The sequence below is a fragment of the Citrobacter sp. wls717 genome (assembly GCF_005280955.1).
GTDB classification, from domain to species: Bacteria; Pseudomonadota; Gammaproteobacteria; order Enterobacterales; family Enterobacteriaceae; genus Citrobacter; species Citrobacter werkmanii.
In genome coordinates, this window is the sequence record NZ_SZWW01000055.1 from 173,015 (window position 1) to 220,793 (window position 47,779).

Consider the following 47,779-nt stretch of genomic DNA (forward strand, 5'->3'; position numbering starts at 1 on the left):
TTAAACGATATATGGCATTGCCTTCCGCCTGCTCGCTGGTAAAGCGGTTCAGCAGACGTTGACGCACCATATCGTTAATCGCGTTGTTAGCACGTACGCCAATGGTTTCGCTGGTTTGCTCAAACGCATCACTCACATGGCGGAACGCATCCACCAGCTCACCTTCACTCATCTCGCCGTCAAGTCGCTCGCCGTTCAGAGTGGCGACCGCCAGCAGGAACGAAAGTCTGTCTACCGGCAGAGAGATGGAGAAGTCATTTTTTCTGGCCCAGGCAACCAGTTCGGGGACTGTCTGGGAAAATTCACTCATAGGTTATCCTTGCATCTGCGGCTCGGGCCGGACTTTTAATCGCGGTGACATGAATATAGCGCCCAAGGCTGATATACGGTTCCTGGCGGCAATAGCGCGTTTCTAACTCAAGTAACATTTCATAGTCGTCATGTTGTTTATGCTTATCCCGCAGATAGTCATGAAACACTCGGACGCCCGTTTTACTTGTTATCTGCCAACCGATCTGTTCCAGCCACTGGTAAACCTGCCCCGGATCGCGTGGGTAGTCCGGTGAAAGCGTACGCTTTTTACGTTTCGGCATCCCCACCTGCACATAGTCAAAGTTCCCTGCGACCATGTTATGCATCAACAGACCGTTAGCATTGTAGAACATTAACGACAGCGCGCCGCCGGGACGCAATACTGACCACAACGTCTGCAACACGCTGACGGGATCCGTCACCCATTCCAGCACAGCATGAAACAATATCAGATCAACCGGGGTTTCCAAATGCGCAGTAACGTCCTGAGCGGCGCATTGTATGAAATGCATGTTTCCGCTCACACCTTTTGCCTCTGCCGCCTGTCGCGCACGGGCGATCATTTCGCCTGACAGATCGCATAATGTCACGAAGTGCCCACGTTCCGCCATCTTGATGGCCGTTTGCCCTTCACCGCCGCCGGCATCCAGAATATGCAATTGCTGCTCGCCGAATGTCGCCAATAATCGATCCAAATCCTGCCAAAGAATAGCCTGTCTTAATTGGCCTTTGGTGGTGCCGTAAATGTTACGGGAAAACTTCTCTGCAATGTCATCAAAATTGCGATCCCGCATTGGGCTCTCCACATACTGGCTTTAGGGTGACTAAGTAAAACCGCTATTTTGTCACACCCGCGCCGAGAATGAACCTTCCTGGTGTAATATCCCTGCAGATCCCCTGCTGTATGGTTAAAAAAGGAACCAAAAAGGATGCTTTTTACGCTGAAGAAAGTGATTGGCGGTATGATGCTGCCGCTTCCGCTGATGCTAACAATGATGGGTATTGGCCTGGCGCTGGTCTGGTTTAGCCGCTTTCAAAAAACAGGGAAAGTGTGTATCAGCCTGAGTTGGCTGGCGCTATTACTCCTGAGTTTACAACCCGTCGCCGACAGTCTGCTCAAGCCCATTGAGGACAGCTATCCCACCTGGGAGGATACGCAAAAAGTGGAATACATTGTGGTGCTGGGCGGGGGATATACCTGGAACCCTCAGTGGGCGCCGAGTTCAAACCTGATTAACAATAGCCTTCCACGCCTGAATGAAGGTATTCGCCTATGGCGCGCGAATCCAGGATCGAAGCTTATCTTTACCGGTGCCGCCGCAAAAACGAATAACGTTAGTACCGCGGAAGCTGGCGCCCGCGTAGCAAAGTCGCTGGGGGTGCCGGCTGGTGACATCATCACGCTGGATCAACCCAAAGATACTGAAGAAGAAGCAGCGGCAGTAAAGCAGGCCATCGGTAACGCGCCGTTTCTGCTGGTGACCTCCGCGTCGCACTTACCGCGTGCCATGATTTTCTTCCAGCAGGCCGGGCTACATCCGCTGCCAGCACCTGCCAATCAGTTAGCGATTGATTCCCCGCTTAATCCATGGGAGCGGGCAATTCCCTCGCCGGTCTGGCTGATGCACAGCGATCGTGCCGGATACGAAACGCTGGGGCGCATCTGGCAGTGGCTGAAGGGAGCGGGACATTGACCGAAATATTGCCTGATGGCGACGCTATCGCGTCTTATCAGGCCTACGGGTCAGCGCAGAATTCCAGGCCGGATACGGTGTGCACGTGTTGATCAGGCGAGCCACGGCAGCAGGGATTTTGTCGCCAGATCAAAGTTGGAACGATTAAAGCGTCCGGTATTGACCAGTTGCGCCACCTCATCCCATAACACATACAACCAGCGCCGCCAGATGAATGACTCCGCCACTGGCGCGCGTTGCAGATATTGCCAAAGCAGGCTTTCCGCCAGCGCATTATCCATTAAGCGGAACAATTCATATTCTCTTGGCGCCCATAGCATCAAGCCCGGTCCCACCATCGCCAGGAGCTGATCGCTACGAGCATCTTTGAGCATGCTGCGTAAACTGAAATTGCCGTGGATCAGCACGCAGTTATCATTAAATCCGGCAAATAAGTCGGGTAAACATTCACGGGTACGGAACAGAATCCGCTTGTCCTGCATCGTCAGCCCAGTATTGTTGAACTGATTCAACGTGCTCCACAATACCTCGACACGCTGGCGATACCAGGACGGCCAGATGTTCTCTTGCGTGTTATCCACCGCTCCCACGCAGCCGCGGCTGTCCTGCCGATGCCATGACAGCAAACCTTCTACGATTTGATCTTTTAAATGTTCCCAGCGCTCGGGCGTTCGGGCAGGCGCTTCCACCGGCACGCCACGTAAACGCTCAAGCAGGAGCACATCAGGACCGGGATGCTCCTCATGCGTTAAGACGCCATAAATGACCGGCATACGTACCGTGCCACTACGCGCCAGCATGGAGGTTTTCCATGCCAGCTGCTGCGCCATCCCCGGCGTGGTGAAACTTCTCGCCATCAGCGGCATCGGATTACCCTGACTGTCGTACAGTGACCACAGGGCGGTATCCACTTTTTCATTCACGCATTCAATACGACTGAGTTTTTCACCCAGCAGATGGCTGAGTTCGGCACGCAACTGTTCCATTTCAGATTGCCCTCATAAAAGCTACTGCTTTCATAATGAGCGTCGCGCAGACAGATGTCACCCGGATGAGATCAATTGATGAAAAGAAAAGCACAGGGAAAACGTAACGATACGACACTCCTCCCAAAAATAGGCGGTATTATGGGTGGAGTGCCATGAGAAAAACTAACGCATTTCAGCGCGAACGCGCTCAAGATCCTCAGCAGTGTCTACGCCTGTACCCGGTACTTCTTTAGCGACGGCCACGTGAATTTTTTCGCCGTACCACAGCACACGCAGTTGCTCCAGCATTTCAATATGCTCAAGCGGGCTGGGCTGCCAGTTAACATAGCGGCGAATAAAACCGGCGCGATAACCGTAAATACCGAGGTGACGCAGGAAGGTATCGCCTACCGTTTCCAGGCTTTTGGCAAAACGGTCGCGATCCCAGGGAATCGTTGCGCGCGAAAAATAGAGCGCATAGCCTTCGCTGTCCAGAACGACTTTAACCGCATTCGGATTAAATGCTTCTTCCGCACTATGAATGGGAGCCGCAAGGGTCGCCATGCCAACCTGGCGTTGCGCCAGATTTTCGGCCACCTGACGAATAATGACCGCTGGGATCATCGGCTCATCACCCTGAACGTTCACAATAACGGTATCATCGCTAAAGCCACATTTCTCGACGACTTCCGCCAGACGCTCGGTACCAGACTGGTGATCGGCCCGGGTCATGCAAACTTCCCCTCCCACCGCTTCTACCGCACGAGCGACATCTTCATGATCGGTGGCAACGATAATGCGCTCAGCGCCAGATTCACGCGCACGCTCCAGCACATGCACGATCATCGGCTTGCCGTTGATATCCAGCAGCGGCTTGCCCGGCAAACGGGTGGACGCATAACGCGCAGGAATAATGACCACAAAACTCATGATTTACTCTCATCCGCAGTCAGAACGCGAGCTTCGGTTTCCAGTAAAACGGGAATGCCATCACGCAGTGGGAAAGCAAGGTTATCCGGTTTACAAATTAGTTCCTGTTTTTCCTGGTTAAACCAGAGTTTGCCATTGCATACCGGGCAGGCAATGATTTCAAGCAGACGATGATCCATAGTTCCTCCAGATGGACCGGATTGTGAATCCGTAAATATTAACATAATCGCTTAACGGGCTGGGGCTATTTCCCAACCATGACGTACGCCAGCAAATATACCTTCAGGGCAGCGCCCCAGCGTCACGCGCGTTGCCTGCTGCCAGCGGGCAAAATCATCAATCGCCTGGAATAACCCTTTTTGCAGAATAACGCCAGGTTTGACCCCATCCTGTAACCATAGCGAAATCACCTCCAGTACACCTGTTTTACGGTGCATTTTGGCATCCATCCGCCCCACTAACTGGCCATGATGCAGTAAAGGCAGGACAAAATAACCGTATTGTCGTTTCTCTGCTGGCGTATAACATTCCAGCCGATAGCTAAAATCGAATAGCTGCTCTGCCCGTTTACGATCCCAGACCACCGGATCAAACGGCGATAAAACCGTGCTATGCGTTGCTGTTAATTTACCCGCCAATGCCTGCTCAAGCAGCGGTTGAAGATCGCTATGCAACCACAGGGTTCCCAGCCCTTCAACGTCGACCGGAATAATTTGTTGCTGTTCCTTGCGCACATCACACCAGTTTTTTAATCCCGGACGCTTCAAACGATAGTAGTCTGCCAACCACTGTTCGCGAAAAATCCCCAGACTACGGGCGCTGTTGTCCAGCATGACAATTTCGGCTTCCTCTTGTGAAAGCCTGTCACGTTCATCATCCCAATGCGGCATGACGCGATGGGTTAAATCATAGACTCGCTGGAAATTACGCCGCTCCACCACCATGACTTTCCCGGCAGTAAACAGTCCTTCAAGGTGTCGCTTATGCGGCTTCCATTCCCACCAACCGTTAGCCCCCTTACGGGGATGTTCAAAATCGGCTGAGCGTACCGGCCCATTATGATGGATATGCTGGAGTAACTTCTCAATCTCATGGGCATGTTCTGCCATCCACGCCGCTTTATATTTCCAGCCCATTTTCTCCGGCGCCAGCATGCGGTGGCGTATCAGCATAAAGTCACTGCGCGGCATAAAGCAGGCCTCGTGCGCCCAGTACTCCATCAGTTCACCCTGCCGTAGCGAGTCATCCAGCCATTGCGGGGAATAATCACCTAAACGACTGAACAGCACCAGGTAAGGACTGCGCGCCACAATATTGATGGTATCGATTTGCAATAAAGACATGCGCGAAATGGTGGCAAGAATATCGGCAGGAGATGCCCGGCGGCGTGTTTTTTTCAGCAGACCTTGAGCGGCAAGGTGAAGATGACGAGCATCCGTCAGAGAAAGGTGCGGCAACGACATTTATGACCTCATAAATGATTCGCTGCCGCAGCTTGAATCCGTTAGCGAGTCAGCGAGATTAAGCTATCCAGCAACACATCAGGCCGTTCGCCTGACAAATGTGCGTCCACAGGTAAATACCACCAGTTATCATCAGCAAATGCGCGGCATTTAACCGCATCTTTTTCCGTCATCACCAGCGTTTGCCCTGCGTCTGAAAACGCACTGACGTCACTGTAGGTCAGAGATTGATGATCTGCCAGCGCAATACATTTTTGTGGTTTGGCTCCGCACGCTTCAAGCGTGGCAAAAAAACGTGGCGGATGACCAATACCCGCCATGGCGACAATATTGGTTAGCTGTGCCACATCACGGCGTTCACCCGTGCGTAAATTAACGGCCAGCCCTGGTTCAAGTCGCATGGGGATCTCCCCCGGCTGTGGACTGCCGCCGTTAACGATTGTCGCATCCACCGATTTAAGCCGACCTGCGCGTTCCCGCATTGGGCCAGCAGGAAGCCACCAGCCATTGCCAAATCGACGCTCGCCGTCAATCACCACGATTTCAACATTTCGCGCCAGACGATAGTGCTGTAGACCATCGTCCGTCACAATAATCTGCACATCATGATGCGCCAAAATAGCTTTTACCGCATCCGCTCTGTTCGGAGAGACCGCTACAGGCACGCCGGTGCGCTGGTAGATGAGCACCGGTTCATCGCCCGCTTCTGCAGTCGTGGTATCCGTTGTCAGCAACAGCGGGTAAGCCGCGGCTTTTCCGCCATAACCACGAGAAACTACGCCTACGCGGATACCACGTTGCTGTAGTCGTTCAACCAGCCAAATCACCACCGGCGTTTTACCGTTCCCGCCTGCGGTAAGGTTTCCCACTACGACAACTGGTACCGGCGCGCGCCATGCGCGCTTGAGCCCAAGTTTGTAGCATAAGCGGATCCCCCCACTCACCAGGCCATACAGCCAGGAGAGTGGAAGTAATAAGCGCCACAGCGGCGATTCACCAGACCAGATACGTGCGATCATTGACCAAATTGCATTTTGTGTAATTGCGCATACACGCCGCGTTGCTCAATCAGCTCGTTATGGGTTCCGCGCTCAACAATCACCCCGTCTTCCACCACGATGATTTCATCCGCCTGCTCAATGGTAGAAAGACGGTGTGCAATGACCAGAGAAGTACGGTTTTTCTGTAGCTCATCCAGTGCCGCCTGAATCGCGCGTTCGGATTCAGTATCGAGAGCCGACGTAGCTTCATCAAGGATCAGGATCGGACTGTCACGCAGTAAGGCACGGGCGATAGCGATACGTTGGCGCTGTCCACCGGAAAGCAGTACGCCGTTTTCGCCAATCACCGTATCCAGACCATTATCCATCTTATTGATGAAATCCATGGCATAGGCCATCTGCGCCGCTTTTTCAATCTGTTCGCGACTGTATAAATCGGTACGCGCGTAGGCGATGTTATTGGCTACCGTATCGTTAAACAGGTGCACATTCTGCGAAACCAAAGCAACCTGATCGCGCAGGGATGCGAGGGTATATTCGCGCAGATCGTGCCCGTCCATCAGAATCTGCCCTTCATCAATATCGTAGAAGCGCGTGATCAGGCTGGCGATGGTGGATTTACCTGAACCCGAACGCCCAACCAGAGCGACGGTTTTACCCGCCGGAATATTCAGGTTGATGTTACGCAGCGCAGGGGCTTCACGTCCTGGATAAGTAAAGGTCACATTGCGGAATTCCAGATCGCCGGTAGCGCGTTCGATAACGCGTTTACCTTCGTCTTTCTCCTGTTCGCTATCCAGAATCGTAAATAAGGTCTGGCATGCCGCCATACCACGCTGGAACTGCGCGTTGACGTTAGTCAGCGATTTCAACGGACGCATCAGCGCGATCATTGACGAGAAAACAACGGTAATGGTCCCTGCCGTCAGGTTTTCCATGACGCTTGGGAAACTGGCTGCATATAACACAAAGGCCAGAGCCAGAGACGCAATCAACTGGATGATAGGATCGGAGATAGAAGAGGCGGAAACCATCTTCATCCCCTGTAAACGCATCTTGTTGCTAACTTTATCAAAGCGTTTGGTTTCGACTTCCTGACCACCAAAAATCAGAACTTCTTTGTGGCCTTTCAGCATCTGCTCCGCACTGGTCGTAACCTGCCCCATGGTGTTTTGCATATTTTTACTGATGCTACGAAAGCGCTTAGAAACCACACGAATCGCCACTGACACAATTGGCGCCAGTACTATCAGGATCAATGACAGCTGCCAACTGTAATAGAACATCATGATGAACAGGCCAATAATTGACGCCCCTTCACGTACCACGGTGATCAGCGCACCGGAAGACGATGACGCAACCTGTTCTGAATCATAGGTAATACGTGACAGCAACGTACCTGTAGACTGTTTATCAAAAAAGGAGACTGGCATGCCCATCATGTGACCAAACAGGCGGCGGCGCATGGTCATAACCACTTTGCCTGACACCCATGAGATACAGTAGCTGGAGACATAGCTGGTTAAGCCACGAACTATCATCAGCCCAATGACCACCAGCGGCATCCACAACAGCACCGAGCGGTCAGTTTTACCAAAACCATCATCCAGTAATGGCTTAAGGAGCGATAACATGAAGGTATCGCTGGCCGCGTTAAGGATTAACGCTATACCCGCCACGATCAGACCCGATTTAAAAGGCGCTATGGTTGGCCATAGTCGGCGAAACGTCTGCCACGTAGAGAGATCTTTATCGTTATGCATTCAAAAAACCAGCATTTGTTAGAATAGCCGCATATTCTACCCGTTATCCTCCGACACGCCAAACCACTGATGATACCAACGGGGTAAAATCTGATCCCGCATGCTGCGTATTTGCCAGGTTTTCGGGTAAAAATCCAGCGTAATCTGCCCCTGATGTGGCGTATCCAGCCATTGATAATCTTGTTGCCGATAGCGCCGCTTCACCTTCCAGGAAGGCAGTCGCCATGCATTATAACGGGATGCCGAGGCTAATGCCGCCTGTCCGCCAACTCGCTGAATCAGCGCCAGTGATGATGATGTATTGCTGCCATGGTGTGGAACCTGCATAACAGTAGCCTGCAGATGCGACCAGTAGTGACTTAGCATTTTTTGTTCAGCGGGAGACTCAATATCCCCGGTCAGAAGAATACTCTGATGTCCGTCATCGACTTTAACCACGCAGGATTGGTTATTCCCTTGCGCTGTATTTCCGCGCACCGGCCAGTGCGCACTGAACGTTAATCCTTGCCATTGCCAGCGTTCCCCGCGAAAACACGGGAGATGACCTTTCCAGCCTAGTGGGCTTCTTATCCATAAGAATGGCCATGCTTGTTGCAGCGAGCGCAACCCTCCCCGATGATCCATATGCTCGTGACTTAAAATAACCCCTTCAGGCTCGAGGTTGTGCCAGCGTAACCAGGGAATGATCAGTTGCTGCGCGCTATCGCCCTCAGGCCATGCCAGACCCGTATCATAAAGAATCGCTTTTCCATTGCGGGCGATCACCATCGCCAGTCCCTGCCCGACGTCCAGCATATGCACTTGCCATGCGTCCGTGCGTGGCGCTCGCCAGAGCGGTTCACTCAGCAAAAATAGCGCCGTGAAACAAAGCATCGGTAGAGTACGCCAGGCATTCAGTCGCCATGCGATGAGCATCAGCCCAGGTGCCAATGCAAGCCATTGCCAGCGGGCATCCATGTTAATCCAGCCTTGAGGCAGAGTATTAAGTCCCCCAAATAACAGCGCCAGAGACCGATCGGCTAAATACCACAGTCCCGACTCCAGCCCTCCCAGACCGGTTAAATGTACGAGCATGCCGGCTAGTATCAGCGGTACGGAAATAAACGTGACCAGCGGTACGGCAAATATATTAGCCACCAATGAAGTCAGGCTTATGCCGTGAAACATCGAAATTTGCACAGGCAAAAGCAGAATCGTGATACCCAGTTGCAGATGAGCGAGCGCCAGCAGTATGCGTCCAATGCGAGAGAGCGACCAGGCAGGTAAAGGTACCCACTGATACCAGAATATCAGCGCCGCGACGGCAAAAGCAGACAACCACAGACTTTGTGACAGAATAGCGAGAGGATCAGCCACCACGATGGCTGCGAGACAACAGACCCAGACCGACCATCCGCTCCACTGCCTGCCGCTTAGCTTCAGCGCCCCCCAGACCATCAGCGCGACAATCGTGCGCAATGCAGGCGGCTGAAGCCCCGTTAACCATGCATAAAATGTCGCGCAGATAATCCCGCCAATCAATGGAACCTGCCAGCAAATCCATCTGGTTGGCATAAAAAATTGTCCACCGCGAATCAGTCCTCCCGCCAAAAGTGCGGCAAACGCAATATGCAGCCCGGAGATAGCCATCAAATGCGCCGTGCCGGTATCACGCATAATGGCTTTTACCTCTTGTGACACGGACAAGCGCTCTCCCATTCCCAGCCCCACTATGACCTGCTGCCAGGGATAGTTGGCGAGTGCCATTTTCAGCGAGGCAAGATATCGCGAACGTAAACTACAGTGTGGCGCAATGACTGAAGCCTGTAAGAACCGTCCCGTCAGCGGCCGATGCTGTGCTAACGCGTGACGTTGACTGTCAAATCCTCCCTCATTTAATTGACCGTGTACGGCGCGAACTTTCAGCGTCATCGCCCATGTCTGGCCCGCGCAAACGTCGCCGGGCAGGTACTGTCCATACAGCACAATTCCTTGCGCAGGAAAGATTCGCCGCCCCTGCAGGTGCGTGATCTGACCATAGCGCGTGGTCATATTGTCGGTTCCGGTTATGCGCACAATTGCCTGCTGGTTTTTAGCAGGAAGCGTATTACCCGCCCAAAGTGCATCTTTCGCCGCCATTATTCCCCAAAGAAAAAACAGCAGGGTCAACCCGGCGAAACGCATATGTTTGTGGGGAAAAAGGCAGAGCAGACATGCCAGACAAAATACAACGCTGATGCTCAGCATCTCAGGTAGCGCGGGTAATAGCATCAGAGGAAGAATGCCGCACAATGCACACGTACTCACCGTTGTTATTTTCATCAATACCTCCCTGTTGCGGGGAGTGTGTAGTAATACTCAACGGTTGTCTGGCGACAATTTACTGTTATACGGCACGCGTTCCGCTGATCTTTGGCGGCGGATGTAACATGCGAATTAATTGGGATGGGGATTCCAGTATGGGCCTGCAGAAATGAAAAAAGCACCCATGCAGGTGCTTTCCTCGGCGTTAAGTCTCGCTAAAAACTTAACCGTAAATATTGGCGCGATCGCGCAGTTCTTTACCTGGTTTAAAGTGCGGAACGTATTTCCCTTCCAGATCCACTTTATCGCCGGTCTTCGGATTACGTCCGGTGCGAGGTGCGCGGTAATGCAAAGAGAAGCTGCCGAAACCGCGGATTTCAATACGCTCGCCCTGCGCAAGAGTCGAGGCCATATGTTCCAGCATCTCTTTTACTGCATCTTCAACCGCTTTCGCGGGAATATGAGGTTGCTGGGTTGCAAGTCTTTCAATCAATTCTGACTTGGTCATGATTCCTCCGGTTCCTTAAAGGCATAATTAGCTGCTGCATTGATTAAGGGCGGCCGTAGCCGCCCTTTGTCATTGATTACAGGACGAATCCTGTAATCTGTCAAGCTACTCGTCACCCTTTGTGCTGTTAACGGCACAAAGGATTTAGAGAACTTGATATTACTCGCCTTTAGCTGCTTTGAAAGCTTCAGCCATTGCGTTGTTAGAGAAGTTTGCATCTTCCTGTTTGTTAACAGTTGCGATTGCATCTTTCTCATCAGCTTCGTCTTTAGCACGAACAGACAGGCTGATTGCACGGTTCTTACGATCAACGCCGGTGAATTTAGCTTCAACGTCGTCGCCTACGCTCAGAACCAGAGTTGCATCTTCAACGCGGTCACGGGAAGCTTCAGAAGCGCGCAGGTAACCTTCAACGCCGTCAGCCAGTTCTACGGTTGCGCCTTTAGCGTCAACTGCAGTGACTTTACCGTTTACGATTGCGCCTTTCTTGTTCAGTGCAACCCAGTTGTTGAACGGATCTTCTGCGAGCTGTTTAACGCCCAGAGAGATACGCTCACGCTCTGCGTCAACCTGCAGAACAACTGCTGCGATTTCGTCGCCTTTTTTGTATTCACGAACTGCTTCTTCGCCTGCAACGTTCCAGGAGATGTCAGACAGGTGAACCAGGCCGTCGATGCCGCCGTCCAGGCCGATGAAGATACCGAAGTCAGTGATAGACTTGATTTTACCTTCAACACGGTCGCCCTTGTTGTGGGTTTCCGCGAACTGCTGCCATGGGTTGTTTTTGCACTGCTTCAGACCCAGGGAGATACGACGACGTTCTTCGTCGATATCCAGAACCATAACTTCCACTACATCGCCAACGTTAACAACTTTGGACGGGTGGATGTTTTTGTTGGTCCAATCCATTTCGGAAACGTGAACCAGGCCTTCAACGCCTTCTTCGATTTCAACGAAGCAGCCGTAGTCGGTCAGGTTGGTCACGCGACCAGTCAGTTTGGTACCTTCCGGATAACGCTTAGCGATAGCTACCCATGGATCTTCGCCCAGCTGTTTCAGGCCCAGAGATACACGAGTACGCTCGCGGTCGAACTTCAGCACTTTAACAGTGATTTCGTCGCCAACGTTTACGATTTCGCTCGGATGCTTAACGCGTTTCCATGCCATGTCGGTGATGTGCAGCAGGCCGTCAACGCCACCCAGATCAACGAATGCACCGTAGTCAGTGAGGTTCTTAACGATACCTTTAACTTCCATGCCTTCCTGCAGGTTTTCCAGCAGCTGATCGCGTTCTGCGCTGTTTTCGGATTCGATAACGGCACGACGGGAAACAACAACGTTGTTACGCTTCTGATCCAGCTTGATGACTTTGAACTCAAGCTCTTTGCCTTCCAGGTGCAGCGTGTCGCGGACCGGACGAACGTCTACCAGGGAACCCGGCAGGAACGCGCGAATACCATTCAGCTCAACAGTGAAGCCACCCTTGACTTTGCCATTGATAACACCAGTAACGGTTGCAGCTTCTTCGTAAGCTTTTTCCAGCGTGATCCAAGCTTCGTGACGTTTAGCTTTCTCACGGGACAGCAGGGTTTCACCGAAGCCGTCTTCTACTGCATCCAGAGCAACGTCAACTTCGTCACCAACCTGGATTTCCAGCTCGCCCTGGGCGTTTTTGAACTGCTCTGCCGGAATGGCGGACTCAGATTTCAGACCAGCGTCAACCAGTACTACGTCTTTGTCGATAGCAACAACAACACCACGAACGATGGAACCCGGACGGGTTTCGATTTCTTTTAAGGATTCTTCAAACAGTTGAGCAAAAGATTCAGTCATGTTTAATCTTCAGGTTTCATATTTAACGTCCACCTGGCTCCATGCCGGATGGGGTTGTTTAACATACCCGCTGTCAGTCCATTGCAACGGGGGTACTGCAAATTCGGTCGCACTTAAGCGAGTGCCAGTTTTTGGCGCGCATATTGTAACGCTTTTTCAATCACTTGCTCAATGCTTAATCGGGTTGAATCCAAAACTAAAGCATCAGCAGCGGGAACCAGCGGCGCTACAGCACGGTTACGATCGCGGTAATCGCGTTCCTCGATCTCGGCCAAAAGGCGTTCAAAGTTAACACTAAAGCCCTTCTCCTGCAACTGTAGCATACGTCTATGCGCACGTTCGTGCGAGGAGGCGTCCAGAAAAATTTTCACCGGCGCATCCGGGAACACGACGGTTCCCATATCGCGTCCGTCGGCAATCAGGCCAGGCGCTTCGCGAAACGCGCGTTGACGACGTAAAAGCGCTTCGCGCACGCGGGGAAAAGCAGCCACCTGGGATGCGGCATTTGCCACTTCCTGAGTGCGGATTTCGCCACTAACATCTTCACCTTCCAGAATGACTTCCAGGTTGCCGTCCGTTGAGATAAAACGCACATCCAGGTGTGAGGCAAGCGGTACCAGAGCATCTTCAGAGGTGACATCGACATGGTGATGTAACGCTGCGAGCGCCAGTACGCGATAGATCGCGCCTGAATCTAACAGATGCCACTGCAATGCTTCCGCCATTGCCTTGCACAAGGTGCCTTTACCTGCACCGCTTGGGCCATCAATGGTAATAACCGGGGCAATTGCCGTCATCTTTTTCTCCTTAAACGGGCATACGTTAACGTGAACGCCGCGCATTATACGCGCCAACGACAACGATCGTTATCTTTGTGTGAAAAATGCAGAATCATTGAAGCTGAGTGTAGAAGAAATAGACAATCGGAGATGGCAGAATGTGCCGCACCGGGTAGTGCGGCAATAAAATCAGGCAGGTGTACTAATACGCACCAACTGTTCGAAATAATCCGGGAAAGTTTTGGCGGTACATTTGGGGTCAAGAATGGTTACAGGGGTATCAGACAGCGCCACCAGCGAGAAACACATCGCCATACGGTGATCGTTATAGGTTGCGATATCCGCAAACTTCAGCGTCGCTGGTGGTGTGATGCGGATGAAGTCATGCCCCTCTTCAACTTCCGCGCCCACTTTGCGTAATTCCGTCGCCATCGCAAACAGACGGTCGGTCTCTTTGACGCGCCAGTTGTAGATGTTGCGTAGGGTGGTGGTGCCTTTAGCAAACAGCGCGGCCGTGGCAATAGTCATCGCCGCGTCGGGAATATGGTTCATATCCATATCCACTGCGTTCAGTTCGCCGTGAGTACAGGCAATAAAATCATCACCCCAGGTAATGGTCGCGCCCATTTTCTCCAGTACATCAGCAAAGCGAATATCGCCCTGCATACTGTTGCGGCCAATCCCGGTGACTTTAACCGTGCCGCCTTTAATGGCGCCCGCCGCGAGGAAGTATGAAGCAGAAGAAGCATCGCCCTCAACCAGATAGGCGCCCGGAGACTGATACTGCTGCTGCCCCTGCACGACAAAGCGCTGGTAGTTCTGATTCTCAATTTCAACACCAAACGTCTTCATCAGATTCAAGGTGATATCAATATAAGGTTTAGATACCAGCTCGCCTTTAATGGCGATCGTTGTATCCTGCGGCGCCAGCGGTGCAGTCATCAGTAGCGCAGTGAGGAACTGGCTGGATACGCTGCCGTCTACCTCAACTTGCCCGCCGGAGAAGCCCCCGTGCAAACGAAGCGGCGGATAGTTTTCCTGTTCCAGGTACTCAATGTTGGCTCCCCCCTGGCGCAGCGCATCAACCAGATGGCCAATCGGGCGCTCCTTCATGCGCGGTTCGCCTGTCAACACGATGTCATTGCTGCCAAGGCACAGCGCAGCGGCCAGCGGACGCATTGCGGTTCCGGCATTGCCAAGAAACAGTTCCACTGCCCTTTCGGCATGTAATGCGCCGCCGTTGCCGATAATCTCGCAGCGGGTGCGATCGGCGGAAAGGGTATAGCTAATCCCTAACGCATTGAGTGCATTGAGCATATGACGGACATCGTCGCTGTTCAGCAGGTTGGTCAGGACAGTGGTGCCATTTGCTAATGCGGCCAGCAGCAAAGCGCGGTTAGAAACACTTTTGGATCCAGGCAGATTGATGGTGCCATCCACCCGCGCAATGGGTTGTAACGTCAGGGATTCCATGAAACTCAACTCTCAAAACAGATATAAAAACCCCACAGGCGGACTGTGGGGATGAAAGTACAGCAGATTAACCGCGGCGGCGTTCGAAATCGACCATGAAATCGGTCAGTGCTTTTACGCCTTCGAGCGGCATCGCATTATAGATAGACGCACGCATACCGCCGACCACACGGTGCCCTTTCAGCGCATGCAGACCCGCAGCGAAAGACTCCTCCAGGAAGAGTTTATCCAGGGCGCTGTCAGCCAGTTGGAACGGGACGTTCATACGTGAACGGTTCGACTTCGCGACATCGTTACGATAGAAGTCGCTGTTGTCGATCACGCCATACAACAGCTCTGCTTTTTGCTGGTTAATTTTATTCATCGCATTAACACCGCCCTGCTCTTTGAGCCACTTAAAGACCAGGCCAGACAGATACCAGGCAAAGGTTGGCGGCGTGTTGAACATGGAGTCGTTGTCATTTAGCACGGTATAGTCAAGGATTGACGGGCATGAAACATGCGCTTTACCCAGCAGATCTTCGCGTACAATGACAATCGTCAGTCCCGCAGGACCAATGTTTTTCTGCGCCCCGGCATAGATTACGCCATAGCGGCTAACATCAAGCGGCGCGGAGAGGATGGTAGAAGAGAGATCCGCCGTAACCACCACATTGCTGGCAAAGTTCGGCGTTTCATCAATCGCAATGCCATCGATGGTTTCATTCGGGCAATAGTGCAGGTACGCGGCGTTGTCAGAAAGCTGCCATTCGCTCATTGGCTTAACAGCGCGCAGACCGTCAACGGTGACTTTGGCATCGATAACGTTTGGCGTGCAGTACTTTTTCGCTTCTTTAATCGCACTGGCAGCCCAGTAACCGGCATCGACGTAATCCGCTGTCGTTTTATCACCGAGAATATTTAACGGGATACCGGCGAATTGCCCACGGCCACCGCCATGACAGAACAACACTTTATAGTTAGAGGGGATGCTGAGGAGATCGCGAAAATCCTGCTCTGCTTCCTCTGCCACCTGGATAAACTCTTTGCCCCGGTGGCTAATTTCCATGACCGACGTGCCAAGACCGTTCCAGTCGCGAAGATCCTGTTGAGCCAGTTTAAGTACTTCCGCCGGTAGCATTGCCGGACCTGAACTAAAATTGAAGACCTGAGCCATTTCCCCTCACCACGTTGTGTTGTTATCCAATCAACATCCTGTCATTGACGATAATCCTGTGACAGACATTGGGTATAAGTTATTCCTGTGGATATCGGTTTTATCATTCAGTGACACGCGCCGCAATGGGTAAAACTGAGCGGGGTAAAAATGAGTCATAGGTCACACAACAGAATCTATCGGATTGACGGGTAAAAACCGAGATTTTCGCTGTCAGGTGACCCGTTTTGCCCGACTGGCCTTCGACCATTCTGGATTTGCGCAGCGCGGACATAATTGATGATCCCCCGCGCTCATTTGCACCACTTCACTACACCGTACACATGCATAGTCGCCTGTTTCAGGCACCACCTTAAATCGCTGTGTACAGTGTTTAGGCAGAATGCTGAGTCCCGGTTTTACGTCTTCATCGGCAAAGAAGTAAACGCTGATCTGCCCATTCGTCTCCAGAATAGCGAGTTTCACCTGCCCCAGTTGCTCTACGCCGTTCAAACGCAGCTCCATAAAGAATTCGAATTCCGTCATATTGGCGCGATTAAGCTTTGACCATGACAATTCACCGTCTTCAATGATGACCACTGGCTTACCTTCCAGTAGATCTTCCAGCTTTTCGCTGTGTGACATCAGCCACATGACAAGACGATAAAGCAGCGCCAGGGTAATAAAAACCACCAGCACCGGAATCATCGGCACATCGTCATAAAACGCCACATCGCCCGCCGCTGAGCCCAGCGTAAGAATAATCAGCACTTCAAAAAGCGACATCTGCCGTACGCCACGCCGCCCTGTAAGCTTTAAAAACAGAAAAACCAATATAAAGGTATAGAGACTGCGCAGCGCAACCTCGCCAAGAAACTCCATTGGCACCTTATCCAGTGCCATACGCTGTAAATCGAATGCTTTCATTTTGTGCTCTTAACATTGTTGACTGTGTGAAAGCATAGCCAATAGTTTTATTTACGCCTGGGCTCCGGCGGCGATAGCGCCGTTCATTGAAAACCCGTATCATTGCGCGCTTTCCGTACGACAAAAGTGATTTTCATGACGCAAACATTTATTCCCGGCAAAGATGCCGCTCTGGAAGACTCCATCGCTCGCTTCCAGCAAAAATTACTCGACCTTGGTTTTCAGATTGAAGAAGCCTCCTGGTTGAACCCTGTGCCTAACGTTTGGTCTGTGCATATTCGCGACAAAGAATGCGCGCTGTGCTTTACCAACGGTAAAGGTGCGACGAAAAAAGCGGCGCTGGCCTCCGCGCTGGGCGAATATTTTGAGCGTCTGTCTACGAACTACTTCTTTGCGGATTTCTGGCTGGGCGAAACCATCGCCAACGGCCCGTTCGTGCATTATCCAAACGAAAAATGGTTCCCGCTGACGGAAGATGATGACGTGCCGGAAGGTCTGCTGGATGCGCGTCTGCGCGCGTTTTACGATCCAGAAAACGAATTGACCGGAAGCATGCTTATCGACCTGCAATCCGGAAATGAAGATCGTGGCGTCTGCGGCCTGCCGTTTACCCGTCAGTCTGATAACCAGACTGTCTATATTCCGATGAATATTATCGGCAATCTGTACGTTTCTAACGGTATGTCTGCGGGTAACACGCCTAACGAAGCGCGCGTTCAGGGCCTGTCTGAAGTCTTTGAACGTTATGTGAAGAACCGCATTATCGCGGAAAGCATCAGCCTGCCGGAAATCCCGGCCGAGGTGATGGCGCGTTACCCGGCGGTAGTGGAGTCCATCGCCACACTGGAAGCGGAAGGTTTCCCGATTTTCGCCTACGATGGCTCGCTGGGCGGCAAATACCCGGTGATTTGCGTTGTCCTCTTCAACCCGGCCAACGGTACCTGCTTTGCGTCCTTCGGCGCGCACCCGGATTTCGGCGTTGCGCTGGAGCGTACCGTTACCGAACTGCTGCAGGGTCGTGGTCTGAAAGATCTTGATGTCTTCACCCCGCCAACCTTCGACGATGAAGAAGTGGCTGAACACACTAACCTTGAAACCCACTTCATTGATTCCAGCGGTCTGATCTCCTGGGATCTGTTCAAGCAGGATGCTGATTATCCGTTCGTTGACTGGAATTTCTCCGGCACTACGGAAGAAGAGTTCTCTACCCTGATGGCCATCTTCAACGCAGAAGATAAAGAAGTGTATATCGCCGACTACGAACATCTGGGGGTATACGCCTGCCGCATTATCGTTCCGGGGATGTCTGACATCTACCCGGCTGAAGATCTGTGGTTAGCCAACAACGCAATGGGTACGCATCTGCGCGAAACGATCCTCTCTCTGCCAGGCAGTGAGTGGGATAAAGAAGACTATCTCAATCTGATCGAACAATTGGATGAAGAAGGTTTTGACGACTTCACCCGCGTACGTGAACTGCTTGGTCTGGCGACCGGCGCAGATAACGGTTGGTATACCCTGCGCATTGGCGAGCTCAAGGTAATGCTGGCGCTGGCCGGTGGTGACCTGGAGCAAGCGCTGGTATGGACAGAATGGACGATGGAATTCAACGCCTCCGTGTTTAGCGCTGAACGTGCAAACTACTACCGTTGCCTGCAAACGCTGCTGCTATTGTCGCAGGAAGAGGAGCGTCAGCCGCTGCAATATCTGAATGCGTTTGTCCGCATGTACGGCGCCGATGCGGTTGAAGCGGCAAGTGCGGCATTGAGTGGTGAAGCCGCATTTTATGGTCTTCAGCCAGTAGACAGCGATCTGCACGCGTTCCCGGCGCATCAGTCTCTGCTGAAAGCCTATGAAAAACTGCAGCGCGCGAAAGCAGCGCACTGGTCAAAATAGTGCCAAACAGCCTGCGTTAAGTAGGCTAAATGTATTGTCTGGGCTATATTACGGGGCGCTTTAAGCGCCCTGTTTTTTATTTTGGTCAAATCAAAAAATAAATGTAAAAGCAAGGTTAAATATTAGTAGTTGATATTAAAAAAATTAGCTTATTAATGTGGCTTTTTAACTCAATTACTCCATATTAATTAACTGTCCAGCAGGAGGCTGAAAGAAAAAATTCAACTCACTTTATAATTTTTAAAATTTATTTTTATATGGATAATCAATAAGTTACTCCGCATTCGCATAAAAACCATGCGTCTTGCGGGCCTATAAGCCAGGCGAGATATGATCTATATCAAATTCTCATCTATAATGCTTTGTTAGTATCTCGTCGCCGACTTAATAAAGAGAGAGTTAGTGTGAAAGCTGACAACCCTTTTGATCTTTTACTTCCTGCTGCAATGGCCAAAGTTGCCGAAGAAGCAGGCGTCTATAAAGCAACGAAACATCCGCTTAAGACGTTCTATCTGGCAATTACTGCCGGTGTATTCATTTCAATTGCCTTTGTTTTCTATATCACCGCCACAACCGGTACCGGCACCATGCCTTTTGGCATGGCAAAATTAATAGGTGGTATCTGCTTTTCCCTGGGGCTGATCCTTTGTGTTATCTGCGGTGCAGACCTCTTCACCTCAACCGTACTGATTGTTGTTGCTAAAGCCAGTGGTCGTATTACCTGGGGGCAGTTGGCTAAAAACTGGCTTAACGTTTATGTCGGCAACCTGATTGGCGCCCTGATCTTCGTGTTACTTATGTGGCTTTCCGGCGAGTATATGACCGCCAACGGCGCGTGGGGACTCAACGTCCTGCAAACAGCCGACCACAAAGTACACCATACTTTTGTTGAAGCGGTGAGCCTCGGTATCCTGGCTAACCTGATGGTGTGTCTGGCCGTATGGATGAGCTACTCAGGTCGCAGCCTGATGGACAAAGCGTTTATCATGGTATTACCGGTCGCAATGTTTGTTGCCAGCGGTTTTGAGCACAGTATCGCAAACATGTTTATGATCCCTATGGGTATTGTAATACGCGATTTCGCCACCCCGGAATTCTGGACCGCTGTCGGTTCTTCTCCGGAGAATTTTTCTCACCTGACCGTGATGAATTTCATCACCGATAACCTGATTCCGGTTACGATCGGTAATATTATCGGCGGCGGTTTGTTGGTCGGGTTGACATACTGGGTCATTTACCTGCGTGGTAACGATCATCATTAATCTGTTGATGCCCATTACACGCAGTAAATAAAAAATCCACTTAAGAAGGTAGGTGTTACATGTCCGAGCTTAATGAAAAGTTAGCCACAGCCTGGGAAGGTTTTACCAAAGGTGACTGGCAGAATGAAGTAAACGTACGTGACTTCATTCAGAAAAACTACACTCCGTATGAGGGTGACGAGTCCTTCCTGGCTGGCGCTACTGACGCGACCACCAAGCTGTGGGACAGCGTAATGGAAGGCGTTAAACAGGAAAACCGCACTCACGCGCCTGTTGACTTTGACACCTCCGTTGCTTCTACCATCACTTCTCACGACGCTGGTTACATCAACAAAGCGCTGGAGAAAATTGTTGGTCTGCAGACTGAAGCTCCGCTGAAACGTGCGATCATTCCGTTCGGCGGCATCAAAATGGTTGAAGGTTCCTGCAAAGCGTACAATCGCGAACTGGACCCGATGCTGAAAAAAATCTTCACCGAATACCGTAAAACCCACAACCAGGGCGTATTCGATGTTTATACCAAAGACATTCTGAACTGCCGTAAATCCGGTGTTCTGACTGGTCTGCCAGATGCGTATGGCCGTGGCCGTATCATCGGTGACTACCGTCGCGTTGCGCTGTACGGTATCGACTTCCTGATGAAAGACAAATACGCACAGTTTGTTTCCCTGCAGTCTGATCTGGAAAACGGCGTAAACCTGGAAGCGACTATCCGTCTGCGTGAAGAAATCGCTGAACAGCACCGCGCGCTGGGTCAGATCAAAGAAATGGCAGCGAAATATGGCTGCGATATCTCTGGTCCGGCTACCAACGCTCAGGAAGCTATCCAGTGGACTTACTTCGGCTACCTGGCCGCGGTTAAATCTCAGAACGGCGCAGCAATGTCCTTCGGTCGCGTATCCACCTTCCTGGATGCATACATCGAACGTGATATCAAAGCAGGCAAAATCACTGAACAAGACGCTCAGGAAATGATTGACCACCTGGTCATGAAACTGCGTATGGTTCGCTTCCTGCGTACTCCGGAATATGATGAACTGTTCTCCGGTGACCCGATTTGGGCAACTGAATCTATCGGTGGTATGGGCGTTGATGGCCGTACTCTGGTTACCAAAAACAGCTTCCGCTTCCTGAACACCCTGTACACCATGGGTCCTTCTCCGGAGCCGAACATCACCGTTCTGTGGTCTGAAAAACTGCCTCTGAACTTCAAGAAATTCGCCGCTAAAGTGTCCATCGACACCTCTTCTCTGCAGTACGAGAACGATGACCTGATGCGTCCGGACTTCAACAACGACGACTACGCTATCGCTTGCTGCGTAAGCCCGATGGTTGTTGGTAAACAAATGCAGTTCTTCGGTGCGCGTGCAAACTTGGCGAAAACCATGCTGTACGCAATCAACGGCGGCGTTGATGAAAAACTGAAAATGCAGGTTGGTCCTAAATCTGAACCAATCAAAGGCGACGTTCTGAACTTCGACGAAGTGATGGACCGCATGGATCACTTCATGGACTGGCTGGCGAAGCAGTACGTCACCGCGCTGAACGTTATCCACTACATGCACGACAAGTACAGCTACGAAGCCTCTCTGATGGCGCTGCACGACCGTGACGTTATCCGCACTATGGCGTGTGGTATCGCTGGTCTGTCCGTTGCTGCTGACTCCCTGTCTGCAATCAAATATGCGAAAGTTAAACCGATTCGTGACGAAGACGGTCTGGCTATCGACTTCGAAATCGAAGGCGAATACCCGCAGTTTGGTAACAACGACTCTCGTGTAGATGACATGGCGGTTGACCTGGTAGAACGTTTCATGAAGAAAATTCAGAAACTGACTACTTACCGTAACGCTATCCCGACTCAGTCTGTTCTGACCATCACCTCTAACGTGGTTTATGGTAAGAAAACGGGTAACACCCCAGACGGTCGTCGTGCTGGCGCGCCGTTCGGACCGGGTGCTAACCCAATGCACGGTCGTGACCAGAAAGGTGCTGTTGCCTCTCTGACCTCCGTTGCTAAACTGCCGTTTGCTTACGCTAAAGATGGTATCTCTTATACCTTCTCTATCGTTCCGAACGCACTGGGTAAAGACGACGAAGTTCGTAAGACTAACCTGGCTGGTCTGATGGATGGTTACTTCCACCACGAAGCGTCCATCGAAGGTGGTCAGCACCTGAACGTGAACGTCATGAACCGTGAAATGCTGCTGGATGCGATGGAACATCCGGAAAAATATCCGCAGTTGACCATCCGCGTTTCTGGCTACGCTGTACGTTTTAACTCCCTGACTAAAGAACAGCAGCAGGACGTTATTACTCGTACCTTCACTCAGACCATGTAATTGGTTTTGACTGAAATCGTACTTTAAAAAGCGTACAATAAAGGCTCCACGTAAGTGGGGCCTTTTTAATAGCCTGCTTTGTCAGCTATCTATACTTATGGATAGCAGCCAAAACAGACTCGACACAGTTAATAACTGTGCACTAACACAGGCCCCGGATGGGCCACATCTGGAGAAACACCGCAATGTCAGTTATTGGTCGCATTCACTCCTTTGAATCCTGTGGCACTGTAGACGGCCCGGGCATCCGTTTTATTACCTTCTTCCAGGGCTGCCTGATGCGCTGCCTGTATTGCCATAACCGTGACACATGGGATACGCACGGCGGTAAAGAAGTCACTGTCGACGAATTAATGAAAGAGGTGGTGACTTATCGCCACTTTATGAACGCCTCCGGTGGCGGCGTGACGGCATCCGGCGGTGAAGCCATCCTGCAGGCTGAGTTCGTACGTGACTGGTTCCGCGCCTGTAAAAAAGAAGGCATTCACACCTGCCTGGACACCAACGGTTTTGTTCGCCGCTACGATCCGGTAATTGATGAACTGCTGGAAGTCACCGACCTGGTGATGCTCGATCTCAAACAGATGAACGACGAAATCCACCAGAATCTGGTCGGCGTGTCTAACCATCGCACGCTGGAATTTGCTCGTTACCTGTCGAACAAAGACATTAAAGTGTGGATCCGCTACGTCGTCGTACCAGGCTGGTCTGACGATGACGACTCCGCGCACCGTCTGGGCGAATTTACCCGCGATATGGGCAACGTTGAAAAAATCGAGCTGCTACCTTACCACGAACTGGGCAAACACAAATGGGTAGCGATGGGCGAAGAGTACAAACTCGATGGTGTGAAGCCGCCGAAGAAAGAGACCATGGAGCGAGTGAAAGGCATCCTTGAGCAGTATGGTCATAAAGTGATGTATTAAGTCTTAAGGTGGGTAACAAACCAGTTACCCACCTCATGCCTTCTTAACGCCCTCTTCTCGCCAGCAGCGGGAAAATCAATCCCAGCCCAACAAGTACACCTGTTTGCATTCTGTTAAAACAGGTCAAATATGCGCGATAGAATTGGGCGTATGGCCCGTCTTGCGCAGCAGCATCAGTAGATAAATAAACGATACGCTGGCAATCATGATAAACAGCAAGCTATCTGAGTAATTCTGCATCAGCATTGCGGTAAACGAAGGGCCAAGCAGACTGCCAACGGTATAGCTTAATAGCAAAGCCTGATTCATGGCGACCAGTTGATGATGTTCCACCTTTTCACAGGCCCAGGCCATCGCGACCGGATAGAGAGTAAAACCTGCCGCACCCAACATAAATAATGCGGGGGCCATCGCCGCCTGATTCAGCATAGCAATACTTCCGACGATCACCACAAACACCTGGACGCGTAAGACCAGCAGGCGTCCCAGCTTGTCCGCCAGGCGGCCAATCGGCCATTGCCCCAGAATACCGGCGCTAACCAGAACCGCCATCCAGAAACCAATGCTGGCATTGCTTACTCCCTGATGGTTCAGATACAGCGGCATCAGGCCGTACAAAGAGCCCAGCACAATCCCGGAAATAATACAGCCATTAACGCCCAGACGCGCCTGTCGCAGCTTCAGCATCGATACAATAGGGGTTGAGTGCTGTTCATCACCCTGCTGATTGGCAATGCGCGCAAAGAGCAGCGGTAGAACGCCAGCCAGGATGGTTCCCGTCACCCACGGCAGCACGTTCATCAATTCTGTTGATACCTTACTGACCAGCAATTGTCCTAAGAACGTCCCCACGTAATAGATCATCATATAGGCGGCAAGCAAACGTCCGCGATTGCGCGAAGTCCCGCTGCACATCAGCGCACTTTCCACTACCACCCAAATCATGGCGCAGCCAACGCCGGCAATAAAGCGCCAGCTCATCCAGCTCCAGAATCCAACCATAACCCCCAGCCCAACACAGCCCGCGGCAAAAATAAACGAGGCGATGTAATAGCTGCGGTTAAATCCAAGGCGTTTAATTAAATACCCGGTCAGCAACGTCCCTACCAAATTACCGGTAAAGTAGGACGAGCTCACCATACCGACCTGCCAGGTTGGCAGATTTTCATGGGCGAGCCAAAGCGGGACGAGCGTGTTTAACACGGCGATCGCCAGGGTCAACAGAAGCAGCCCGCACAGCAGAAGCATGACGGGACGGGTATAGATGGACATGAATAAAAACCGTGAGGAAGTTCAAATTTCATGCGCATCATGCCACTGCCAAAAACATTGTCAATCGGCGTAATCAAAGGGCTGAGGCGCTTTTCTGACGATCGATTTGCATTACTGATTCTTAATGTGAATAGATAAAAAATACAAAAACACATCTGCTTGTTTTTATTGATCTAAAACAAAAATCTCACGTTACGTTCAGTCGAAAAATTTCATGGACTCCCCTTACTTTTATTTCTTACTAAACTCTATGCGAGATGCAGAGCGGTATTGTCTTCGAAATAGAACAGTCAGTTCTTATTTATACTTCCAGTCCGGATACCGTTCTTTCTCCAGACTTAAACTCATCAAATTTCCCGCACCGATGCCGAACAGGAGAAATATCATGACGAAACCTTACGTAAGACTTGATAAAGATAATGCGGCAGTATTGCTGGTCGATCATCAGGCTGGCTTGCTCTCTCTGGTTCGGGATATCGATCCCGATAAATTCAAGAATAACGTGCTTGCCCTGGGTGATCTGGCAAAATACTTCAAGCTCCCGACTATTCTGACCACCAGTTTTGAAACAGGACCGAACGGACCGCTGGTACCGGAACTGAAAGCTCAATTCCCCGATGCGCCTTATATTGCTCGCCCGGGAAACATCAACGCGTGGGATAACGAAGATTTTGTGAAGGCGGTGAAAGCGACTGGTAAAAAGCAGTTGATCATTGCTGGGGTCGTGACGGAAGTTTGTGTCGCCTTCCCTGCGCTCTCCGCGATAGAAGAAGGGTTTGACGTTTTTGTCGTCACTGATGCTTCAGGTACATTTAACGAAATCACCCGCCATTCAGCATGGGATCGGATGTCGCAGGCTGGCGCGCAATTGATGACATGGTTCGGCGTCGCGTGTGAACTACACCGTGACTGGCGTAACGATATCGAAGGGCTGGCGACGTTGTTCTCTAATCACATTCCGGATTATCGCAATCTGATGACCAGCTACGATACGTTAACGAAACAGAAATAAAAAACCGGGGAAAAACCTGGCGTAACATAATGCCTGATGGCGCGCGCGTTAAGGCCTACGGATCTGTAGGCCGGAGAAGGCACGAGCCGCCATCCGGCATATTATGAATTAGCTTGCAACCGCCATACCGACAGTCATATGCAGGCCATAGAACACGCCACGACCAATCAGCTCGCCGACTATCAACAGAATAAACGCGACGGAAAGCAGTGGTATTGCGGGTTGGTAACCTTTGACTTGCGGTACAATCCAGCAGCACAACGCTAACGCCAGTGCCACGATCCGCCAGGCCATCAGTGAGCCATAATCCGGAACCAGCGCAGACGCCTGTTGAATCGAACTGTGGATCGTCGCCAGTTCGGCCCCCTGCATTACAGACATAATGGCGCTTATGACCAGAGCAAGAACCGAAATGGCAGGCAGCAGACGCATCGCCCAACCGTCAATACCGGCAATTCTCAATAGCAGATATCCCAGCAGCGGACCGCCCATAAACAGCGTCAGGAAGAAACCCAGCGGCGTCCAGACGCTGTACCAGGTCGGCACGGTATCAATGGTGTTATACACACGTACCATCATCCAGACAAAAACGACGCCCAGCACCATGGTGACAACTAACCACAGATTGCGTAGTGCGGGCGGCATTTTTTTCAACATCGCCAGCAGCCAGCCGACGCCGCCAATGGCAAAGAACACTGAACCACTGGCGATTTCATTGCTCAGCGCAGAAGCGCCTACGCGATTGAGCGAGTTAAAGGCACGCATCGGCGAGCCCAGATGGAGCATAGAAGCAATAAAGCCAATACCCATCAGTACCCACAGCCCGAACATGCAGGCGATTACCCGCTGCTGTGATTCAGGACGTAAGTCCCCTTTCATTAACGCCAACGCCAGAACGATAAAGCCACCAACCACACACTGTCCGAAGACCGTGAAGATCATCAGCGGCCATTCATGCCATCCACTTCCCATCTTACACCTCCTTCGGATTGGCCAGATAACCCGTGGTATCCCCGGTCGGGCGGCTATTGGCGTTAGGTTTGATAACAATGCTCGGTTTGGTGAAGTGCGCGCCCGGTAGTGGCGCAACCGCGGCCAGAGTACCGTGTTTTTTGCGCAGTTCGTCAATCGGACCGAAATCCAGCGCACGCAGTGGGCAGGACTCAACGCAGATAGGTTTCTTACCTTCAGCGACGCGTTCATGGCAGCCATCGCATTTGGTCATATGTCCTTTTTCAGCATTGTACTGGGGCGCACCGTAAGGACAGGCCATGTGGCAATACCGACAGCCAATGCACACATCTTCATCCACGACGACAAAGCCATCTTCACGTTTGTGCATCGCGCCACTCGGACACACCTTGGTGCAGGCCGGGTCTTCACAGTGGTTACAGGCAATAGAGAGGTAATAGGCAAAGACGTTTTGATGCCAGACGCCATTGTCTTCTTGCCAGTCGCCACCCGCGTACTCGTAAATGCGGCGGAAACTGACATCCGGGGTTAAATTTTTGAAGTCTTTGCAGGCCAGTTCGCAGGTTTTGCAACCGGTGCAACGGCTGGAATCAATAAAAAATCCATACTGGGTTGTCATCGGTTACTCCTTACACCTTTTCAACCTGAACAAGGTTCGTATGTGACGGATTTCCCTTCGCGAGAGGAGAAGGACGCTGAGTCGTCAGGACGTTAATACAACCGCCCTGATCCACACGCTTCGTGTCCGGGTCGTACCAGGCCCCTTCGCCTAATGCCACCACGCCGGGCATCATACGCGGGGTCACTTTCGCTTCGATATGCACCTCGCCACGATCGTTAAAGATGCGTACTTTGTCGCCGTTGTTAATGCCACGTCGCTGCGCATCCAACGGATTGATCCACATTTCCTGGCGGCAGGATGCTTTCAGAACATCTACGTTGCCATAGGTCGAGTGAACGCGAGATTTGTAGTGGAAGCCGGTCAGTTGCAGCGGGAATTTCTCCACCAGCGGATCGTCTAAACTTTCAAAGCCAGGGGTATAAATCGGCAATGGATCGATCACATCCCCTTCCGACAGTTCCCAGGTTGCCGCGATCTCGGCAAGCTGCTGCGAATAAATTTCGATCTTACCCGACGGCGTGGTGAGCGGATTGGCTTTGGGATCCTCACGGAACGCTTTGTACGCCACGTGGTGCCCTTCAGGATCTCGCTGCTTAAAGATGCCTTGTTTGCGGAACTCTTCAAACCCAGGCAGTTCAGGAATGGCTTTACGCGACTGCTCATACAGATGACGCATCCACTCTTCCTGAGTACGACCTTCGGTAAACTGCTGCTCGACGCCAAGGCGTTTCGCCAGCTCGCTGGTCATCTGGTAGATAGTCTTGCATTCGAAACGTGGTTTGATCGCCTGATCGGTGAAAATCACATAGGACATGTTTCCGCAGGACGCATCCAGCGCGAAGTCCATCTGTTCGGAAGCAGTACAGTCTGGCAGCAAAATATCCGCATATTTCGCCGAGGAGGTCATATGGCAGTCGATGACCACGATCATCTCGCACTTTTTCTCATCCTGCAGGATTTCGTGCGTACGGTTAATATCAGAGTGCTGGTTAATCAGGCAGTTACCAGCATAGTTCCAGATCATTTTAATCGGAACATCAAGCTTATCTTTGCCGCGAACGCCGTCACGCAGCGCCGTCATCTCCGGGCCACGCTCAATAGCGTCCGTCCACATAAACATTGAGATGCTGGTTTCAACAGGATTTTCCAGCGTAGGCATACGCTCAAACGGCAGACTGTATGAACCCTCACGCGCACCGCTGTTGCCGCCGTTGATACCAACATTACCGGTCAGAATGGCCAGCATAGAAATAGCGCGGGTCGCTATTTCACCGTTAGCATGACGCTGCGGCCCCCAACCCTGGCTGATGTATGCCGGTTTAGCGCTGCCAATTTCACGCGCCAGTTTGATGATACGGTCAGCGGGAATACCGGTAATCTGCGCCGCCCATTCCGGGGTCTTGGCAATACCGTCTGTCCCCTCCCCAAGAATATACGCCTTATAGTGGCCATTCTTCGGCGCATCGGCCGGTAAGGTTTTCTCGTCGTAACCCACGCAGTATTTGTCGAGGAACGCCTGGTCCACCAGGTTTTCGGTGATCAGAACATACGCCAGACCATTAACCAGCGCCGCATCTGTACCAGGACGGATCGGGATCCATTCATCTTCACGCCCCGCGCCGGTGTCGGTATATCGGGGATCGATAATAATCATCCGGGCATTGGATTTCTGGCGCGCCTGTTCAAGGTAGTAGGTTACCCCGCCCCCGCTCATACGGGTTTCACCAGGGTTATTACCGAACAGCACCACCAGCTTGCTGTTTTCTATATCGGACGGGCTGTTACCGTCGGCCCAGCCGCCGTAGGTGTAGTTCAACCCGGCAGCGATTTGTGCCGAAGAGTAGTCCCCGTAGTGATTCAGGTACCCACCACAGCAGTTCATCAGACGTGCCACCAGGGTTTTACCCGGCGGCCAGGAGCGTGTCAGGGTGCCACCTAGCGTGCCGGTGCCGTAGTTCAGGTAGATAGATTCGTTACCATAGTCTTTAATCAGACGCTGCATGTTGCTGGCAATAATCTCGTACGCCTCATCCCAACTGATGCGCTCAAATTTACCTTCGCCGCGCTTACCGACACGTTTCATCGGGTATTTCAGACGATCGGGATTATAAACGCGACGACGCATGGAGCGACCACGCAGACAAGCACGCACCTGGTGCAGGCCGTCATAGTTATCATCACCTGTGTTGTCGGTTTCGACATATTTTATTTCACCGTCTACCACATGCATCCGCAGTGGACAGCGGCTACCGCAGTTCACCGTACACGCGCTCCAGATGACTTTCTCATTGCGCTGCGTGGGATTAATGGCTTCTGCAGCGTTTGCAATACGGGTAAATGGCAGGGTAAACGCGCTACTGGCCACCGCCAGCCCGCCTATCGCCGTCGTTTTTACCAAACCGCGGCGACTAACCTCAGCTGCCAGCACGGCATCGGGGATCTTAGTTTTCATAGGGGCTCACTCTGCTGCTCACAATAAACAAAAAATAAATACTCGTTGTATATATTTTTATATATCGCTAGTATCACTATACAGACTGGTAGATACTGACTTTCATTCGAAGGCAGTATTACTCCTATGTAGGTAAGGGTTATTGTCCGACGTCAAACGGGCATAAAAAAAGCGCCCTGAGGCGCTTTTTAGCATAGAAAGATAGGTTAGCCGATGAATTCCAGGCCATTCATGTACGGACGTAATACTTCCGGAACCTGAATGCGGCCATCTGCCTGCTGATAGTTTTCCATTACCGCCACCAGCGTACGTCCAACTGCCAGACCGGAACCGTTCAGGGTATGCACCAGACGGGTCTTTTTGTCGGATTTGCTGCGGCAACGCGCTTGCATGCGACGCGCCTGGAAATCCCACACGTTGGAGCAGGATGAGATTTCGCGATAGGTATTCTGCGCTGGGATCCACACTTCCAGATCGTAGGTTTTGCATGCGCCGAAGCCCATGTCGCCTGTGCACAAAATGATCTTACGGTACGGCAGACCCAGCAGTTGAAGAACCTTCTCGGCGTGGCCGGTCATCTCTTCCAGTGCGTCCATTGAATCTTCCGGACGAACAATCTGCACCATCTCAACTTTATCGAACTGGTGCATACGGATCAGACCACGGGTATCACGACCGTAAGAGCCTGCTTCAGAACGGAAGCACGGCGTATGCGCGGTCATTTTGATCGGCAGCACATCTTCGTCAATGATTTCGTCACGCACCAGGTTAGTCAGCGGAACTTCGGCCGTTGGGATCAGCGCGTAGTTGCTGCTGTCAGCTTCTTCGTCCAACGGACGGGTATGGAACAGATCGCCAGCGAATTTCGGCAGTTGCCCGGTACCGTACAGCGTGTCATGGTTAACCAGATACGGAACATAGTTTTCGCTGTAACCATGCTGTTCGGTATGCAGATCCAGCATGAACTGAGACAGCGCACGATGCATACGTGCGATCTGCCCTTTCATGACCACGAAACGAGAGCCGGTAAGCTTCACCGCAGCGGCGAAATCAAGACCCGTGTGCATTTCACCCAGGGTAACATGATCGCGGACTTCGAAATCAAACTCACGCGGTGTACCCCAGCGGCTGACTTCGACGTTGTCATTTTCATCTTTACCCACCGGAACTTCATCCGCTGGCAGGTTAGGAATGGTCAGCGCAATGTCGCGGATCTCGGCCTGTAAGGTATCAAGTTCAGCTTTCGCGGCATCCAGCTCTTCGCCCAGTTTGTTCACTTCCAGACGTAAAGACTCGATATCTTCCCCGCGCGCTTTTGCCTGGCCAATGGATTTCGATCGAGAGTTACGCTCTGCCTGCAGGTTTTCAGTTTGTACCTGCAGAACTTTACGACGCTCTTCAAGAGCGCGCAGCTTATCTACATCCAGCTTAAAGCCCCGGCTTGCCAGTTTTTCTGCGACTGCGTCTGGCTCATTACGCAGCAGATTGGGATCGAGCATGCTTATCCTGTGCTTATCGAATTAAAATGGGAAAAGTGACCACAGCCTGCGGTCACAGGGATACAGAGACAACATTACCGCAACGATAACACTAACGGTAGCGTTTTATAGGGCTATTTTGATCCTGTCCGGCGAGCCAGGCGAGCTTTTCGCCAATCTTGCTTTCAAGACCTCTGTTTGTGGGGCGATAATAGCGCGTTTGTGCCATTTCCTGGGGGAAGTACACTTCTCCGGCGGCATAGGCATTTGGTTCATCATGCGCGTAACGATACTCCTGACCGTAGCCCATCTCTTTCATCAGCTTAGTCGGCGCATTGCGCAGGTGAACGGGAACGTCGTAATCCGGACGTTCACGGGCGTCGGCCAGCGCGGCTTTAAAGGCGGTGTAAACCGCGTTACTCTTCGGCGCACAGGCCAGATAGACGATCGCCTGAGCGATTGCCCGCTCGCCTTCCGCGGGTCCCACGCGAGTGAAACAATCCCACGCGGAAATCGCCACCTGCATAGCGCGAGGATCTGCGTTGCCCACATCTTCAGAGGCAATCGCCAGGCAGCGACGGGCAACGTACAGCGGATCGCCACCAGCGGAAATGATTCGCGCATACCAGTAGAGCGCCGCATCCGGCGCGCTACCACGTACCGACTTGTGTAAGGCGGAGATGAGATCGTAAAAGCGATCGCCTTTATTATCAAAGCGCGCGCTGCGTTCACCGGCAATTTCGGTCAGCAATTCCGCTTTCAATACGCGCTTGCCGGAATCATCAACTTCGGCCATATCGGCCATCATTTCCAGCGTATTCAGCGCCCGCCGCGCATCACCATTAACCAGTTCAGCAATCGCCCGACGCGTCTCTTGTGGCAGAACAATATCCTGATCGCCGTAGCCACGCGCTTTGTCAGACATCGCCTGGTCAAGCACCTGTTCAATATCATCGGTGGTTAACGATTTCAGCAAATAAACGCGTGCCCGCGACAGCAGCGCCGAATTCAATTCAAACGAGGGGTTTTCGGTGGTAGCGCCAATAAACGTAATTGTACCGTCTTCAATATGCGGTAAAAACGCATCCTGCTGGCTTTTATTAAATCGATGGACTTCGTCCACAAACAGTATTGTGCGTCGGCCAGCGTTACGGTTCTGACGCGCACGCTCAATCGCTTCACGAATTTCTTTTACGCCAGAGGTGACCGCCGAAATTCGTTCAACATCGGCGTTAGCGTAACGGGCAATAACTTCGGCAAGGGTGGTTTTACCCGTTCCCGGCGGTCCCCATAAAATCATAGAGTGCAGGTGCCCGGCCTCAATGGCACGGGGCAAAGGCTTACCCGTAGCCAGCAGATGCTGCTGGCCGATATACTGCGCTAAATTTTCTGGCCGCATACGCGCGGCCAGTGGCTGAAAGGTATTATCAGAAAAGTCGAGCGACAGATTGCTCACTCACACGCCTCTACTTACGTTGATCGTCAACCGTTACACCTTGTGGCGGGGTAAAGGTGAATTTAGATGGTTCAATCGCGCCATTCTGCTGCGATTTCAGTTGATAGCTGCTGCGCTGATCGTCTTGCTCAACGGCGCTAAACTGATGGATCGTCCCGTCACGCCCAACATTGATCGTAAACTGTTTCAGGTTTCCGTTGCTGGTTTTCGGCGTCAGCACGAAATCATCGCCGTTTTGCTTAATGTTGTACTGCTGCCAGTCGCTGGCCTGGTTACGCGCAATCAACATGAACGGCGTGTTGCCGGTGGCGTCTTTCAGCCAGGTTGCAGTAGCTTGTTCAACAAACGGGTTAAAGAACCACAGCGTTTTACCATCGGAGACCAGGATGCTCTCGTCAGGCTGCGTCATGTGCCAGTTAAACAGATTAGGACGTTTAACCCATAAATCACCCTGACCCTCCTGCACTGCCGCACCGCTACCGTCCGTAACCTTTTGCGTAAAGCTGGCATGGAAGCTACTGACTTTATCCAGGCGGCTTTTCAGGTCGCTGGCAGCATCAGCCCAGACGCTGCTCACTACAAAGCTCGACAGTAATGCACAGGTGATTGCGATTCTTTTCATCATTATTCCTCAAAATACGTCACTCCCAACGGGGAGATCCCTCTGCTATCCATTTCAGGCCAAAAAACAGCATGAGGAAAGTAGATAATACTGAATTACTTAACTTTGCAATCAATCGAAGGGCGGCGGAGCCAACACTTCACGATTACCATTATGCCCTTGCTCACTGACAATTCCCTGCGCTTCCATCTGTTCGATGATGCGCGCCGCTCGGTTGTAGCCGATACGGAACTGTCGTTGAACACCGGAGATGGAAGCTTTGCGTTTTTGGGTAACAAAGTTCACCGCCTGATCGAACAACGGATCTAACTCTTCGCCACCATCAAAGCCGCCAGCGCCACCTTCGCTTTCGCTGTCTGAGGTAATGCCATCAACATATTGCGGGCGCCCGCGCGCTTTCCAGTCCTGAACCACCGCATGAACTTCTTCGTCACGAACAAAGGCACCGTGTACACGCACAGGAATCGTCGAGTTCGGCGCCGAATAGAGCATATCGCCCATCCCCAGCAGCGATTCCGCGCCGCCCTGATCAAGGATAGTACGCGAGTCAATTTTGCTGGACACGGTAAAGGCAATACGCGTCGGGATATTCGCTTTAATCAGACCGGTAATGACGTCAACGGATGGTCGCTGGGTTGCCAGCACCAGGTGGATCCCCGCCGCACGCGCTTTTTGCGCCAGACGTGCAATCAGTTCTTCCACTTTCTTACCTACGGTCATCATCAGATCGGCGAATTCATCCACCAGAACAACGATATACGGCAGTTTTTCCAGCACTGGATGCTGAACGTCCATGCTGTCGCCCGGCTTCCAGTACGGGTCCGGGATCGGACGTCCCATACGAGCTGCTTCAGCGATTTTCTCGTTATAACCGGCAAGGTTACGTACGCCGAGCGCCGACATCAGTTTGTAGCGACGTTCCATTTCATTGACGCTCCAGCGCAAAGCGTTGGCAGCATCTTTCATGTCGGTCACAACTTCAGTCAGCAGATGCGGAATGCCTTCATAAACCGACAGCTCCAGCATTTTAGGGTCAATCATGATAAAGCGAACGTCTTCTGGCTGCGCCTTATACAGCATGCTGAGGATCATGGCGTTCACCCCAACAGACTTACCGGAACCGGTAGTCCCTGCCACCAGCAGGTGCGGCATTTTCGCCAGATCGGCAACAACCGGTTCGCCCGCAATATCTTTACCCAGCACCACAGTCAACGGGGACGAGTTATCACGGAATTTCGCGTTATCTAACACTTCGCGCAGATAAACGGTTTGACGTTTTTTATTCGGTAATTCCAGTCCGACATACGGTTTGCCAGGAATGACCTCGACCACGCGGACCGCAGCGGTCGACAACGAACGCGCCAGATCTCGTGACAGGTTGGAAATGCGCGCCGCTTTAACCCCTGGTGCCAGGTTTAGTTCAAAACGGGTAATGACCGGCCCTGGAGAGTAGTTCACTACATCAGCTTTAATACGGAAGTCCGCCAGACGCGCTTCCACCAGACGCGCCATTTGTTCCAGTGCAAAAGTATCAATCGGCTCAACTTCACTCGGCGGCGGCGTGAGCAGATCTAACGATGGCAGCGGCGTACTCGGACGCTGAACCGGACGGCTGTCGCCGTTACGCATCAAGAGTGGATGGATCAGGCTATCCTGCGGCGGCGGTGTAACAGGCTGTGCTGGCTGCTGGTAATGCTGCTGCGGAGCGACAGGCTGTGCCGGCTGCTGGTAATGCTGCTGCGGTGCGACAGGCTGTGCCGGCTGCTGATAATGCTGCTGCGGTGCGACTGGTTCCTGGTGCTGCGGCGCAGGCTCTGGCATCACGCCTGGCGTAAACAGCGGCTCATGCGGACCGTCATCCACCAGCGTTTTCATTGGCGAAAATTCAAAGTCATCAAGCGAGAACGGATTGGCCCCGGCAGGCTGTTCGCCGGAATAGCGCTGCTGCTGGGACGAGGCAAACTGGCGAGCCAGTTCCGCTTCTGCGGCCAAATCTTCGTCATCAGTCTGATGGGTATCGTCCTGATAATCATCGCCATAACGGTGCTGCTGAGACTGGGCAAACTGACGTGCCAGCTCATCCTGCTGCATTGCATCAATTTCATCATCGCTGTACGCATTGGTATCAAGCTGCTCTTCGCGAGCTTTCTCTTCAGCCATACGCTGTGACGGCAGTTTTATGCCATACGATGCTAACTCCCGACGAGTAGGCACGCGCACACGATTCGGGCGCGGCAGTTGCGGGCCAATCCCTTCTTTCACCTGCGGACGCGGCGCACCGCTACCCGCAAGGCTAAACACAGGTGCTGCGGCAGCGGCACTTGCCCCAGAAGCGGCGCTTTTCACCCCGGCAGCCAGCGGCGCAACGGCAGCAACAGACTCAACGGGCGGAATGGAGGCAGCCGTCGGCATAGATGGCATAGACGGCTTAACACGCTCAGGCTCCTGAGCGGGTTCTGGAATAGGCTGATACCAGGCGGCCAACTGCTCACGCTCGCGCGCTCGTTTCTCTTCGACTTCTTCAAAATAGTAGAGCGGCGGACGAGAGGGTTTCGTCTCCTCAACAACTGGCTCAGGTTCCACTACAGAAGGTTGTTCAACCACAGGTTGCTGGAACGCGGAAGGTTGTTGGAAGCCAGGCTCCTGCTGATAGACCGGTTGCGGCTCAGGCTCCGGCTGATAAACAGGTTCCTGCTGCCAGTTTTGCTGCGCGGTGAATTCCTGCGGCTGCGGCGCGGCGGGTTGCGCATACACCGGTTCAGACGTTTGCGGTGCGTAATATTCCGGCTGAGGATTCTCCTGTGCAACCGGCTGTTGCCATGGCTCATACGGCTGCTGCACCGCAGGCTGAGCATATTCGGCTGACTGCGGATAACCTTCAGGCGCAGGCGCAATCACCGCATCACCGGTTTGCGGGCCAGGCGCGGATTGCCAGGCAACGGCTGGCGTCGATTGTTCCATAACGGTGCTGGTAACTGGCGACGTTTGCAACAGCGGATCAACCGGCGCGCTCCAGGCCTGAGATGCCGTTGTGGCTGCTGCTGCGGCAGCTACCGGCTCTGTCACCGAATGACCGTTCAGCAGTGGATCGAGTTCGTCGTATTCAGGCAATGTTGCCCGATTACCGGAAAACAGCACATCGTTCGGATCGGCGACCACGCCACGGGCGCTGTATTCAATGTCGTCTTCATCATCCATGCGTTTGCCGGAGAACAGCGCAGCATCAGTATGACGGCCCAGCGGATTGGTAAATTTCTGAGCCAGGCGTTTACGGCGCGCTAACGCACCGCGCAGAATTCGAGCCCGACGCGATTCATGGGGTTTACCATCAGCGGCGTCGACAAACTCTTCTTCATCTTCATATTCTTCGTCATCGACCCAGGTATCGTCGCGGCGGGTACGGTTGCTGGCAAATGTCAGGATATTAAGTAACCAGCCACCCAGTTTTTCCGCAATGCTCACCCATGACCAGCCGGTAAACAGCGTTAATCCCGCAGCCCAGATGCACAAAAGCGTAAGCGTACCGCCGCTACTGTGCAGTAATGGCTGCAGCGTAGTGCTGAGCAGGCTGCCAATCACCCCGCCAGAGGCGAAATACCAGATGTCATCGGCGTTAATTGCGGCCAGCCCGCAGGAGGTGAGGATCAGGGCCAGAACGCCAATAATGCGCAATGAAACAGCAAAATAATCGACGTATTCGTCGCTGGCCTGGTGTCGCCAGGCAAACCAGCAGCCGCCGACAATAATGACCGGAATGGTGTAGGCCATGACGCCAAAAATAAAGAATAGCGTGTCCGCCAGCCATGCACCGGGAATGCCTCCCAGGTTATGGATAGGTTCATGCCATGCGGTTTGCGACCAACTGGGATCCGAAGGGTTAAAGCTGAGTAAGGCAGCCATCAACCAGACGGCAAAAAGGGCAATAAGGATCAGTAGCGCTTCCAGAAGTCGGCGCCCGCTGCTTAACTTCGTCAATGTGACGTCTTTGTCTTCAGTGTATTCCTGGCTCAAAAACGGCTCTCCAGGTTTCAGGCTTTTCCTGCCCGATGCTAAAACGGACAACAGCACCGGGTTGCCCCGGCACTGTTGCTGTATGGATTAACAGGAGTGTAATCAAACTGCGTCGATTTTGCACCTGTTCCGTGTTAGCGCGTCTTAATTACCAGACGATTGCTCTGTTTGACTTCTTCCATTACTACATAAGTACGTGTGTCATTTACGCCAGGCAGACGCAGCAGGGTTTCCCCCAGCAGCTTACGGTATGCTGACATATCCGGTACGCGTGTTTTCAGCAAATAGTCGAAATCACCGGAAACTAAATGACACTCTTGAATTTCTTCAAGTTTTTGTACTGCAGAGTTAAATTGTTCAAACACATCCGGGGCGCCACGATTCAGAGTTATCTCAACAAAAACCAGAAGTGATGCATCCAGATAATGTGGGTTTAACAGCGCTGTATAGCCCTGAATGAAACCCTGCCTTTCCAACCGACGCACACGCTCAAGGCAGGGCGTCGGTGAAAGTCCCACACGTTTAGAAAGCTCGACGTTAGAAATACGCCCATCCTTTTGCAGCTCATTAAGAATGTTACGATCAATACGGTCGAGATCTTTGCCAGGGCGCTTCTTACTATCTACCATTATTATTGTCTCTCTGTATTCCTTCCCTACTCCTGCCTGACTCTACTAACATCACTGTTCAGAGTCGCTCCCCATCAAAATAAACCGCAGCCCAGAGGGATTTACGGCTTGCAATGTCTGGGTTTATGGTGAGAAGACCGTTGCCTGTCGGCGGCTATCGACATCACGAATGGCATCTGTCCACACCATGCGTAGATTTCGCTAACACGGTAAACATGGTATCTACATGCATGATTATGCAGCACATACATGACACAGTTTTTTTCTTCCTTGAATGTTTTCGCAAAACAGCAGGGGATTGTCAAAGCAAAACATCGATTTTTAGTACAACATGCCAGTTATTCAGTCGCAGTGATGGAAATTCGTCATTTTATCACCTTATAACTGACCGATTTTAAGTAGAAATCGTTATAGTATTACGACTCAATCTGTCGTTCATCGGTTTCCACTATTACACATATTGTTAACAAAATCGCCATACTCTTTTTTTACGCCTGTAAATTCCCTACAATCCTGCTCATTGCCTGCCAACAACTATGGGGATCTCATGGGCGCAACCAAACACAGTAAACTTCTTATTCTGGGCTCAGGCCCTGCGGGATATACCGCTGCGGTCTACGCTGCACGCGCTAACCTGCAACCGGTACTGATTACCGGTATGGAAAAAGGTGGTCAGCTGACCACAACAACAGAAGTGGAAAACTGGCCTGGCGATCCGCACGATCTTACTGGCCCGCTGCTGATGGAACGTATGCACGAACATGCGACCAAATTTGAGACAGAAATCATTTTTGATCACATCAGCAAAGTTGATCTGCAAAACCGCCCTTTCCGTCTGACCGGCGACAGCGGTGAATACACCTGTGACGCATTGATCATCGCCACTGGCGCGTCCGCACGCTACCTGGGCTTGCCTTCAGAGGAAGCATTTAAAGGCCGCGGCGTTTCCGCTTGCGCCACCTGCGACGGTTTCTTCTACCGTAACCAAAAAGTTGCGGTGATCGGCGGTGGCAATACCGCTGTTGAAGAAGCGTTGTATCTGGCAAATATCGCGTCTGAAGTACATTTGATTCACCGTCGCGACAGCTTCCGTGCTGAGAAAATTCTTATCAAGCGGTTGATGGATAAAGTGGAAAACGGCAACATCGTGCTGCATACGCACCGTACGCTGGAAGAAGTGACTGGCGATCAAATGGGCGTAACCGGACTGCGTCTGCGCGATACGCAAAATACTGACAACGTTGAATCACTTGACGTTGCGGGATTGTTTGTCGCCATCGGTCACAGCCCGAATACCGCCATTTTCGACGGTCAGCTCGAACTGGAAAACGGCTACATCAAAGTTCAGTCCGGTATTCACGGCAATGCGACGCAAACCAGCATTCCAGGCGTCTTCGCAGCGGGTGACGTGATGGACCATATTTATCGCCAGGCGATCACTTCTGCTGGCACGGGTTGTATGGCTGCGCTTGACGCAGAACGTTATCTCGACGGTCTGGCAGACGCTTGCAAATAAGTTTTACAAATCAGTAACAAAAGTAAAAAAGGCGACTATAAGTCGCCTTTATTTTTGCCTCGTTGTAACATTGTCCTGCCCAAAAATTCCAATAACTCACCTGCTAAGCGTGCAATGAATAAAACCCGTCAAAAAGAGCTGACCCGCTGGTTAAAACAGCAAAGTGTAATATCCCAACGATGGCTGAACATTTCACGCCTGCTGGGATTCGTGAGCGGCCTGTTAATTGTCGCTCAGGCCTGGCTCATGGCCCGAATTCTGGACCATATGATCATGGGCAATATCCCCCGGGAAGCGCTTCTGCTCCCTTTCATCGTGCTGATTTTGGTTTTCATCCTGCGCGCATGGGTCGTCTGGTTGCGCGAACGCGTCGGGTTTCACGCCGGGCAACATATTCGCTTTGAGATTCGTCGCCAGGTTCTCGATCGCCTGCAACAGGCGGGTCCGGCCTGGATACAGGGTAAACCAGCCGGGAGCTGGGCGACCCTGATCCTCGAGCAGATTGACGATATGCATGATTACTATGCGCGTTATCTGCCGCAAATGGCGCTGGCCGTATGCGTTCCCCTGTTGATTGTGGCGGCCGTTTTTCCGTCAAACTGGGTAGCCGCTCTTATTCTGCTCGGAACCGCCCCGCTAATCCCTCTGTTTATGGCGATGGTCGGTATGGGCGCAGCCGACGCTAACCGCCGCAACTTTCAGGCGCTTGCCCGACTAAGCGGTCATTTTCTCGATCGCCTCCGGGGTATGGAAACGCTGAGAATATTTGGCCGCGGTGAAGCCGAAACAGAAAGTATTCGCGCAGCATCACAGGATTTCCGCCAGCGCACGATGGAAGTCCTGCGCCTGGCATTCCTGTCATCCGGGGTCCTCGAGTTCTTTACGTCGTTGTCTATCGCTCTGGTCGCGGTTTACTTCGGTTTTTCCTACCTCGGCGAGCTCGACTTCGGCCACTACGGTATGGGCGTCACGCTGGCGTCCGGTTTCCTGGCGCTCATTCTGGCACCGGAGTTTTTCCAACCCCTGCGCGATCTCGGGACGTTTTATCACGCCAAAGCGCAAGCCGTTGGAGCAGCAGACAGTCTGAAAACCTTTATGGAAACCCCGCTGGCGCACCCTGAGCATGGTGAGATTGAGCTGGCGACGAAAGATGCCGTTTCAATTGAGGCTGCAGGTCTGGTCATCACCTCGCCGGAAGGCAAAGTGCTTGCGGGACCGCTCAACTTTACCCTGGCAGCAGGTCAACGTGCGGTAGTGGTAGGACGTAGCGGATCCGGAAAAAGTTCGCTGCTGAATGTTCTGTCCGGTTTTCTTTCTTATCAGGGGTCGCTGCGGATTAACGGTTTTGAACTACGCGACCTGTCGCCTGATTCCTGGCGCAAACAGCTGTCGTGGGTTGGGCAAAACCCTCAGCTTCCTGCCGCCACGTTACGCGAAAACGTACTGCTGGCACGGCCCGATGCCAGTGAAGAACAGCTTCAGGCCGCACTCGACAGCGCCTGGGTGAGCGAGTTTTTACCGCTGCTGCCGCAGGGCGTAGATACGCCAGTCGGCGATCAGGCGGCCCGACTTTCTGTTGGTCAAGCGCAGCGCGTGGCCGTGGCGCGCGCGTTACTTAATCCGTGTCAGTTGCTTCTGCTGGACGAACCCGCAGCCAGCCTTGATGCCCACAGTGAACAACGCGTGATGCAGGCATTGAACGCAGCATCGCGCCGCCAGACCACGCTGATGGTGACGCACCAGCTTGAAGATCTTGCCGACTGGGATGCTATCTGGGTCATGCAGGATGGTCAGATCGTTGAACAAGGTAGCTGGGCTGAACTTAGCGCTGCCAACGGTGCTTTTGCAACACTACTGGCTCATCGTCAGGAGGATATCTAAATGCGCGCTTTGCTACCCTATCTGACGCTGTATAAACGTCACAAATGGATGTTAACGCTGGGCATCGTTCTGGCGATCGTTACGCTGCTGGCCAGTATTGGCTTGCTGACGCTCTCAGGTTGGTTCCTGTCTGCTTCTGCGGTGGTGGGCGTCACTGGAATTTACAGTTTTAACTATATGCTCCCCGCCGCGGGCGTACGTGGTGCGGCAATCACCCGAACCGCAGGCCGTTATTTCGAGCGCCTGGTCAGTCACGACGCCACGTTCCGAGTGCTGCAACACCTGCGGATTTATACCTTCAGCAAGCTGCTACCGCTCTCCCCTGCTGGCCTGTCCCGCTATAGACAAGGTGAATTACTTAACCGCGTCGTCGCTGATGTCGACACGCTCGATCATCTTTATTTACGCGTTCTGTCTCCGCTGGTGGGAGCGTTTGTCGTCATCATGGTGGTCACGCTGGGACTGAGCGTTCTCGATTTCACGCTGGCTGTCACCCTCGGTGGTATTATGCTGCTGACCTTATTCATTCTGCCCCCACTTTTTTATCAGGCCGGCAAAAGTACCGGGCAAAACCTGACGCATTTGCGTGGGCAATATCGTCAGCAATTAACCTCCTGGCTGCAGGGCCAGGCTGAATTAACTATCTTCGGCGCCAGTGAACGCTACCGGGCTCAAATGGAAGCCACCGAATTGCAGTGGCATGAAGCGCAGCGACGTCAGTCCGAATTAACGGCACTGTCGCAGGCGATCATGCTGTTAATCGGCGCGCTGGCGGTGATTATGATGTTATGGATGGCCTCAGGCGACGTGGGCGGAAATACCCAGCCAGGCGCGCTAATCGCGCTGTTTGTCTTCTGTGCGCTGGCTGCGTTTGAGGCATTAGCGCCTGTCACCGGCGCGTTTCAGCATCTCGGCCAGGTTATCGCCTCTGCATTACGCATCACCGAACTGACCGAACAGCAGCCAGAAGTCACCTTCCCGGATACCGAATCTCCGGTTTCTGAGCAGCTCACTCTTACCCTGCGTGAGGTCTCATTCAGCTATCCGGGGCAGACACAAAAAGCACTCGATACCCTTTCTTTACTGGCAAAACCCGGTGAGCACATCGCTATTTTAGGTCGCACCGGCTGCGGAAAGTCAACGTTGCTGCAATTGCTGACCCGCGCATGGGATCCGCAGAGTGGCGAAATCCTGATTAACGATCGACCGCTTTCAGCCCTGAATGAAGCCACGTTGCGCCACATCATCAGCGTCGTGCCACAGCGCGTACATCTGTTTAGCGCTACGCTTCGCGATAACCTGCTGCTGGCAGCTCCGCACGCCAGCGATGAAGCATTATCCGCGATCCTGCGCCGCGTCGGTCTGGAAAAACTGCTTGAAGACGATGGGCTCAACGCCTGGTTGGGCGAAGGCGGTCGTCAGCTTTCCGGCGGCGAGCTCCGCCGTCTGGCTATCGCCCGCGCCTTGCTGCATGATGCCCCGCTGATGCTGCTGGATGAGCCTACCGAAGGGCTTGATGCCACAACAGAAAGCCAAATGCTTGAATTAATTGGCGATGTGATGCGGGATAAAACCGTGCTGATGGTCACACATCGTCTGCGCGGATTGTCGCGTTTTGATCAAATAATAGTGATGGACAACGGACAAATTATTGAGCAAGGTAATCACGCAGATCTGTTAGCCAGGCAGGGGCGTTATTACCAGTTTAAGCAACGTCTGTAAGCTATTATTGAACGATCAAACTCGCGTAGTGGAGTTTCACTGTCATGCGCCTGGTGCAACTGTCCCGCCATTCTATAGCCTTCCCATCACCGGAAGGCGCTTTACGCGAGCCTAACGGTTTACTGGCGCTGGGAGGCGATCTTAGCCCTGCCCGCCTGTTGATGGCCTACCAGCGCGGTATTTTCCCGTGGTTTTCTCCCGGTGACCCTATTCTCTGGTGGTCACCCGATCCGCGCGCCATTCTTTGGCCTGAGAACTTTCACCTCAGTCGCAGCATGAAACGCTTTCATAAAAATTCGCCTTATCGTGTGACGCTCAACTACGCGTTCGGTCAGGTGATTGAAGGCTGTGCGAACGATCGGGAAGAAGGCACCTGGATCACACACGATGTGGTGGACGCTTACCATCGGCTGCACGAACTGGGACATGCGCACTCAATTGAAGTATGGCGACAAAATGAATTAGTCGGCGGCATGTATGGCGTAGCGCAAGGTACGCTGTTTTGTGGCGAATCAATGTTCAGTCGTCAGGAAAATGCGTCCAAGACCGCACTACTTGTTTTTTGCGCGGAATTTATCCGTCAGGGCGGAAAATTAATCGACTGCCAGGTGTTAAATAGCCACACAGCATCCCTGGGCGCCATCGAAACCCCGCGACGGGAGTACCTTGAGCAGCTGAGCAGACTGCGTCAGCAGCGGCTACCGAGCCATTTCTGGATACCAAGGACGTTATTTTCGCCTCAGGGGTGAATGTTTTCGGCACATTTTTTGTCGGGGTGTTATAATTGTGCCGCAGAGTTGGTTTAGCCCATTACCCCGCCGCCGTTAAGGAACAGTTCGCGCCAGGCAACGCCTATCGTTTATCTCCTCGTTCCCTTATACGTTGCGCTTTACGTGCAGCTTTGCCGTGGGTGGTCAGAGTAATGCGCCAAACCCGATTTGCTGTGTTTTAAACGCACAAATCTTTACTTATTAAAAGAACTTCGGCATTATCTTGCCGGTTCAAATTACGGTAGTGATACCCCAGAGGATTAGATGGCCAAAGAAGACAATATTGAAATGCAGGGTACCGTTCTCGATACGTTACCTAATACCATGTTCCGCGTAGAGTTAGAAAACGGTCACGTGGTTACTGCACACATCTCCGGTAAAATGCGCAAAAACTATATCCGCATCCTGACGGGCGACAAAGTGACTGTTGAGCTGACCCCGTACGACCTGAGCAAAGGCCGCATTGTCTTCCGTAGTCGCTGATTGTTTTCACGCCACCATGATGGCGTCCAGATAATAAAAGGTCGGTTTAACCGGCCTTTTTTATAGGCTGAGGATCTGTATTTAATCCTCAATCATCCGCGCATATTCTTCTGTTAAGAAATCCACCAGGGCGCGTACCGAGGGCAGTAATCCCCGACGAGACGGAAAGACTGCGTGAATAATTTCCCGCTTGGGCTCCCAACCGTCGAGCAATGCCACCAGTTCACCCGCCGCTAATTGCTCTTTCACCATCAGTTGCGGAAGTTGTACAACCCCCACGCCGGCAATCGCGGCTTCACGTAACGCCAGCATATCAGTGGTGATCATTCGCGGCGTGAAATGCACCTCCGCCCGTGCGCCCTGTGGGCCGAATAGCTCCCAGCGATGCACATGTTTACCCGATGCCAGACTCAGGCCCGGCCAACGGGTCAATTCCGCCGGGGAGTTAACCGCGCCCATTTGTTCAATTAATCGCGGGCTGGCATATAACCGGTGTCCCCTGTCTGCAAGTACCCGCATCACCAGGTCGCTATCCTCAAATGGACGAGGTCTGACGCGAATCGCCACGTCCAGACCTTCACCGATAACATCAACGCGACGGTTCGTCGCCTCAAGCTGCACGGATACATCGGGATAACGCGCCATAAATCGGGCAAGCATTGGCCCAATATGCACATGCAACAAGGTGACCGGACAAGTCAGCTTCACAACGCCACGCGGCTCAACCTGTAAAGCCGCAATGGCATCCTGCGCCGCCTGCGCTTCCACCAGCATCGCCTTACAGTGCTCGTAAAAGGTTTGTCCGACTTCAGTCACGTTAAACTGCCGGGTGGTTCGCTGAATAAGTCGAACCCCCAACCTCTCTTCAAGTTGCGCAATACGTCGGCTCAGTTTTGATTTCGGTTCATCAAGCGCACGCCCCGCCGCGGCGAATCCACCTTCCTCTACGACATGTACAAACCAGGCAAAATCATTGAGATCCGGCTTTGTCATTTTATTGTCCTATTAATGAGACAGTGAAGACCATTTTAGCGACTACTCAATTCGCTGTCATGAATATAAGCTTATTCACATCAAGATAACGCCACTGAGGAGACACAAATGAAACAAGTAACAGGCGTCTACACCGCACCTCGCCCGCACTGGGTTGGCGATGGATTTCCGGTTCGCTCAATGTTCTCTTACCAGTCTCATGCAGAGCAGTTAAGTCCATTCCTGCTGCTGGATTACGCCGGTCCGCATACGTTCACACCGGGTAACGAAAAGCGCGGCGTCGGCGAACACCCTCACCGTGGTTTTGAAACGGTGACCATCGTTTACAGCGGTGAAGTTGAACATCGTGATTCAACCGGTCGCGGCGGCATTATCGGTCCCGGCGACGTGCAGTGGATGACCGCAGGTGCAGGAATTTTGCACGAAGAGTTCCATTCACCGGAATTTACCCGTCGGGGCGGCGAACTGGAAATGGTACAGCTGTGGGTCAACCTGCCGGCAAAAGACAAAATGGCCACGCCGGGTTATCAGAGCATCACCAGCGATGTTATCCCAACGGTTGCTCTGCCTGATGAAGCAGGAAGCGTTCGCGTTATTGCGGGTAGCTACGAGGAAACCAAAGGGCCTGCACATACCTTTTCGCCGCTGAACGTCTGGGATATGCGACTGCAACGTAATCATCAGCTCGCGTTGTCTCAGCCTGAAGGATGGAGCACCGCGCTGGTGGTATTGAAAGGCAATATCACCGTAAACGGCGCCACGCCAGCCAGCGAAGCGCAACTGGTGGTGCTAAGCCAGCAGGGGAAAACGCTGCACATTGAAGCCACCAGCGATGCCATCGTGCTGCTGCTGTCTGGTGAACCGTTGAACGAGCCAATTGTAGGTTACGGCCCGTTTGTCATGAACACGAAACAAGAAATCGCTGAAGCCGTACGCGATTTTAACTCCGGCCGTTTTGGCCAAATCTGAATCGAAGGAGAAGAATATGTCCAGTCCTGCAAACTTTAATGGTTCACGTCCGGTCATCGATGTGAATGATTCCGTCATGCTGCTTATCGACCATCAGAGCGGGCTTTTCCAGACCGTGGGCGATATGCCAATGCCAGAGCTGCGTGCGCGTGCTGCTGCGCTGGCTAAAATGGCCACCCTGGCGAAAATGCCGGTGATTACCACGGCGTCTGTACCGCAGGGACCTAATGGCCCGCTGATCCCTGAGATCCATGCCAATGCGCCCCACGCCCAATACGTGGCGCGTAAAGGCGAAATCAACGCCTGGGATAACGAAGACTTCGTTAAAGCGGTAAAAGCAACAGGTCGTAAGACGCTGATTATCGCCGGTACGATCACCAGCGTCTGCATGGCTTTCCCGGCCATCAGCGCAGTGGCTGAAGGTTATAAGGTCTTCGCCGTAATCGACGCCTCCGGCACCTACAGCAAAATGGCGCAGGAAATTACCCTGGCACGCGTGGTTCAGGCTGGCGTCGTGCCGATGGATACCGCTGCCGTCGCTTCTGAAATTCAGGGGACATGGAACCGTGAAGACGCCGCTGAATGGGCTGAAGTGTATACCAAAGTCTTCCCGGCGTATCAGTTGCTGATAGAAAGCTACAGCAAAGCCCAGGAAGTCGTGACCAACGGCGAAAAACTGGACTCTCAGCGTTAATTATATCCTCCGCGCCAGTCCGGGCGGAGGAATATGTACACTGCGTAACCAAACAACAGTGAACCTGTAAATTCTGCTTGACCGTTTTAGCGCAACTCCCTATAGTAGCGCCCCGTTGCCCCCCAAGCGGTCAGGCAGCAATACAATATGGTGAGGTGTCCGAGTGGCTGAAGGAGCACGCCTGGAAAGTGTGTATACGGCAACGTATCGGGGGTTCGAATCCCCCCCTCACCGCCATATTTTAAGAAGAGCTCGTACGCAAGTACGGGCTTTTTTTTCGCATGTTGCACGTCTGCGGGGGGATGAGAAGCCCCGACCGGGGTTCGACTGCTGGCGCAGCCAGCTGGACAGATGACGAGCCTGTGAGGAATCTGCCCGCAGGGCGAGCAAAGCGAGTCAATCCCCCCCTCACCGCCATATTTTAAGAAGAGCTCGTGCGCAAGTACGGGCTTTTTTTTTCGCATATTGCACGCCTGCGGGAGGATGAGAAGCCCCGACCGGGGTTCGACTGCTGGCGCAGCCAGCTGGACAGATGACGAGCCTGTGAGGAATCTGCCCGCAGGGCGAGCAAAGCGAGTCAATCCCCCCCTCACCGCCATATTTTAAGAAGAGCTCGTACGCAAGTACGGGCTTTTTTTTCGCATATTGTATTTGCCGGATGCGGCGCAAGCGCCTTATCCGGCCTACAGTCATGCCCCTCCTCGTAGGCCTGATAAGCGAAGCGCCATCA

At 52.5% G+C, this 47,779-nt stretch carries 38 protein-coding genes, 1 tRNA gene, 2 other RNA genes and 1 pseudogene (1 of these 42 only partly in view); 17 read left to right on the forward strand and 25 right to left on the reverse strand.

From position 1 onward, the window contains the following. Both mukF and cmoM read right to left on the reverse strand, forming a co-directional pair. Positions 1–310: the 5' portion of a chromosome partition protein MukF gene (gene mukF, locus FDX09_RS23260; RefSeq protein WP_038639340.1), read on the reverse strand. The gene continues 1,013 nt to the left of window position 1, outside the view; only the first 310 of its 1,323 coding nucleotides appear in the window; the start codon lies at positions 308–310; the stop codon falls past the left edge of the window. After that, positions 303–1,106 (reverse strand): tRNA uridine 5-oxyacetic acid(34) methyltransferase CmoM, encoded by an 804-nt coding sequence (cmoM, locus tag FDX09_RS23265; RefSeq protein ID WP_069323253.1) that lies wholly within the window; start codon positions 1,104–1,106, stop codon positions 303–305. The genes mukF and cmoM overlap by 8 nt, the downstream gene beginning before the upstream one ends. Before the next feature lie 135 nt (positions 1,107–1,241). Here cmoM and elyC point away from each other — a divergent pair, with 135 nt between their 5' ends. Further along, positions 1,242–2,006 (forward strand): envelope biogenesis factor ElyC, encoded by a 765-nt coding sequence (elyC, locus tag FDX09_RS23270; RefSeq protein ID WP_137347934.1) that lies wholly within the window; start codon positions 1,242–1,244, stop codon positions 2,004–2,006. Positions 2,007–2,098: 92 nt separating this feature from the next. Here elyC and FDX09_RS23275 read toward each other — a convergent pair whose 3' ends face one another. From FDX09_RS23275 to FDX09_RS23335, 13 genes are all read right to left on the reverse strand, one after another. Further along, positions 2,099–2,992 carry a YcbJ family phosphotransferase gene (locus tag FDX09_RS23275; protein ID WP_038639330.1) on the reverse strand — a complete coding sequence of 298 codons (894 nt, stop codon included), beginning with the start codon at positions 2,990–2,992 and terminating at the stop codon, positions 2,099–2,101. Positions 2,993–3,157: 165 nt separating this feature from the next. Beyond that, entirely contained in the window at positions 3,158–3,904 is a 747-nt protein-coding gene (kdsB, locus tag FDX09_RS23280; RefSeq protein WP_038639327.1) for a 3-deoxy-manno-octulosonate cytidylyltransferase, read from the reverse strand. Beyond that, positions 3,901–4,083, reverse strand: coding sequence for a protein YcaR (gene ycaR / locus FDX09_RS23285; RefSeq protein WP_038639323.1), 183 nt, complete (start codon positions 4,081–4,083; stop codon positions 3,901–3,903). The genes kdsB and ycaR overlap by 4 nt, the downstream gene beginning before the upstream one ends. Positions 4,084–4,134: 51 nt before the next feature. After that, positions 4,135–5,367: a winged helix-turn-helix domain-containing protein gene (locus FDX09_RS23290; protein WP_137347935.1), complete on the reverse strand. Its 1,233-nt coding sequence runs from the start codon at positions 5,365–5,367 to the stop codon at positions 4,135–4,137. Between the two features lie 41 nt (positions 5,368–5,408). Continuing rightward, positions 5,409–6,386, reverse strand: coding sequence for a tetraacyldisaccharide 4'-kinase (gene lpxK, locus FDX09_RS23295; RefSeq protein WP_137347936.1), 978 nt, complete (start codon positions 6,384–6,386; stop codon positions 5,409–5,411). Next, positions 6,383–8,131 (reverse strand): lipid A ABC transporter ATP-binding protein/permease MsbA, encoded by a 1,749-nt coding sequence (gene msbA, locus FDX09_RS23300; RefSeq protein ID WP_038639312.1) that lies wholly within the window; start codon positions 8,129–8,131, stop codon positions 6,383–6,385. The genes lpxK and msbA overlap by 4 nt, the downstream gene beginning before the upstream one ends. A gap of 36 nt (positions 8,132–8,167) precedes the next feature. After that, positions 8,168–10,432 carry a ComEC family protein gene (locus FDX09_RS23305; protein WP_137347937.1) on the reverse strand — a complete coding sequence of 755 codons (2,265 nt, stop codon included), beginning with the start codon at positions 10,430–10,432 and terminating at the stop codon, positions 8,168–8,170. A 205-nt stretch (positions 10,433–10,637) separates the two neighbouring features. Continuing rightward, on the reverse strand, positions 10,638–10,922 hold the full coding sequence (ihfB, locus tag FDX09_RS23310; RefSeq protein WP_003035780.1) for an integration host factor subunit beta: 285 nt from the start codon (positions 10,920–10,922) through the stop codon (positions 10,638–10,640). Between the two features lie 159 nt (positions 10,923–11,081). Next, positions 11,082–12,755, reverse strand: coding sequence for a 30S ribosomal protein S1 (rpsA, locus tag FDX09_RS23315; protein ID WP_003035776.1), 1,674 nt, complete (start codon positions 12,753–12,755; stop codon positions 11,082–11,084). A gap of 113 nt (positions 12,756–12,868) precedes the next feature. Continuing rightward, on the reverse strand, positions 12,869–13,552 hold the full coding sequence (gene cmk, locus FDX09_RS23320) for a (d)CMP kinase (RefSeq protein WP_032939922.1): 684 nt from the start codon (positions 13,550–13,552) through the stop codon (positions 12,869–12,871). A gap of 171 nt (positions 13,553–13,723) precedes the next feature. Continuing rightward, entirely contained in the window at positions 13,724–15,007 is a 1,284-nt protein-coding gene (gene aroA, locus FDX09_RS23325; protein WP_137347938.1) for a 3-phosphoshikimate 1-carboxyvinyltransferase, read from the reverse strand. Between the two features lie 67 nt (positions 15,008–15,074). After that, positions 15,075–16,163, reverse strand: a complete 1,089-nt coding sequence (gene serC, locus FDX09_RS23330) for a 3-phosphoserine/phosphohydroxythreonine transaminase (protein ID WP_061381866.1) — start codon at positions 16,161–16,163, stop codon at positions 15,075–15,077. Positions 16,164–16,376: 213 nt separating this feature from the next. Continuing rightward, a complete protein-coding gene (locus FDX09_RS23335) occupies positions 16,377–17,069 on the reverse strand; it encodes a DUF421 domain-containing protein (RefSeq protein WP_038639302.1) in 693 nt (230 codons plus the stop codon). Between the two features lie 135 nt (positions 17,070–17,204). Here FDX09_RS23335 and ycaO point away from each other — a divergent pair, with 135 nt between their 5' ends. The 4 genes from ycaO to pflA all read left to right on the forward strand — a co-directional run bounded on the left by ycaO (position 17,205) and on the right by pflA (position 23,495). Further along, positions 17,205–18,965 carry a 30S ribosomal protein S12 methylthiotransferase accessory factor YcaO gene (gene ycaO, locus FDX09_RS23340; RefSeq protein WP_137347939.1) on the forward strand — a complete coding sequence of 587 codons (1,761 nt, stop codon included), beginning with the start codon at positions 17,205–17,207 and terminating at the stop codon, positions 18,963–18,965. A gap of 404 nt (positions 18,966–19,369) precedes the next feature. Further along, on the forward strand, positions 19,370–20,227 hold the full coding sequence (focA, locus tag FDX09_RS23345; RefSeq protein WP_032939923.1) for a formate transporter FocA: 858 nt from the start codon (positions 19,370–19,372) through the stop codon (positions 20,225–20,227). Between the two features lie 59 nt (positions 20,228–20,286). After that, positions 20,287–22,569: a formate C-acetyltransferase gene (pflB, locus tag FDX09_RS23350; RefSeq protein ID WP_006685273.1), complete on the forward strand. Its 2,283-nt coding sequence runs from the start codon at positions 20,287–20,289 to the stop codon at positions 22,567–22,569. 185 nt (positions 22,570–22,754) lie between these two features. Then, positions 22,755–23,495 (forward strand): pyruvate formate lyase 1-activating protein, encoded by a 741-nt coding sequence (pflA, locus tag FDX09_RS23355; RefSeq protein WP_003035751.1) that lies wholly within the window; start codon positions 22,755–22,757, stop codon positions 23,493–23,495. Positions 23,496–23,618: 123 nt separating this feature from the next. On the opposite strand, the gene FDX09_RS23360 is transcribed toward pflA, so the two are convergent. Continuing rightward, on the reverse strand, positions 23,619–24,767 hold the full coding sequence (locus FDX09_RS23360) for an MFS transporter (RefSeq protein ID WP_085049194.1): 1,149 nt from the start codon (positions 24,765–24,767) through the stop codon (positions 23,619–23,621). A 385-nt stretch (positions 24,768–25,152) separates the two neighbouring features. Between FDX09_RS23360 and ycaC the strand changes: the two genes are divergently transcribed. Beyond that, positions 25,153–25,779 carry an isochorismate family cysteine hydrolase YcaC gene (ycaC, locus tag FDX09_RS23365; RefSeq protein ID WP_016152433.1) on the forward strand — a complete coding sequence of 209 codons (627 nt, stop codon included), beginning with the start codon at positions 25,153–25,155 and terminating at the stop codon, positions 25,777–25,779. Positions 25,780–25,887: 108 nt separating this feature from the next. On the opposite strand, the gene FDX09_RS23370 is transcribed toward ycaC, so the two are convergent. The 8 genes from FDX09_RS23370 to lrp all read right to left on the reverse strand — a co-directional run bounded on the left by FDX09_RS23370 (position 25,888) and on the right by lrp (position 38,021). Further along, on the reverse strand, positions 25,888–26,751 hold the full coding sequence (locus FDX09_RS23370) for a dimethyl sulfoxide reductase anchor subunit family protein (protein WP_087857564.1): 864 nt from the start codon (positions 26,749–26,751) through the stop codon (positions 25,888–25,890). A 1-nt stretch (position 26,752) separates the two neighbouring features. After that, a complete protein-coding gene (locus FDX09_RS23375) occupies positions 26,753–27,370 on the reverse strand; it encodes a DMSO/selenate family reductase complex B subunit (RefSeq protein WP_038639290.1) in 618 nt (205 codons plus the stop codon). Positions 27,371–27,380: 10 nt separating this feature from the next. Then, complete coding sequence (gene dmsA / locus FDX09_RS23380; protein WP_137347940.1) at positions 27,381–29,825, reverse strand: dimethylsulfoxide reductase subunit A; 2,445 nt, start codon at positions 29,823–29,825, stop codon at positions 27,381–27,383. 206 nt (positions 29,826–30,031) lie between these two features. Beyond that, positions 30,032–31,324 (reverse strand): serine--tRNA ligase, encoded by a 1,293-nt coding sequence (serS, locus tag FDX09_RS23385; protein WP_003035737.1) that lies wholly within the window; start codon positions 31,322–31,324, stop codon positions 30,032–30,034. A gap of 91 nt (positions 31,325–31,415) precedes the next feature. Beyond that, positions 31,416–32,759: a replication-associated recombination protein RarA gene (rarA, locus tag FDX09_RS23390; protein ID WP_137347941.1), complete on the reverse strand. Its 1,344-nt coding sequence runs from the start codon at positions 32,757–32,759 to the stop codon at positions 31,416–31,418. 10 nt (positions 32,760–32,769) lie between these two features. Beyond that, positions 32,770–33,381: an outer membrane lipoprotein chaperone LolA gene (lolA, locus tag FDX09_RS23395; protein WP_085049191.1), complete on the reverse strand. Its 612-nt coding sequence runs from the start codon at positions 33,379–33,381 to the stop codon at positions 32,770–32,772. Between the two features lie 111 nt (positions 33,382–33,492). Then, the gene (ftsK, locus tag FDX09_RS23400; protein ID WP_137347942.1) at positions 33,493–37,392 is read right to left on the reverse strand and encodes a DNA translocase FtsK; all 3,900 of its coding nucleotides are present in this window, start codon (positions 37,390–37,392) and stop codon (positions 33,493–33,495) included. 134 nt (positions 37,393–37,526) lie between these two features. After that, positions 37,527–38,021: a leucine-responsive transcriptional regulator Lrp gene (gene lrp, locus FDX09_RS23405; RefSeq protein WP_002439523.1), complete on the reverse strand. Its 495-nt coding sequence runs from the start codon at positions 38,019–38,021 to the stop codon at positions 37,527–37,529. 547 nt (positions 38,022–38,568) lie between these two features. Between lrp and trxB the strand changes: the two genes are divergently transcribed. From trxB to infA, 6 genes and pseudogenes are all read left to right on the forward strand, one after another. Next, positions 38,569–39,537, forward strand: coding sequence for a thioredoxin-disulfide reductase (trxB, locus tag FDX09_RS23410; protein ID WP_003831889.1), 969 nt, complete (start codon positions 38,569–38,571; stop codon positions 39,535–39,537). 114 nt (positions 39,538–39,651) lie between these two features. Further along, on the forward strand, positions 39,652–41,418 hold the full coding sequence (cydD, locus tag FDX09_RS23415) for a cysteine/glutathione ABC transporter permease/ATP-binding protein CydD (protein ID WP_137347943.1): 1,767 nt from the start codon (positions 39,652–39,654) through the stop codon (positions 41,416–41,418). Next, positions 41,419–43,140: a cysteine/glutathione ABC transporter ATP-binding protein/permease CydC gene (cydC, locus tag FDX09_RS23420; protein ID WP_137347944.1), complete on the forward strand. Its 1,722-nt coding sequence runs from the start codon at positions 41,419–41,421 to the stop codon at positions 43,138–43,140. Between the two features lie 44 nt (positions 43,141–43,184). Further along, the gene (gene aat / locus FDX09_RS23425; RefSeq protein WP_038639268.1) at positions 43,185–43,889 is read left to right on the forward strand and encodes a leucyl/phenylalanyl-tRNA--protein transferase; all 705 of its coding nucleotides are present in this window, start codon (positions 43,185–43,187) and stop codon (positions 43,887–43,889) included. Beyond that, a pseudogene (locus FDX09_RS23430) lies at positions 43,890–44,247 on the forward strand (hypothetical protein). It abuts the gene before it with no gap. Then, a complete protein-coding gene (infA, locus tag FDX09_RS23435; RefSeq protein WP_002211347.1) occupies positions 44,175–44,393 on the forward strand; it encodes a translation initiation factor IF-1 in 219 nt (72 codons plus the stop codon). Before FDX09_RS23430 ends, infA begins: the two are co-directional and overlap by 73 nt. 81 nt (positions 44,394–44,474) lie before the next feature. On the opposite strand, the gene FDX09_RS23440 is transcribed toward infA, so the two are convergent. Beyond that, entirely contained in the window at positions 44,475–45,386 is a 912-nt protein-coding gene (locus FDX09_RS23440; RefSeq protein ID WP_069323241.1) for a LysR family transcriptional regulator, read from the reverse strand. Positions 45,387–45,494: 108 nt separating this feature from the next. On the opposite strand from FDX09_RS23440, the gene FDX09_RS23445 reads away from it, so the two are divergent. From FDX09_RS23445 to FDX09_RS23465, 5 genes are all read left to right on the forward strand, one after another. Next, complete coding sequence (locus FDX09_RS23445) at positions 45,495–46,355, forward strand: pirin family protein (protein ID WP_137347945.1); 861 nt, start codon at positions 45,495–45,497, stop codon at positions 46,353–46,355. A gap of 16 nt (positions 46,356–46,371) precedes the next feature. Continuing rightward, complete coding sequence (locus FDX09_RS23450) at positions 46,372–47,049, forward strand: isochorismatase family protein (RefSeq protein ID WP_032939929.1); 678 nt, start codon at positions 46,372–46,374, stop codon at positions 47,047–47,049. 149 nt (positions 47,050–47,198) lie between these two features. Continuing rightward, positions 47,199–47,286: transfer RNA gene (locus FDX09_RS23455), tRNA-Ser, on the forward strand. 44 nt (positions 47,287–47,330) lie between these two features. Next, positions 47,331–47,466: non-coding RNA, RtT sRNA (locus FDX09_RS23460), on the forward strand. A gap of 45 nt (positions 47,467–47,511) precedes the next feature. After that, positions 47,512–47,647, forward strand: a non-coding RNA gene (locus FDX09_RS23465) — RtT sRNA. Positions 47,648–47,779: the final 132 nt, after the last annotated feature.

What these genes read in the sequence shown, in the direction of transcription:
- cmoM (WP_069323253.1), bottom strand. Translation starts at nt 1,106, where the DNA reads ATGCGGGATCGCAATTTTGATGACATTGCAGAGAAGTTTTCCCGTAAC.
- elyC (WP_137347934.1), top strand. Translation starts at nt 1,242, where the DNA reads ATGCTTTTTACGCTGAAGAAAGTGATTGGCGGTATGATGCTGCCGCTT.
- FDX09_RS23275 (WP_038639330.1), bottom strand. Translation starts at nt 2,992, where the DNA reads ATGGAACAGTTGCGTGCCGAACTCAGCCATCTGCTGGGTGAAAAACTC.
- kdsB (WP_038639327.1), bottom strand. Translation starts at nt 3,904, where the DNA reads ATGAGTTTTGTGGTCATTATTCCTGCGCGTTATGCGTCCACCCGTTTG.
- ycaR (WP_038639323.1), bottom strand. Translation starts at nt 4,083, where the DNA reads ATGGATCATCGTCTGCTTGAAATCATTGCCTGCCCGGTATGCAATGGC.
- FDX09_RS23290 (WP_137347935.1), bottom strand. Translation starts at nt 5,367, where the DNA reads ATGTCGTTGCCGCACCTTTCTCTGACGGATGCTCGTCATCTTCACCTT.
- lpxK (WP_137347936.1), bottom strand. Translation starts at nt 6,386, where the DNA reads ATGATCGCACGTATCTGGTCTGGTGAATCGCCGCTGTGGCGCTTATTA.
- msbA (WP_038639312.1), bottom strand. Translation starts at nt 8,131, where the DNA reads ATGCATAACGATAAAGATCTCTCTACGTGGCAGACGTTTCGCCGACTA.
- FDX09_RS23305 (WP_137347937.1), bottom strand. Translation starts at nt 10,432, where the DNA reads ATGAAAATAACAACGGTGAGTACGTGTGCATTGTGCGGCATTCTTCCT.
- ihfB (WP_003035780.1), bottom strand. Translation starts at nt 10,922, where the DNA reads ATGACCAAGTCAGAATTGATTGAAAGACTTGCAACCCAGCAACCTCAT.
- rpsA (WP_003035776.1), bottom strand. Translation starts at nt 12,755, where the DNA reads ATGACTGAATCTTTTGCTCAACTGTTTGAAGAATCCTTAAAAGAAATC.
- cmk (WP_032939922.1), bottom strand. Translation starts at nt 13,552, where the DNA reads ATGACGGCAATTGCCCCGGTTATTACCATTGATGGCCCAAGCGGTGCA.
- aroA (WP_137347938.1), bottom strand. Translation starts at nt 15,007, where the DNA reads ATGGAATCCCTGACGTTACAACCCATTGCGCGGGTGGATGGCACCATC.
- serC (WP_061381866.1), bottom strand. Translation starts at nt 16,163, where the DNA reads ATGGCTCAGGTCTTCAATTTTAGTTCAGGTCCGGCAATGCTACCGGCG.
- FDX09_RS23335 (WP_038639302.1), bottom strand. Translation starts at nt 17,069, where the DNA reads ATGAAAGCATTCGATTTACAGCGTATGGCACTGGATAAGGTGCCAATG.
- ycaO (WP_137347939.1), top strand. Translation starts at nt 17,205, where the DNA reads ATGACGCAAACATTTATTCCCGGCAAAGATGCCGCTCTGGAAGACTCC.
- pflB (WP_006685273.1), top strand. Translation starts at nt 20,287, where the DNA reads ATGTCCGAGCTTAATGAAAAGTTAGCCACAGCCTGGGAAGGTTTTACC.
- pflA (WP_003035751.1), top strand. Translation starts at nt 22,755, where the DNA reads ATGTCAGTTATTGGTCGCATTCACTCCTTTGAATCCTGTGGCACTGTA.
- FDX09_RS23360 (WP_085049194.1), bottom strand. Translation starts at nt 24,767, where the DNA reads ATGTCCATCTATACCCGTCCCGTCATGCTTCTGCTGTGCGGGCTGCTT.
- ycaC (WP_016152433.1), top strand. Translation starts at nt 25,153, where the DNA reads ATGACGAAACCTTACGTAAGACTTGATAAAGATAATGCGGCAGTATTG.
- FDX09_RS23370 (WP_087857564.1), bottom strand. Translation starts at nt 26,751, where the DNA reads ATGGGAAGTGGATGGCATGAATGGCCGCTGATGATCTTCACGGTCTTC.
- FDX09_RS23375 (WP_038639290.1), bottom strand. Translation starts at nt 27,370, where the DNA reads ATGACAACCCAGTATGGATTTTTTATTGATTCCAGCCGTTGCACCGGT.
- dmsA (WP_137347940.1), bottom strand. Translation starts at nt 29,825, where the DNA reads ATGAAAACTAAGATCCCCGATGCCGTGCTGGCAGCTGAGGTTAGTCGC.
- serS (WP_003035737.1), bottom strand. Translation starts at nt 31,324, where the DNA reads ATGCTCGATCCCAATCTGCTGCGTAATGAGCCAGACGCAGTCGCAGAA.
- lolA (WP_085049191.1), bottom strand. Translation starts at nt 33,381, where the DNA reads ATGAAAAGAATCGCAATCACCTGTGCATTACTGTCGAGCTTTGTAGTG.
- lrp (WP_002439523.1), bottom strand. Translation starts at nt 38,021, where the DNA reads ATGGTAGATAGTAAGAAGCGCCCTGGCAAAGATCTCGACCGTATTGAT.
- trxB (WP_003831889.1), top strand. Translation starts at nt 38,569, where the DNA reads ATGGGCGCAACCAAACACAGTAAACTTCTTATTCTGGGCTCAGGCCCT.
- cydD (WP_137347943.1), top strand. Translation starts at nt 39,652, where the DNA reads ATGAATAAAACCCGTCAAAAAGAGCTGACCCGCTGGTTAAAACAGCAA.
- cydC (WP_137347944.1), top strand. Translation starts at nt 41,419, where the DNA reads ATGCGCGCTTTGCTACCCTATCTGACGCTGTATAAACGTCACAAATGG.
- aat (WP_038639268.1), top strand. Translation starts at nt 43,185, where the DNA reads ATGCGCCTGGTGCAACTGTCCCGCCATTCTATAGCCTTCCCATCACCG.
- infA (WP_002211347.1), top strand. Translation starts at nt 44,175, where the DNA reads ATGGCCAAAGAAGACAATATTGAAATGCAGGGTACCGTTCTCGATACG.
- FDX09_RS23440 (WP_069323241.1), bottom strand. Translation starts at nt 45,386, where the DNA reads ATGACAAAGCCGGATCTCAATGATTTTGCCTGGTTTGTACATGTCGTA.
- FDX09_RS23445 (WP_137347945.1), top strand. Translation starts at nt 45,495, where the DNA reads ATGAAACAAGTAACAGGCGTCTACACCGCACCTCGCCCGCACTGGGTT.
- FDX09_RS23450 (WP_032939929.1), top strand. Translation starts at nt 46,372, where the DNA reads ATGTCCAGTCCTGCAAACTTTAATGGTTCACGTCCGGTCATCGATGTG.